The sequence below is a fragment of the Streptomyces sp. NPDC058307 genome, from assembly GCF_042880295.1.
Classification (GTDB): Bacteria; Actinomycetota; Actinomycetes; order Streptomycetales; family Streptomycetaceae; genus Streptomyces.
This window is the reverse complement of record NZ_JBHVYZ010000007.1, coordinates 152,378-199,125: the sequence shown is the minus strand read 5'-3', so window position 1 is coordinate 199,125 and position 46,748 is coordinate 152,378. Positions and strand designations below refer to the sequence as shown.

Sequence of the window (46,748 nt, the reverse complement as noted above, 5' to 3'; positions counted from 1 at the left end):
CGCGTCTGGTTGCCCTGCGCAGCCGGATCATCGCCGGTGAACTGGCCGGGCAGGGCGGGATGTTGTCGGTCACGGCGTCCGTCGAGCGGGTCGCCGGACTTGTCGGGGGCCGTGACGACGTCTGGATCGCCACCGTCAACGGTCCCGAATCCACGGTCGTCGCGGGCAGTCCGGAGGCTCTGGACCAGGTGTCCGAAGCCACGGACCTCCACACCCGCCGCATCGCGGTGGACTACGCCTCCCACACCCCGCATGTCGAGCGGATCCGCGAGCAGTTGATGGACATCGCGGCTCCGATCACCCCCCGCGCCACCGCCGTACCCCTGTACTCCACCGTCACCGCCAGCCCCCTCGACGGCGAGGCGCTCGACGCGGACTACTGGTACCGCAATCTCCGCGAACAGGTCCGCTTCCACGACACCGTCCAGACACTGATCGCCGAGGGCAACTCCCTCTTCCTGGAGGTCAGCGCCCATCCGGTCCTGACCACCGCCATCGAGGAGACCGGCGGCACCGCCACTGGCACCCTCCGCCGCGGTGAGGGCGGCCGGCAACGCTTCCTGACCGCCCTGGCCCAGCTCTGGACCCATGGCGTCACCCCCGACTGGACCGCAGTCCTCCCCGAGGGCGCCACCACCCCCGTCGACCTCCCCACCTACGCCTTCCAGCCCAAGCACTACTGGCTGACGGCGACCGACACCACCGGTGACCTCCGAGGTGCTGGTCTCTCCACCCTCCGGCACCCGCTCCTGACGGCCGGAGTGAGCGTGGCCGAGGCCGGCGGGTTCCTCTTAACCGGCAGGCTGTCCACCGGCTCCCATCCCTGGCTTGCCGACCACGCCGTACTGGACCGGACCCTGGTGCCGGGCGCGGCCCTGGTCGAACTGGCCCTGAGGGCAGGGCAGTACGCCGGCGCGGAGTACCTCGACGAGCTGGTGTTGCAGGCCCCGCTGGTGCTGCCGGACGACGGATCCGCCGTCGATCTCCAGGTGAGCGTCGACACAGCCGACGAGCACGGAGCACGGGCGATACGGCTGCACAGCCGGCCGTCCCGACCGGACCTGCCCGAGGGCGAGCACGACTGGACCTGCCACGCCACGGGAACCCTGACCCCCCTCCCGCCCGGCGGCGACGAGCCGCCCGGCAGCGCCGAGTGGCCCCCGCAGGGCGCCGAACCGGTCGGCATCGACGGCTTCTACGGCCGTCTGGCCGCCCAGGGGTACGCCTACGGCCCGGCCTTCCAAGGCGTACAGGCCCTCTGGCGGCGCGGCGGCGAACTCTTCGCCGAGGTCGCGCTCCCGGCGCCGGGTCAGGACGCCGGACGGTTCGCGGTGCACCCCGCGCTGCTGGACGCGGCGTTGCAGACCCGGCTGGTGGAGGTGCTGGACGGTGCGGCGGAACGGATGGTGCCGTTCTCGTTCACCGGGGCGCGGATCCACGCCACCGGAGCGACCGTCGCGCGGGTACGGGTGACACGGACCGGCCCGGAGACCTTCTCGCTGGTGATGACCGACCTCGCGGGCCTGCCGGTGGTCACGCTCGACGAGATCGTGGTGCGTCCGCTCACCACCGACGTGTCCGGGGCCGCCGTACCGGCAAACTCGCTGTTCGAGCTGGACTGGGTGCCGCTGCCCGGCGGCTCTCGCGATGTCACGACGGCTCGGACGGCGGTGATCGGTGCCGCGCTGCCCGGGCTCGTCGCACCCGTCCACGCGGATGTCGCCGCCCTGGCCGCCGCCGTCCGTGCGGGCGCGCCGCGGCCGGAGACGGTGCTGCTGCCCTGTACGCCGGACGGCGAGGTGTCCGACGTGCCGGCCGCGAGCCGTGAGCATTTGGCCGCGGTGCTGGCGGTGGTGCAGGAGTGGCTGGCCTGTGCCGAACTGGCCACGGCGAGGCTGGTGTTGGTCACCCGGGGCGCGGCGGCGGTACTTCCGGGGGAGCGGGGCGATGTGGTGACCGCGGGGGTCCGCGGGCTGTGGCGTTCGGTGTGCTCGGAGCACCCGGACCGGTTCGCGCAGGTGGACCTGGACGCCGCCGCACCGTCGGCGGCGGTACTGGCCGCGGCCCTGGTCGCCGGTGAACCCGAGATCGCGGTGCGCGCCGGCGTGCTGTCCGTGCCGCGGCTGGGCCGGGTCCCGGCGTCGGACGCCAAGGCGTTGGCGGTTCCCGCGGGCAGCGGGGCGTGGGGCCTGGACCTCGACGCCGGAGGCACGCTGGACGCGCTGCGGCTGACGCCGTGCCCACAGGCCGAGGAAGCGCTGGCACCGGGCCAGGTGCGGGTCGGGGTGCGGGCGACCGGGGTCAACTTCCGGGACGTACTGGTGTCCCTGGGGGTCGTCTCGCACACCGGGGCGCTCTTCGACAGCGAGGGTGCCGGGGTGGTGCTGGAGGTAGGCCCCGGGGTCGAGGGCCTCGCGGTGGGCGACCGGGTCATGGGGCTGCTGTCCGGGGCGTACGGCGGGCCGGTGGCGGTGGCCGACAGCCGCATGGTCGCCCGGGTGCCGCGCGCCTGGACCTTCGCGCAGGCGGCCTCCGTGCCCGCGGTCTTCCTGACCGCCTACTACGCACTGGTGGACCTCGCCGAGGTGCGGGCCGGCGAGAAGCTGCTCGTGCACGCCGCCGCCGGAGGAGTGGGCACGGCCGCGATACAGCTGGCGCACCACCTCGGCGTCGAGGTGTACGCGACCGCGAGCGAGCCCAAGTGGCCCGCGGTGCGGGGCGCCGGGGTCCCGGCCGCGCGGCTGGCGTCTTCGCGCACCCTGGAGTTCACCGACCGGTTCCTCGCCGAGAGCGAGGGCCGGGGCGTCGACGTCGTACTGAACAGCCTGGCCGGCGAGTTCGTGGACGCCTCGCTGCGGCTCCTGCCCAGCGGCGGCCGCTTCGTCGAGATGGGCAAGACGGACATACGTGATGCGCGGGTGGTGGCCGAGCGGTGGCCTGGCGTGCGGTACCGGGCGTTCGACCTGGGTGAGGCCGGTGCGGACCGGCTCGGGGTCATGCTCGCGCGGCTCGCGGACCTCTTCGAACAGGGCGAGCTGTCCCCGCTGCCGTTGACCGCGTGGGACACCCGGCAGGCCCCCGAGGCCTTCCGGCAGCTGAGCCAGGCGCGGCTCACCGGGAAGGCGGTGCTGACCACGCCCGTGGCGGCGATCGAGGGCACCGTACTGATCACCGGCGGTACGGGGGTCGTCGGATCGGCGCTCGCCCGCCACCTCGTCACCGCCCATGCGGTCACCGACCTCGTCCTGGCCTCGCGCCGGGGCGACGGGGCGCCCGGAGTCCAGGACCTCGTCGCGGAGCTGGCCGGGTTGGGCGCCACGGTGCGGGTGGCGCGGTGTGACGTGTCCGACCGTGCCGCGGTGGCCGCGCTGGTGGAAGGGCTGCCCGGCCTGCGGGGCGTGGTGCACGCGGCCGGAACCGTGGACGACGGCGTGGTCTCCGCGCTGACCCCGGAGCGGCTGGACACCGTACTGCGCGCCAAGGCGGACGCGGCCTGGCATCTGCACGAGCTGACCTCGGACCGCGACCTGGCGTTCTTCGTGCTGTTCTCCTCGGCCGCCGGTGTCCTCGGCGCGGCGGGCCAGGGCAACTACGCGGCGGCCAACGCCTTCCTGGACGCACTCGCCCACCACCGGCGCACCCAGGGCCTGCCGGCCCACTCGCTCGCGTGGGGGTTGTGGGCCGAACGAAGCGTGCTCACCGGCGGCTTGACCTCAACCGACCTCGACCGGATGCACCGCCTCGGAGTCCGGCCGCTCTCCGCCGCCCAGGGCCTGGCGCTCTTCGACGCGGCGGTACGGTCGCCGCGTGCCCTGAGCGTGCCCGTCGCCCTCGATGTGGCGGCCCTGCGCGGACAGGGCACCCCCGTCCCGCTGCTGCGCGGACTGGTGCGCACGGCGGCCCGGCGCCCGGCGGTCAACGCGCTGGGCGGCGTCGGGGGCCGACTGGGCGAGCGTCTGGCCGGGCTGTCCCCGGCGGATCGCGACCGGACGCTGACCGACCTGGTGCGCACCCATGCCGCGCTGGTGCTCGGGCACGAGGACAGCGACGCGGTGGCCGACAACCGGTCGTTCAAGGACCTGGGCTTCGACTCGCTGACCGTGGTCGAGCTGCGCAACCGGCTCGGCACCGCGACCGGACTGCGGCTCCCGGTGACCCTCGCCTTCGACCATCCGACCCCGGCCGCGCTGGCGGCTGCGCTGGGGGCACAGCTCGTGCCGGTGGGTGCGGACGGTGGCTCAGCGTCGGCAACGCCGGTCCGTGTGGCGGACGACTCCGTGGAAGACGACGATCTCATCGCCGTCGTCGGGATGAGCTGCCGGTTCCCCGGCGGTGTGCGGTCGCCCGAGGACCTGTGGCAGCTGCTCACCGAGGGGCGGGACGCCATGGGCGGGTATCCCGCCGACCGCGGCTGGCAGGTCGAACTGGGCGGCCCCGGCACGGCCGGGGAGCACTTCCGGCAGGTCGGCGGGTTCCTCCACGACATGGCCGACTTCGATCCCGCGTTCTTCGGGATCTCGGCGCGAGAGGCGCTGGCCATGGATCCGCAGCAACGGCTGCTCCTCGAGACCACCTGGGAGGCCTTCGAGCACGCGGGCATCGACCCCGCCACGTTGCGCTCCACGGCGACCGGCGTCTTCGCCGGGCTGATCTACAACGACTACGCCGCACGGTTCCCCAGACTGCCCGACGGATTCGAGGGGTACCTCGGCAACGGCAGCGCCAACAGCGTGGCCTCCGGACGTATCGCCTACACCCTCGGCCTCGAAGGCCCGGCGATCACGGTGGACACCGCCTGTTCGTCGTCGCTGGTCGCGCTGCACCTGGCCGCGCAGGCCCTGCGGCAGGGCGACTGCACGCTCGCGGTCGCCGGCGGCGTGACCGTGATGTCGACGCCCCGGCCCATGGTCGAGTTCAGCCGCATCGGCGGGCTCGCTCCCGACGGCCGGTCGAAGGCGTTCTCCGCCGACGCCGACGGCATGGGGTTCGCCGAGGGCGTCGGCATGCTGGTGGTGGAGCGGTTGTCCGACGCCCGGCGCAACGGCCACCGGGTCCTGGCGGTCGTACGGGGCTCCGCGCTGAACCAGGACGGCGCGTCCAACGGCCTCACCGCGCCCAGCGGTCCGGCGCAGGAGCGGGTGATCCGGCAGGCGTTGGCGGGCGCTGGGGTGTCAGCGTCCGAGGTGGACGTGGTCGAGGCACACGGCACGGGCACCTCGCTCGGGGATCCGATCGAGGCGCAGGCTCTGCTGGCGACGTACGGCCAGGACCGTCCCGCCGAACGGCCCGTGCTGCTGGGCTCGGTGAAGTCGAACATCGGTCACACGCAGGCCGCGGCCGGTGTGGCCGGCGTGATCAAGATGGTCATGGCGATGCGCAACGGCCTCGTACCGCGCACGCTCCACGTCGAGCGGCCGGCCACGCACATCGACTGGACGGCCGGAGCCCTGCGCCTGGCCGACGAGAACCTGTCCTGGCCCCGGTCCGGCCGCCCGCGGCGTGGCGCGGTGTCGTCCTTCGGTATCAGCGGCACCAACGCGCACGTGATCCTTGAGGAGCCGCCGGCCGAGCCCGCCGGACTCACCACCGACCATGCCGGGCCCGCCACCGACGACTTCGGCCACCCCGTGCCCTGGCTCGTCTCGGCGAAGACCCCAGACGGCCTGCGCGAGCAGGTCCGCCGCCTGCACGAGCGGGTGAGCGGGGACCCCTCCCTGCAACCCGCCGACGTCGCACGCTCGTTGGTCTCCAGGTCGCTGTTCGAGCACCGCGCCGTGGTCATCGGGCGGACCCGGGAGGAGCTCCTGGACCGGCTGGCGGCGGTCGGCCGCGGCGAACCGGCGACGGGTGCGGTCCGGGGAACGGCGGCCGGCCGGCCCTCCCGGACGGTGTTCGTCTTCCCCGGCCAGGGCTCGCAGTGGGCCGGCATGGCCGCCGAACTCCTCGACAGCTCGATCGTGTTCGCCGAGTCGATCGACCGGTGTGCCAAGGCGCTCGCCCCGCACACCGACTGGTCCCTGCTCGACGTCCTGCGGGCGCGACCGGACGCGCCCTCCCTGGACCGGGTCGACGTGGTGCAACCGGCGCTGTGGGCCGTCATGGTGTCCCTGGCACAGCTGTGGCGCTCGTACGGCGTGCAGCCCGCCGCCGTGGTGGGCCACTCGCAGGGCGAGCTGGCGGCGGCGTGCGTGGCGGGTGTGCTCTCCGTCGAGGACTCCGCCCGGATCGTCGCCCTGCGCAGCAGGCTCATCGGCCGTGAACTGGCCGGCCGGGGCGGCATGGTCTCCCTCGCCCGGCCCGTCGACGAGGTGCCGGACCTGCTGGCCCCGTGGGGTGAGCGGATCTGCGTGGCCACCGTCAACGGGCCGACGGCCACCGTGGTCGCCGGAGAGCCGGCCGCGCTGGACGAGCTGATGGAGGTGTGCGCACGCGATGGGGTGCGGGCACGCCGTATCCCGGTGGACTACGCCTCCCACACCCCCCAGGTCGAGCGCCTGCGTCAACCGCTTCTCGACCTGGCCGCGCCGGTCCTGCCCCGCCCCGGCGACCTGCCGATGTACTCCGCGGTGACCGGCGCGCTGCTGGACGGCCGTGCGGCCGACGCCCGGTACTGGTACCGCAACCTGCGCGAGACCGTACGGTTCGACGGGGCGACCCGTGCCCTCGCCGACGCGGGGCACGACGTGTTCGTCGAGGTCAGCCCGCACCCGGTGCTGACCAACGCGATCGAGCACACGCTGGAGGACGGCACCGGACGGGCCGCCGAGGCGGTCGTCACCGGGACGCTGCGGCGCGCCGAGGACGGCCGGGAGCGGCTGCTCACGGCACTCGCGGAGGTGTTCGTGAGCGGCGTCCCCGTGGACTGGGCGCGGACGTTCCCGGGCGGTCGGCCCGTGGACCTGCCGACCTACGCCTTCCACCGGCAGCGGTTCTGGCTGGACGCCCCCGAGCGCTCCGACGACGCGACCGGCGTCGGCCTGACGGCGACGGACCACCCGCTGCTGGCAGGCGCTCTCGCCCCCGTCGGCAGTGACAACCTCCTGTACACCGGCAGGCTGTCCCGCACGGCCCAGCCCTGGCTCGCCGACCATGCGGTGCTGGACACCGTGGTCCTGCCCGGCAGCGTCTTCGTCGACTGGGCGCTGTACGCGGGCCGCGCGTCCGGCTGCCCCCGGATCGCCGAACTCACGCTGGAGCAACCGCTGTTCCTCGACGCCTCCGCAGCGACCCACGTCCAGGTGCAGGTGGCGGGGCCGGACGAGACCGGGCAGCGCGTCCTGTCCGTCCACTCCCGAGCGGAGTTCGGCACGGCGGACACGGCGACCGGCTGGACCTGCCACGCCCGGGCTCTGCTGACCCCCGACACCGACACCGACACCTCCGCCGACGGCTTCGCGGACCTCTCCGGCGCATGGCCGCCGCCGGGCGCAGCCGTCCTTCCCCTGGACGACTTCTACGACGGGCTGGGCGACCGTGGCTACGCCTACGGGCCCGCCTTCCGCGGCCTGCGTGCCGCCTGGCAGCGCGGGGCGGAGATCTTCGCCGAGGTGTCCCTGGGCGAAGAGGCCACCGCCCCGATGGACGGCTTCGCCCTGCACCCCGCACTCCTGGACGCGTCCCTGCACGCGGCGGGTGTGCCCGGCGGCCCCTTCGACGGGGGTGGCCTGGACGACGGGCGCGGCCTGGACGATGCCGGCGAAGCCCGGATCCGGATGCCGTTCTCCTGGTCCGGCATCCGGCTGCACTCCGCGCCCACGACCACGCTCCGGGTCAGGTTGTCCGCCCCCGGCCGGGACGCCCTGCGCGTCGACGTCGCCGGCAGCATCGGCCAACCGGTCGCGTCCATCGACGAGTTGACGCTGCGCCCGGTACCCGCCGCACGCCTTCAGGAGGCCACCGCGGCCACCGCGACCCGGCCCGCCCGGCACCAGCGTCCCCGGCAAGCACCCTCGGACAGCGCCGCCGCCCGCCTGGTGCGGGAGGCCGCGCCCCAGGAGCGCCCCGAACTGCTGGCACGGCTCGTCCGCGACCAGCTGACCGCCGTACTGGGCCACGACACCACGGACATCGCAGAGGACATCAAGTTCCTGAACCTCGGCATGGACTCGATAGCGGGCATCGCCCTGCGGGACCGGCTCGGCACCCTGCTGAACCTGAGGCTCCCGGCGACGACGACGTTCGAGTACTCGACGACGTCCCGGCTCGCCGACCGCCTCGCCGAACTGCTGGCCGGGACCACCCCCGAGGCGGCACCCCGGCCTGCAGCCGAACCCGAGACCGAACCCGAACCCGAGACCGAGCTGGACGTCGCACCATCGGCACCGGTCCCGGCTCCGGCAGATCCCCTGGACAGCATCACCGCCCTCTACCACCAGGCTTACGCCCTCGGGCGCACCGGCTCGGTCGGCATGGACCTCATCCAGGCGGCGGGATGGCTCCGGCCCTCCTTCACCGTCGAGGAGGCGGCCGACCACGCCCTGCCGCCGGTCCGCATGGCCACCGGCGACGGCAGCCGGACCATGCTCGTGTGCCTGCCCGCCATCACGGCCACCGCAGGGCCGATCCAGTACGGCATGATGGCCCAGCACTTCGAGGGCAAACGGGACGTCCTGTCGCTGGTCAACCCCGGCTACGCCGAGGGCGAGCTGGTGGCGGACACCTTCGACAGCCTGGTCGAGGCCCATCTGGCGAAGCTGCGCGAGACCGTCGGAAGCAAGCCGTTCGTCCTGCTCGGCCACTCCATGGGCGGGCTGATCGCCCACGCCCTGGCGATGCGGTCCGAGGAGGTCGACGCGGGACCCGAAGCGGTCGTCCTGCTCGACACGTTCCAGGCCACGCACCAGTTCTCCGAGAAGACCACCATCGCGATGAACGAGGGCCTGGACTCCCGCGAACAACTCCTCGGCCCGTTCGCCCTGAACGGCGTGAAACTCACCGCCATGGGCCGCTACAACGCACTGTTCATGCAGCAGTGCCGGTTGCGCCCGACCGAGGCCCCGACGCTCTTCCTGAGCGCCGCCGACCCCATGCCCCACCAGGACGAGGGTTTCGAGGACGGCGGCTGGCGTGCGGCCTGGCCCTTCCCCCACACCGCACAGGCCACCCCGGGCGACCACTTCACGATCATGGAGCACAACCTGCCGCTGACCACCGGTGCCATCGAGAGCTGGCTCGCCGACCGCGGCCTGTGACCGCCCCCGAGCAATGACACCCGCGAAATCCCCCCACAGGCACGACGCGAAAGGAAGCGTCCCCATGACGATGCCCGCCTTCGAAAAGGTGGCCCCGCCCGGCATTGATGCGGTGTCCGACCCGTACGCGGTCTACGCCCATCTGCGCGAGCAGGGACCGGTGCACCGCGTGCCCACCCACGACGCGGGTGACGTCTGGCTCGTCGTCGGCCACGAGGCGGCCCGCGCCGCCCTGACGGACCCGCGCCTGCGCAACGACATCCACCACTCGTCCTCGTGGCAGGACGACGGCGGGAACGCGATCGGTCTGAACATGCTGCAGACAGATCCCCCGGACCACACCCGGCTACGGCGCCTGGTGGCCCGGGAGTTCACCGCGCGCCGCATCGAGGCGCTGCGCCCGAGGGTCCGGCAGATCGCCGACGAACTGCTCGACGCGATGCTGCCGCTGGGCCGGGCCGACCTCGTCGAGGCGTTCGCGAAACCCTTGCCCATGGCGGTCATCTGCGAACTCCTCGGCGTTCCGCAGGCCGACCGGGAACGGTTCGGCGCCTGGTCGGGCGAACTGGTCTTCCCCAGCAGCGCGGAAGCCGCCGGTGCCGCCGTGCAGGCCATGACCGGCTACCTGGCCGAGCTCATCGAGGCGAAACGCCGCACCGACGACGGGCGGCTGCTCGGCGCCCTGGTGCGCACCATGGATGAGGACGGCGACCGCCTGTCGCCGCAGGAGATGCTCGGGATGGCCTTCCTGCTACTCGTCGCGGGTCATGAGACCACCGTCAACCTCATCGCCAACGGCACCTGCGCACTGCTGCGCAGCCCCGGCCAACTCGCTGCCCTGCGCGCCGACTTCACCCTCCTCGACGGTGCCGTGGAGGAGATGCTCCGCTACGACGGCCCGTCGCAGTCCACGGCCCACCGCTTCGCGTCCGAGGACGTGGAGATCGCGGGCACGTGGATCCCCGCGGGAGACCCCGTGCTGGTCCTCCTGGGAGCCGGCAACCGTGACCCGGAACGCTTCCCGGACCCCCAGACCTTCGACATCCGGCGCGACGCCCGCGGCCACCTCGGCTTCGGCCACGGCATTCACCACTGCCTGGGGGCACCGCTCGCCCGGCTGGAGGCGACCGTCGCCCTGCGCGCCCTCCTGGAGCGCTGCCCGGACCTCGCCCTCGACACCGACCCGGACCTGCTCGCCTGGCGGCCCAGCCTGATGCGCGGAGTCCTCCATCTGCCGGTGCGCTACGCGCCATGACCGAGAGGGACGCACACATGAACGAAGACGTACAGGACGACGGACCCGACCCCACCGAACCGGCCGGCCTGTTCGACCTCTCGGACCCCCGGTACACGGCGAATCCGTACGACACCTACCGGGTCGCCCGGCAGACGGCGCCGGTCTGTCCGATTACCGGGGACGGCCCCTGGATCGTCACGGGGCGTGCGGAAGCGGCCGCCGTGCTGCGGGATCCGGTCCGGTTCACCAGCCGGGCGAACACTCTCGGCGCGTACGAGTTCACCGACGCGTGCCGGAAACTGCTGTCCGACTCGGTCTACTACCGGGTCCCGCCGTTCAACGCAGACCCTCCCGAACACGGCCGGTTCCGGGCCCTCGTCGACGAGGAGTTCTCACCGGCCGCCCTGCACAGGAACGAACCCGCGATCCGGGCAACGGCCGACACCCTCGTCCGGGGCCTGAAATCCACGAAGGACGAGACAGGCGCCGATCTCCTCGCCGGGTTCGCCCAGCCGCTGCCGCTGGCCGTGATCTGCGACATCATCGGCGTACCGCCCCAGGACCGGGACACGGTCAAGGCGTGGAACAACGACTGGCTCCTCATGCAGGTGCTCCCGCTGCCCGAGGAGGATCAACTCCGGTGCGCGAAGAGCGTGTTGGAGTTCGAGGCATACTTCCGTGCCCTGCTGGCCGACCGAAGCCGGCACCCGGCCGACGACCTGCTCGGCGTCCTCGCCGCGGCGGCCGCGCAAAGCGATCCGGTTTGTACCCACGACGACGCCGTCGCCGCTCTCCTCAGCCTGCTGCCGTCCGCCCACGAGACCACCAGCCACCTCATCGCCAACACCGTGCACCGGCTGCTGCGGGACCGGAGGCTGTGGGAGGAGGTCGTCTCCGACCCCGGGCTGATCCCCGCGGCGGTGGAGGAAGGGCTCAGGCACACCACCTCGCTGCAGGGCACACCCCGTCTGGTCACCGAGGACACGGTCGTCGGCGGCACGGCGATCCCGGCCGGCGCGAAGGTGCACGCGATGGTCGCGGCGGTGGGCCGGGACCCCGAGTCGGCCGAGGACCCGGAGACCTTCCGGCTCGACCGGACCGGTCCGCCGCGCCACTTCGCGTTCGGCCACGGCCCCCACTCCTGCCTCGGCGCGCACCTGGCCCGACTGGAGAGCCGTATCGCCCTGGAAGCCCTGACCACCACGCTGCCGGACCTGGAACTGGCCCCCGGCTTCGAGCCCCACCACCTGCCGGGCGGATTCGTCCTCCACGGCCTGTTGACGCTCCCGGTCACCTGGCCCACGAGCTGACGTCCGTTCCGATCCGATCCGTCCCGAGTGAGGTAGTACCGTGCCCCTGACACACTCCGAGGACCTGTCCGCGTACGGCCAGGGCTTCGTCGACAACCCCTATCCGGTCTACGAGCGGCTGCGCGCCCAGGGCCCGGTGCACCGGGTGCGGACCGCCGCGTCGGGCGAGTTCTGGCTGGTCGTGGGCCACGCGGAGGCACGTGCCGCCCTCGCCGACCCGCGGCTGTCCAACGACATCCGGCACTCGGCCGCCTGGCAGGACGACGGAGGCAACTCCATCGGCCTGAACATGGTGCAGACGGACCCGCCGCAGCACACCCGGCTGCGCGGGCTGGTCGCGAAGGACTTCACGACACGGCGGATCGAGGCGCTGCGACCGCGCGTCCAGCAGATCGCGGACGAACTGGTCGATGCCATGCTGCCGTTGGGGCGGGTGGATCTGGTCGAGGCGTTCGCGCTGCCGTTGCCCCTGGCCGTGATCTGCGAACTACTCGGGGTGCCGGCCGGCGACCGCAAGGCGTTCCACGACTGGTACCTGCAGAGCACCGACTTCACCCGTCCCGACGCCGCCGGTGCCGCCGCGCAGGCGATGACCGGCTATCTGGCCGACCTCGTCGCCGCCAAGCGGCTGGAACCCGGCGCGGATCTGCTGAGCGCGCTGGCCGGCGGTATGCAGGACGAGGAGGACCGGCTCTCCGCCGAGGAGATGCTGGGTATGGCCTTCCTCCTGCTGGTGGCCGGCTACGAGACGGCGGCCAACCTGCTCTCCAGCGGCACTCTCGCCCTGCTGCGTCACCCCGATCAGCTCGCGGCCCTGCGCGGCGACTGGTCGCTGCTGGAGAACGCGGTGGAGGAGATGCTCCGCTACGAAGGACCGGTGGAGACCACGGCGTTCCGCTACGCCAAGGAGCCGGTGGAGATCGGCGGAACGGCCGTCGACCGCGGCGAGTCGGTGGCCGTGGTGCTGGCCGCGGCCTCGCGCGACTCCCGGCGGTTCGCCGAACCCGACCGCTTCGACATCCGCCGGGACGCCCGCGGCCACATGGCCTTCGGCTACGGCATCCACCACTGCCTGGGCGCACCACTGGCCCGCATGCAGGGCGCGGTCGCTTTCCGCACGCTGCTGGAGCGCTGCCCCGGCCTCGCCCTGGACGCCCGGCCGGACGACCTCACCTGGCGCCCCAGCCTGATGCTGCGCGGGCTGCACCACCTGCCGGTCACTTTCGGCTGACAGCACCGCCGTCCGTTGTGCGGACGGCCCCCTTCGATCGCCATCGGGGCTGGATAGGGTGGGGCGCACACCTTCTACGACACCCAGGAGCGGCCCCATGAGCGCTGTGACCCCCGCTGGAGGCGACACCGCGGCGGGCCGTTCCTGGCCCGAGGTACTGAACGCCCTGCTGTACGGCCGTGACCAGAGCGCCGACGCGACGGCGTGGGCGATGGACCGGATCATGCAGGGCGAGGCGACCGACGCGCAGATCGCCGGTTTCGTGGTCGCCCTCAGGGCCAAGGGCGAGACGGTCGAGGAGATCAACGGGCTCGTCCGGACGATGTACGCGCACGCCAACGTGATCGAGGTCCCCGGCCGGACGGTGGACATCGTCGGCACCGGCGGCGACGGCGCCAAGACGGTCAACATCTCCACCATGTCGGCGATCGTCGTGGCCGGTACCGGTGCCACGGTCGTCAAGCACGGCAACCGGGCCGCCTCCTCCGCGTCCGGCGCCTCGGACGTCCTGGGGAAGCTCGGCGTCAACCTGGAGCTGACCCCGCAGCGGGTGGCCGAGGTGGCCGGGGAGGCCGGGATCACGTTCTGCTTCGCGATCAAGTTCCATCCGGCGCTGCGTCACGTGGGCGCCGCACGCGGTCAGTTGGGCATCCGCACGGTGTTCAACGTCCTCGGCCCGCTGACCAACCCCGCGCGGGTGCGGTCCCAGGCGGTCGGGGTCGCGGACCCGCGCATGGCGCCGGTCGTCGCGGGCGTCTTCGCCGAGCGCGGCAACTCCTCGCTGGTCTTCCGCGGTGACGACGGCCTCGACGAGCTGACGACCACGTCGACCTCCCGTGTCTGGGTCGTGCGCGACGGCAAGGTCACCGAGGAGAGCTTCGACCCCCGGGACGTCGGCCTCGACCTGGTGCCGGTGGAGGCCCTGCGGGGCGGTGACCCGGCGTACAACGCGGAGGTCGCGCGCCGTCTGCTGGACGGCGAGAAGGGCCCGGTCCGGGACGCCGTACTCCTGAACTCGGCGGCCGCGCTGGTGGCCCTGGACCCCGGTCCGGGGACGCTGGCCGAGCAGCTGAGGGCCGGGATGGACAAGGCCGCCGAGTCGATCGACTCCGGGTCGGCGAAGCGGACGCTGGAGCGCTGGGTGGCCGCGAGCAACGCATAGCGTCCACCAGGGTGTCGTCCCGCGATCCGGACACGGGTTGCGGGACGACGATCACCTCACGTACGTTCTTTGACCAGGTCATGAGTGACAGTCATGAGGCCCCGGCCGACTGTCCGGCAACCCTCCGTCCGTGGCGGGGTGCCCCGGGTGAAGACCAGGCCGTAGGCAGCGAGGTCTACGGCAAGCGCGGATCCCTCACGAACCCAGGGATCCTGGTCATTCGAGGGAGTCTCCTGTGAGCAAGCGAATGCGATAGGGCCGCCGAGCCCCGCCTCCGCGCACCCATCTCACCTTTCTTTTCTTTTCACGGGAGTTCCCCATGTCCGTCTCCACCGCTGCCGCCGTCCAGACCATTTGTCCCCCTCTGCCCTTTCTGGGCCGGGATGTCACCGTCCCGCTCGTCACCGGCGGCGAAGTCACCTACGCGGCGCTCGACTACGCCGCCAGCGCACCGGCCCTCCAGCGGGTCTGGGACGACGTGGCGGCGTACGCGCCCTACTACGGCAGCGTGCACCGCGGGGCCGGCTACCTCTCCCAGCTGTCGACCGACCTGTTCGAGAACGCCCGCAGGACCGTCACCGAGTTCCTCGACTGCCGCGACGACGACCAGCTGATCTTCACCCGCTCGACCACCGACTCGCTCAACCTCCTCGCCGCCGCCCTCCCCGCCGACTGCCAGGTCTTCGTCTTCGAGACCGAGCACCACGCGAGCCTGCTGCCCTGGAAGGACGCCCGGGTCAGCTACCTCGACGCCCCGCGCACCCCGCGCCAGGCCGTCCGGACCCTGGAGAAGGCCCTCGCCGACCGCGACCCCCAGGGTCCGGCCCTGGTGTGCGTCACCGGCGCCTCCAACGTCACCGGGGAGCTGTGGCCCGTACGGGAACTGGCCGCGGCCGCGCACGCCCACGGCGCCCGGATCGTGCTCGACGCGGCCCAGCTCGCCCCGCACCACCCGCTGAGCGTCCGTGACCTCGACGTCGACTGGGTCGCCTTCTCCGGCCACAAGCTCTACGCCCCCTTCGGTTCCGGCGTCCTGGCCGGCCGCGCCGACTGGCTCCGGGCCGCCGATCCCTACCTCGCGGGCGGCGGAGCCAGCCGCAAGGTCACCCGGCGCGAGGACGGGGGAGTGGACGTGGAGTGGCACGACAGCGCCGCGCGCCACGAGGCCGGCTCCCCGAACGTCATCGGTGCCTACTCCATCGCGTCGGCCTGCAAGGCGCTGACCGAGGCCGGCTTCGACACCCTGGTCGCCCGCGAGCAGTATCTGATCAAGAAGGTGAAGGGCGGCCTCGCCGAGGTCCCCGCGGTCCGCGTCCTGTCCCTCTTCGGCGACGACGCCCCCCGCGTCGGCGTGATCTCCTTCGTCGTCGAGGGCTGGAACAGCTCCCACTTCGCCGCCGCCCTGTCCGCCGAGTACGGCATCGGCGTCCGCGACGGCCTCTTCTGCGCCCACCCCCTCGTGCGCACCCTCCTCGGCAGCGACCCGCAGTCCCAGGGCGAGTGCGGCGCCCCCGAGGCCGCGCCCGGCGAGAAGTCCCTCAACGCGATCCGGGTGAGCTTCGGCGCGGGCACCCCTGACGAGCACGTGGAGCGGTTCGTGCAGGCCGTGAAGGAACTGGTCGCGGACGGTGCGAAGTGGACGTACCGCACCGAGGACGGCCGCTGCGTCCCGGCCGTCTGACGTACCGGAGTCCACCGCGCGTATACGCTCCCCCCAGCAACCGTACGGAAAGCAGGGGGAGCACGGGGTGCAGGATCTGCGCGAGACCGACCCGTCGGCCATCGGGCCCTACGAGGTCCTGGGCAGACTCGGGTCCGGCGGCATGGGCGAGGTGTATCTCGCCCAGGCGCGGGGCGGACTGCGGCTGGCCGTGAAGGTCGTACGGGCCGAACACGCCGAGGACCGCACCTTCCGCGCCCGGTTCCGGCACGAGGTGCGGGCCGCGCAGACCGTCGGCGGGGCGGGTACGTACACCGCGCGGGTCGTGGACGCGGACACCGAGGCGGCGCGGCCGTGGATGGCGACCGAGTTCGTGGCGGGGCCCAACCTGCGGGACGCGGTGCTCGACCGGGGACCGCTGCCCGCGGACGCGGTACGGCTGCTGGCCGCCGCGCTCGCCGAGGCGCTCGCCGCGATCCACGCCAAGGGCCTGGTGCACCGGGACCTCAAGCCCTCCAACATCCTGCTCGCGCCGAACGGCCCCCGCGTCATCGACTTCGGGATCGTCCGGGCCCTGGAGGGCACCGCCCTGACCCGGACCGGCGTGGTCGTCGGGTCGGTCGGCTATCTCTCGCCCGAGCAGATCCGCAACGGCGCCCAGGTGGTGCCGGCCAGTGACGTCTTCTCCCTCGGCGCGGTCCTCGCCTACGCGTCCGGCGGCAGGGAACCCTTCGGCGAGGGGCAGGATTCGGTCGTTCTGCTGCGGATCCTGACCGGTGACGTCGACCTGTCCGCCGTACCGGAGGGGCAGCTGCCGCTGGTGGAGTCGTGTCTGCGGGACGACCCCGGCGCCCGGCCGGCCCCCGCGGAACTGGTCGCGGCCGCGGGGCACACCACGGTCTCGCTGCGCGAGAGCCTGCGGCCGGGGTGGTACGCCCCCGGTGCCGTGAAGGAGCCCGAGGCCACCGTGCAGAGCGGTGCGCGCTGGGTTCCCGGGCACGACTCGGGCGAGCGGGAGAGCCGCGTCGAGTACGTGATGCCCCCGACCGCCACGGACATCCCCGAGGTCACCGACGTGACACCGGCCCCTGCCCCGCCGTCGCGGCGCCGGCTGCTGCGGGCCGTGGCGGGAGGTGCCGGGGTCGCGGCGGCCGGCGGACTGGGCGGGTGGCTGTGGCTGCGGGACGCGCAGGACGGATCCGCGAAGGCCGGAGCGGGCTCCCCGACCGGCACGCCCGCGACAGGCTGGCAGTACAAGGTCCAGGGCCTCGGCGGACGGCGCGGCCCCTGTGCGGCCGTCTCGCCCGCCGGCACGCGGGTGTACGTCGGCGGCACGGACCGCGCGCTGCACGCGCTGGACCTGGACGGGCGGACCGTATGGCGGACCTCGCTCGGTGCCGAGCCCATGTCACCGCTCGCCACCGCCGACGGCGTGTACTGCCTGCTGGAGGACGGCCAGGAGGGCGCCTCCAAGCTGTGCGCGCTCGGCCGGGGCGGCAAGGTCCGCTGGACCAGGTCGTTCGCCGGGAACGGTCAGTTCCCGGTCGCCGCCGGCCGGCTGGTCCTGGTGTCCTACGGCGACGGTTCGGACGCGGGCGGGGTGCGGGCCTACGCCCCCGACGGCAGCGTGCGCTGGTCCACGCCGCCCGGACCGGCGCCCACCAGCGAGCCCCTGGTGGCCGACGGCGTGGTGTACGTCGGCACCTTCGGGGACCAGGTCCAGGCCCTGGACGCGAACAGCGGCAAGCGGCTCTGGGCGACGAAGGCGGGCCTCGACACCAGCCGTCCCGCGCTGGTCGGAGACACTCTGATGGTCGGATCGGGCGGCGAGGAGATGCTGCACGGCCTGAGCCGCACCGGCAAGCCGCTGTGGGACCGCACCAACGACAAGGTGTACGGCAGCCGCTACTTCGCCTGTGTGCCCTTCGGCGGCGTGGGCGTCACCGCGTCCGACTACGAACTGGTCGCCCTGGATCCCGCCGACGGATCGACGGCGTGGTCCTTCCAGTTCACCGACGACGGACGCCAGTACAGCGACCCCACGGTCCAGGGCGACACCGTCTTCGTACGCCACGGCTCGACGCTCTACGGCGTCAACCGCAAGGGAAAGCAGACCTGGAGCCGGCGCGTCGAGGGCGGCACGTCCGTCGGGACCCAGAGCCCGGTCGTCCGGGACGGCCGCGTGTACACCGCGACCGCCGACGGCATCACGGTGCTCGCGCTCGGCTCCTAGCTGTCGAGGAAGCTCAGCCGTCGAGGCCGATCGCGAACGCGGCCTCCAGGTCGTGCTGGGAGTAGGTGCGGAAGGCCACGTGGGTGTCCGTCGCCTCGACACCGGGGATCTTGCTGATGCTGCCGGGGATGACCTCGGCGAGGTCCTCGTGCCGCTTGACCCGGACCATGGCGATCAGGTCGTACGTGCCCGTGACCGAGAAGACCTCGCTCACGGACTCCAGCGCGGCGATCCGCTCCGCGATCTCGGGGATCCGGTCCACGCTGGTCTTGATGAGGACGATCGCGGTGATCACGGCTGGTTCTCTCCCTCGGGGGCCGGTGGCAGGGCTCTCACCCTACTCGCGGTCCAGCCGGCCCGGTTTTGCCGCCGGGGGCCCTGGGGCCGTCCCCCGGGAGGACACAGCAGTGGTACGGCCGAAGCGCACCCACGCGAAGACCAGGCCCAGGCCGAAGCCGACCAGGTGCGCCAGATAGGCCACCCCGGGGCCGTCGGAGGCCCGGCCCGCCGCGAGCCACTGCAGCGCCGCCCAGAAGGGGAGGACGACCCAGGCGGGGAAGCGCAGCGGCAGGAAGAAGAGGAACGGCAGGAGACTGGTCACCCGGGCCCCGGGGAACAGGAAGAGAAACGCGCCGAGGACCGCCGAGATCGCCCCGGAGGCACCGACCAGGGACTGCTCGGAGTCGGCGTTGGCGGCCGCGTAGCCCAGCAGGGCGAGGTAGCCGCTGCCGACGTAGAAGAGGAGGAACTGCAGCCGGCCCATCCGTTCCTCGGTCATCACCCCGAAGACGTAGAGGAAGAGCATGTTGCCGAGCAGGTGCACCCAGCTGCCGTGCACGAACAGCGCGGTGGCCGGGGTGAGGGCGGCTCCGGGCGAGCCCTCGAAGAGCTCGGCGGGCACCACGCCCCAGCGGTGGAACCAGGCCCGCTGGGCGGCCAGGGCCGCGTCCCCGGAGCCGTAGGCCGGATCGAGGCCCGAGGCGGGGCCGATCACGAAAACCAGACAGCACAGGGCGATCAGACCGTAGGTGACCGGAGCCGGCCCCCGCAGCGTCCTGCTCGCTCCACCGACCGTCACCCTCCAGTTGCGGATCATGAACACAGAGCATGACGTAACGGGACGCAACCGAACAGAGCGCCTCGCCGCCGGACAGGTCCTGTGGACGCCCGAGCGGCGAGTCCCCGCCAGGCCGTAGGGTTACGAGCCACACGCACCGGGACGCCGGTGTGTCACTGACAATGGCTAGCAGGAAAGAGCACAGTCACGATGACGGTTCCCCTCCCGACCGCCTCGACGCGGTGGCGCTGCACCCTCTGCGGCAACCTCACGCGCTTCGACGTGACCCGTTCGTCGAAGGTCGTCGAGTACGTCCACCTCGACCTGGCGGGAGAGCCGAAGGTCGAGGAGCGCGAGGTGGTCAGTGAGACCATCGAGTCGGTGCGGTGCCGCTGGTGCAACGCCGTGGACCAGGTGGAACTCGTGGACAGGCCGGGCGCCGGCTCCTGACAGGGCCGGTCCCGCACACAGTGATGGGGTGTGACGGATGGTGGAGACACAAGGCGGGGAGCCGGGCGACGGCGCCGCCGCCGAGGTCCTCGACCGTCCGCTGCCCGACGGTGTGCGGCGCAGGGTCGTGCACATCGTCTCGGAGGGGTTCGGCGGGCTGACCGTCGGCGAACTGCCCGCACAGCTGAGGCAGTACGCGCGCTTCGCGCCGAACCGGCGGGCCAAGTTCGCGGGCAACGCGATGGCGGCCGCGCTGGAGACCGATCCGCTGTTCCGCCAGCGCATCGGGGAGAAGTTCAGAGAGGCCCAGCCGGAGCTGGCCGGCGCCCTCGACGCCGGCTCCCCGCCCCCGGCCGCGGACCCGCTCGATGTGGCGGCCGCGGCCTATGTGCTGCGTCCCGCCGACTGGGTCAAGCTGGTCACCGCGGCCGGCGAGGAGGCCCAGCGGGCGGACGCCGAGCGGGCCGACGAGGAGAACCGCGCCGAGCTGGAGCGGCTGCGCGAGGAGCTCGCGGCCGCCCGCGGCCAGACGCGCGCCGACACCGAGCGGCTGCGCACCGAGCTGGAGTCCGCCAAGAAGGAAGCCGAATCGCTTCACCGCAAGCTGCGCGCGGCACTCAGTGACGTAAAGCGCGGCGAGGCGGCCCTGCGCAAGCTGCAGGCCGAGATGGACACCGTACGCACCGAGAGCCAGATCCAGGTGTCCGCCGCCGAGAGCGAGTCGCGGCGCCTGAAGGGGCGCCTGGGGGAGGCTGAGGCCGCTCTGGAGGCCACGCGCAGGGCGGCACGGGAGGGGCGCAGTGTCGAGGACATGCGCGTGCGTCTGCTTCTGGACACCGTTCTGGACGCGGCTCAGGGGCTGCGCCGGGAACTGGCCCTGCCGCCGGTCTCCGTCCGGCCCGCCGAGACCGTCGACGCGGTCGAACCGGGCCGCATGACCCCGAAGGACATCGCCGCGCGGGCGCTCTCGGAGAACGACCCCGCGATCCTGGACCAGCTTCTCGCCCTGCCCCAGGCACACTTGGTGGTCGACGGCTACAACGTCACCAAGACCGGCTATCCCCAGATGCCGCTGGAGAAGCAGCGCCTGAGGCTCCTCGGACAGCTCTCGCAGCTCGCCGCCCAGACCGGGGCGGAGGTGACGTGTGTCTTCGACGGGGCCGAGCTCGCCGCGCCGGTGCTGCTCGCGCCGCCGCGCGGGGTGCGGGTGCTGTTCTCCAAGGCGGGCGTCACCGCCGACGAGCTGATCCGCCAGCTGGTGCGCGCCGAGCCGCCCGGGCGGCCGGTGATCGTCGCCTCGACCGACCGCGAGGTCGCCGACGGCATCGCCAAGGCGGGGGCGAGGCCGGTCGCTTCCGCGGTGCTCCTGAAGCGCCTGTCCTAAACATCAAAGTCCAGGCCGAATGACCGAATTGGCCGTATCGTCACGCAACGTAGTGTCAAGCATGCCTCACTGCACGTGAGTTATGTGCAAAGAATGCATGGCGTGACGAGATTTTCCTCCTGGGGATTTGAACTGATCACAGTAAGGTCACTAGGGTCTGCTCTCGAACCTCCGAGCGGGTGATCACTCAAAAGAAGGAGTTCACCTCCGTGGCGTCCCACCGTCGACCCAAGCAGCCGAGCCGTACGCGCGTGACCGTGCTCACGACCGCAGCCGCTGCCGCCGTGGCCCTCAGTGCCAATGCCGCCAACGCCGCGCCGAGCGAGAAGCCGAGCAAGGACGAGGTCAAGGCGAAGGTCGACGCCCTGTACGAGCAGGCCGAGCAGGCCACGGAGAAGCTCAACGGCGCCAAGGACAAGCAGGAGAAGCTCCAGAAGGAGATCTCCACCATCCAGGACAACGTGGCCCGCGGCCAGGGCGACCTGAACGAACTGCGGGACTCCATAGGCCTCGCGGCCGCCGCGCAGTACCGCACCGGCACCATCGACTCCTCGCTCCAGCTCTTCCTGTCGTCGAACCCGGACGACTACCTGGACAAGGCGTCCACCGCGGACCAGCTCAGCTCCCAGCAGGTCGAGGCGCTGAAGAAGATCCAGGAGAAGCAGCGCGAGCTGGCCCAGGACCGCGCCGAGGCCTCCGAGAAGCTCAAGGACCTCGCGAGCACCCGCACCGAACTGGCCAGGCAGAAGAAGTCCGTTCAGGGCAAGCTCGCCGAGGCGCAGAAGCTTCTCAACACGCTGACGGCCGCCGAGAAGGCATCCCTCGCCGCCGCCGACGCCCGCGCCAGCCGCTCCGCGAGCGAGCGCGTGGACCTCGGTGACGCCCCCGCCTCCTCCGCCCGGGCCCAGGCGGCCTTCAACGCCGCCCAGACCCAGCTCGGCAAGCCGTACGTCTACGGCGCCACCGGCACCGCCTCCTACGACTGCTCGGGCCTGACCTCCTGGGCCTACGCCCAGGCCGGCATCACCATCCCGCGCACCTCCCAGGCCCAGGCCAACGCCGGCACGCGCATCTACAGCATGAGCGACCTCAAGGTCGGCGACCTGGTGATCTTCTACAACGACCTGCACCACGTCGCCCTGTACGCGGGCAACGGCCAGGTCATCCACGCCCCGCGCACCGGCACGGTCGTGCGCTACGAGTCGATCAACAACATGCCGTTCCAGTTCGGCGTGCGGATCTGAGCCCCGTAGCCGCTCAAGATCACGACGACTCGCCGCCCGTTCGGGCGAATCACGACCACCACAACTGACTCCGCGCCCCGCCCATGACCTGCGTCTTGGGCGGGGCGTCACGTTGTGTGCCCGCGGAGGTCGTTGGATACCCCCCTGCCGCGGGGCTACTGTCGGCCGCGCTTCCCCTCATCGGGGAACGTCTGTGTCCGCCAGTGGAAGGAGCGCGGCTTCCCGTGGGGTTCCATCGCCGCCTTGTCCAGACGTCCGGGTTCAACCGGGGCGCCGGTGCCGCTCTGTGTGTGCTGTCCGCGGCGGCCGCCGCCCTCGGCGCCGTACCGGCCGCCGCCGCTCCGTCCGAAGGCACCCGGGCCGAGGTGGACCGCCTCTACGAGCAGGCCGAGCAGGCCACCGAGGCCTACAACAAGGCCGACGAGCGTGCCGACTCGCTGCGCGAGGAGGTCAGCACCGCACAGGACGCGATCGCCCGGCAGCAGGAGCGCATCAACTCCATGCGGGAGAAGCTCGGTTCACTGGCCGGCGCCCAGTACCGCTCCGGCGGCCTCGACCCGTCCCTCGCGCTGCTGTTCTCCGACGATCCCGACGACTACCTCGACAAGGCGGCCGTCCTCGACCGGATCAACGCGCGCCAGGCGGGCGAGCTGAGGGACCTCCAGGACGCCATGCGCGAACTCGCCCAGGAGCGCGGTGAGGCGGCCCGCAAGCTCGGCGAACTGGAGAAGAGCCGCAAGGCCGTCGCCTCCCACAAGCGGACCGTCGAGAGGAAGCTCGCCAGGGCGCGCGCGCTGCTCAACTCCCTGCCGTCCGACGAGCGCGCCGCCTACGACCGGGCCTCCCGCTCCGGTCGCTCCGAGATGCCCGACCTCTCAGGTGCCGCCGCGCCCTCGGGCCGGGCGGCCGCCGCCGTGGCCGCAGCGCAGTCCGCGATCGGCAAGCCGTACGTGTGGGGCGCCAACGGGCCGGGCGCCTTCGACTGTTCGGGCCTGATGCAGTGGTCGTACGCCCAGGCGGGCGTCTCCCTCCCGCGCACCTCGCAGGCCCAGCGCTACGCCGGGCGCCAGGTGCCGCTCTCCCAGGCGCGGCCCGGCGACCTGGTCACCTACCGGGGCGACGCCAGCCATGTCGGCATGTACGTCGGCAACGGCCAGGTCGTCCACGCCCCGTACCCCGGCGCCCCGGTGCGGTACGACCCGGTGGGCATGATGCCGGGGGCGACGGTCACGCGCCCCTGACCGACGGCGGCGATACCCGTACGATCGGGAAACATGGCTGGTCGAAGGCGGGCGTCGAGGCACGGTGTGGTGGTGCTGTGCCTGCTGCTCGCCTCGCTGGTGGCCTGCGGCGGGCGGCCGACGGCCATGGACACCGCCAGGGCAGACGTGCAGCGCGTCCTCGACCGGCGGGCGGCGGCCGTCCTGGAGCGCGACAAGGCGGCCATCGCCGAGACGGGTGCCGCGAGTTGGTTCGAGGACGTCAGCGCGGTGCCGCTGGCCTCCTGGGCCTACAAGGTCACCGGCGTCCACCGCACCGGCGCCACGGCCACCGCCGACGCCGAACTCCGCTACCAGGTCCAGGGGTACGACCAGGCCCCCGTCACCGTCGCCCGCACCCTGGACCTCTCCCTCGACGCGGCCGGCCAGTGGTACGTCGTCCGGGAGAAGCCCGCCAGGAAGGCCGCGCAGCAGTTGTGGGACCAGGGCGAGGTGACCGTCGTCCGCGGAAGACACAGCATCGTCCTCGGTGTCGGCCAGTCCGGCGAGAGACTGCACTCCTTCGCGGACCTGGCCGACCACGCCGTACCCGCCGTGTCGGACGCCTGGGGCACCCACTGGTCGCGGCACGTCGTCGTGCTCGTACCGAAGTCCCTGGCCGGCATGGCGGGGCTGCTCGGCTCACCGGCCTCCTCCTACCGCGGGATCGCGGCCGTCACCACCGGTGAGACGGGCGCCCCGCCGCAGGCGCCCGCGGACCGGATCATCGTCAACCCCGACGCGTACGGCCTGCTCGGCACCCTGGGCAGGCAGGTCGTGCTCACCCACGAGACCACCCATGTCGCCACCCGCGGGGACACCACCGCCGCGACACCGCTGTGGCTGTCGGAGGGGTATGCCGACTGGGTCGGCTACCGGGGCACCGGGCGCACCCCGGCCGAGGCCGCGCCGGAGCTGGAGGAGGCCGTGTCCGCGGGCCGGGTGCCCGCGGCCCTGCCGTCCGACGCGGACTTCGGCTTCAGCGGCAGCGCGTCCGGGCTCGCGATGTCCTACGAGGGCGGCTGGATGGCCTGCCGGATGATCGCGGACCGGTGGGGCGAGGCGAAGCTGGGCGCGTTCTACCGGTCCGTGGGCACACACGAGAAGCGCCCCGGGGCGGTGGAGGAGGCCATGGCGAAGGTGCTCGACACCGACCTGAAGTCCTTCACCGCCGAGTGGCGGGAGTACCTGCGCGCTCACCTCGACTGACCCAACAGCTCGACGGCCTCCGCCAGCCAGGCCCGCTCGGCCCGACTCGTCGCCCGCGCCACCCGCAGCATGCCCTGCCGGAACAGGTCGTCCGTCTCCTCCGCACGCACCGCTTCACCGCCGTCGTAGAAAAAGCTCGTCGGCGTTTCCAGGAACTCCAGCCGCCGCCGCAGCACGGCCGCCTGCTCGTGCCGGTCCGGCAGGTGCCGTAGAAACGCGAGGACGGTGTTGAAGCGGGCCTGATCGGTGATCTCGGCCTGCTTCGGGTTCCGCAGCCGCTCCAGGAGGTCCTCGCGGCCCCTCGCCGTGAGCGACAGCGTCCGCCGCGGCGCCGCGCTCGTCCCCGGCTCCGCGCGCTCGTCGAGCATCCCCGCCCTGACGAGCCGCGTGATCGCCGGATAGAGCGCCCCGTCACTGACGGGGCGGACATGGCCGGTGAGCGCCGTGATGCGCTCCTTGAGCTCGTAGCCGTGCAGCGGCTCTTCGGCGAGGAAGCCGAGGATCGACAGCTCCAGCACTGCATTTCCTCCTTGCGGGGGTAGTGGCGTCATGGTACCTCTTTTCGAGCTACCTCTAATCGAGGTAGCTCGTATCGAGGGGGATTCATCGGTGAACAGCCATCGCGAGGAGCTCGTCACGCTCGCCCGCCCCGTCTACCTCGGCCTCCTGGCCTCCGTCGCCGCCGGGGTCATCAACACCGTGTGGGTCTCCCGGCTCGGCGGGTCCGCCGTCGCCGCCGTGGCCGTGGCGACCAACACCGAGAACGTGCTGCTGGGCGTCGCGCTCGTCTTCGGCTCCGGCACGACCGTGCTGGTGGCGCACGCCCGGGGCGCACGGGATCCCGGCGGGGTGCGGGCGGCCGTGCGCGGCGGCGTGGCGCTGTGGGCGCTGGTGACGCCGGTGGTCGCGGTGGGCGGCTTCCTGCTCCGCGAGCCGCTGGCCCGGCTGGTGCTCGACGGCGGCCCGGCCGTGTCCCTGGCCACCGCCTACTTCGCGATCTCCCTGCCGGGCATCGCCGTCTTCTTCGCCCAGCAGCTCGTCGACGGCATCCTCAAGGGCGCCGGCGACACCCGCACGCCCATGCGGCTCGCCCTCCTCGCGAACGGACTGATCCTCGTCTGCGATCCCTTCCTGATCCAGGCCTACGGCGTCCGGGGGGCCGCCGCCTCGACCGTGCTGTGCCGGGGCGTGGCTCTCGGCGTGGGGGTGCTCGCCGTGCGCCGGAACGCGCTGCTGCGGTCCTTTGCCGGTGGCGGGATCCTGCTGCGCCGAGTGCTCACCACCGGGCTGCCCATGGCGGCAGACTTCACCGTGCGTCAGGCAGGTGCGCTGGTCCTCGTCGCGATCGTGGCGCGGCTCGGAGTGACGGCGGTGGCCGCGTACTCCATCGCCTACAAGGTCATGTACGTGGCGACGATGGCCTTCTACGCCGTGCGGCAGGCCGCCTCGATCCACACCGCGCGTCTGCGGGGCGCCGGGCAGGACGCGCGGCGGGCGGTCGGGCGGGAGGCGGTGGTCGTGTCCGGGGCGGTGGGGCTCCTGGCAGCGGTGCTGCTCTTCGTGACCGCGCCCTGGATCATGGCCGCCTTCGGCGCGGGCCCCGAAGTCGCCCACGACGGCGTGCTGTTCCTGCGCTGCGTCGGGCCGTACCTGCTGCTGATGGCGTGCTTCATCGCGCTCGGCGGGGTCTTCGAGGGCAGTGGCCAGGCGCGGGCGCTGCTGCGGGTGACACTGACCGGCACGGCGGTCCAGCTGGTGCTGGCGTACGGATGCACGGGCCTTGGCCTGCCCGGCGTGTGCCTCGCGCTCGCCCTCGCCATGACCCTTCAGTGCGGGGTCGTGACGGTGATGTTCCGGCGGGCGCATGCCCGGCTTCAGGAAGAGGTCGAGGTCTCGCGGGCCGGAGCCGTGGGCTGATCCGGTGCCGGGGTCGGCGGGGTCTGTTTCGGGACCGTCGACCGCCACAGCTCGCGCATTCCGATGACCGTGGCGAGGACCAGCAGGCCGTTGCGTACGAGCAGGAGGATGATGCCGCGCGGGGTGCTTCCCACGACGTCCGCGAACCAGATCGGGAACTCCAGGACCGTCACGAAGCACGCCGCCAGCACCAGGACGGCCGGCAGGCCCATCCGGCTCGCGCGGTAGCACAGACAGGCCGCCGCGAGGCCGACCAGCCACACCATGTACTGCGGGCTGATCACCCGGCTCGTGGTGGTGAACATCAGCACCGCCACCAGCGCCGCGTCGGCCGCCGTGTGCGCCTGGAACCGGGTGGCCGCGAGCCGCCACAGCAGCAGCAGTCCGAAGGCCATGCCGGTCAGCGCGAGCGCGGCCGTGCTGACGGCGGTCACCCAGGGGCCGAGGAACTCGACCGAGCCGTAGTTGAGCAGGACCGAGCCGGACCAGCCGTGGCGGCGGGCGATGTGGAAGACCAGGGAGCCCAGCGACTCCACCTCGGTGCCGCGCTCCCGCTGGAAGGTCAGGAAGGCGAAGGCCCCCGGCATCGCGACCGAGAACACTCCGGCGACCACCGCGACCGCCACCGCCGCCGAGGCCCAGACGCTCCGCCTGCGGACGCCGATCAGGATCAGCGCCGGCCACACCTTCAGCATGGCCCCGAAGCCCACCAGGGCCCCCGCCGCCTTCGGGTGCCGGGCGGCCGCGAGCACCGCCGCGACCGCCACCGCGGTCACCATCACGTCGTAGCGGGAGTAGACGGTCGGGCCGAGCAGAGGTACGCCCGCCACCCACACCCAGGCTCCCCGCAGCCGCCGCCCGGGACGCAGGCCCGCGTACAGCAGCAGGAGGAGGACCGCCAGGTCGGCGACGAAGGCAAGGACGAAGAAGGCCTGCGGGTACTCCAGGAAGGGCAGCAGCGCGGGGGAGAGGATCGCGAGGGCCGCGGCCGGCGGGTACTGCCAGGTCACGTCGGACTGCGGGAACGTTCCGGTACGCAGGACGTCGTACCAGCCCTGGTAGATGACCGACACGTCACTGGTGACGTCCGGGCCCGGGAAGACGTACACCTTGAAGACCCAGAGCAGGAGCAGCAGCCTGGTCACGCCCCAGGTCAGCAGCAGCCACGTCAGGGGCCGCCGCCCGGCCTTCGTCTTCACGTGGTTCCCTGCCGTTCGCCGTCGCCCTGAAATGGTCACTTGAGGGGAACATGATGTCCCGCACTCCTGTGAGGGTGCCATAAACGTGGCCGCGCCCGGCTGTGAGCAGCCGGTTCGGTAGTCTCGGCCGCGATGCACAAGACCCTGATCGTGACGAACGACTTCCCGCCCCGCCCGGGTGGCATCCAGGCGTTCCTGCACAACATGGCGCTGCGCCTCGACCCCGAGCGCCTGGTCGTCTATGCCTCCACCTGGAAGCGGAGCCGGGAGGGCGTCGAGGCGACCGCCGCCTTCGACGCCGAGCAGCCGTTCACCGTCGTACGGGATTCCACGACCATGCTGCTTCCCACGCCCGGGGCGACCCGGAGAGCGGTCGGGCTGCTGCGTGAGCACGGCTGTACGTCGGTGTGGTTCGGGGCGGCCGCGCCGCTCGGGCTGATGGCGCCGGCGCTCAGGAGAGCGGGTGCCGGGCGACTGGTGGCCACGACCCACGGGCACGAGGCGGGGTGGGCCCAACTGCCCGCCGCGCGGCAGCTGCTCGGCCGCATCGGGGAGTCCACCGACACGATCACCTACCTCGGCGAGTACACGCGGTCCAGGATCGCCGCCGCGCTGACGCCGGCGGCCGCCGCACGGATGGTGCAGTTGCCGCCGGGGGTCGACGAGAAGTCCTTCCATCCCGGGTCGGGCGGCGACGCCGTGCGGGCGCGGCTGGGGCTGGCGGAGCGGCCGGTGGTGGTGTGCGTGTCCCGGCTCGTGCCGCGCAAGGGCCAGGACACGCTGATCCTCGCCATGCCGCGGATCCTCGCGAAGGAGCCCGACGCCGTGCTGCTGATCGTCGGCGGCGGGCCGTACGAGAAGGGCCTGCGCAGGCTCGCGCACGAGACGGGGGTCGCCGCCTCCGTCCGCTTCACCGGAGCCGTGCCCTGGGCCGAGCTGCCCGCGCACTACGGCGCCGGGGACGTCTTCGCGATGCCGTGCCGGACCCGGCGGGGCGGGCTCGACGTCGAGGGGCTCGGGATCGTCTACCTGGAGGCCTCCGCGACCGGCCTGCCCGTCGTCGCAGGGGACTCCGGAGGTGCTCCGGACGCCGTGCTCGACGGCGAGACCGGGTGGGTCGTGCGGGGCGGGTCCGTCGAGGAGACCGCCGAGCGGATCCTCGTCCTCCTCGGGGACGCGGAACTGCGGAGGCGGATGGGGGAGCGGGGGCGGGAGTGGGTCGAGGAGAAGTGGCGGTGGGATTTGTTGGCGGAAAAGTTGAAGGCATTGCTCCAGACCAAGGGCTAGCCGGAGGCGGATAATCCGCCGATGCTGCGCGCATGACAGCAAAACTGATGCAACGTCAGCTGACTAGACGTCAGATCCTTGGTATGGCCGCCCTCCAGACGGCGGCCACTCTCGGCTTCACCCGAGTCGGGCTCGAGTCGGCCCGTGCGGACGAGCCCGCCGCGGTCGAGTCCGCGCCCGCCATCGTCGTCGGCTCCGGCTACGGCGCCTCCGTCGCCGCCCTGCGCCTCGGCCAGGCCGGCATCCGCACCCTGGTCCTCGAGATGGGCCGGCTCTGGAACACCGCCGGACCCGACGGCAACGTCTTCTGCAACACCGCCAACCCCGACCAGCGCTCCATGTGGTTCCGCTCCCGCACGGAGGCGCCGCTGGCCACCTTCCTGTGGCTGGACGTCGTCAACAAGGACGTCAACCCCTACCCCGGCGTCCTGGACCGGGTGCACTTCCCCAACATGTCCGTCTTCGTGGGCCGCGGGGTCGGCGGCGGTTCCCTGGTCAACGGCTCGATGGCGGTCACCCCGCTCCAGTCCTACTTCGCCGAGCAGTTCCCGACCGTCGACACCGCCGAGATGTACGGCACGTACTTCCCGCGCGCCCGCGCCATGCTCGGCGTCAACACGATCGACCCGGCCTGGTTCGAGTCGACCGAGTGGTACCAGTTCACCCGGGTCTCCCGGAAGCACGCCGGCAACACCGGCCTGAAGACCACCTTCGTGCCCAGCGTCTACGACTTCGGCTACATGCAGCGCGAGGCCGCCGGCACCGCCACCAAGTCCGCCCTCGGCCAGGAGGTCATCTACGGCAACAACCACGGCAAGAAGAGCCTCGACAAGACGTATCTGGCGTCCGCGCTCGGCACCGGCAACGTCACCATCCACACCATGGAGAAGGTCACCGGCATCAGCCGGGCGGGCGACGGCAGTTGGGTGCTGACCGCCGACCGGATCGACTACACCGGCGCGGTCGTCGAGACCAAGCAGTACGGCTGCACCTATCTGTTCCTCGGCGGCGGCAGCCTCGGCACCAGTGAACTCCTGCTTCGGTCACGGCAGTCGGGGACCCTCCCGGCGCTGGACACGAGCGTCGGGGCCGGCTGGGGACCCAACGGCAACACGATGCTCGGCCGGGCCAACCACCTGTGGGACACCGTCGGCGCCAACCAGTCGACCATGCCGGTCATGGGCATCGACGACTGGGCCAACACCGACAACCCCGTCTTCGCCGAGATCGCGCCCTTGCCCACGGGACTCGAGCACTGGGTCAGCCTCTATCTGGCGATCACCAAGAACCCGCAGCGCGCCAGGTTCTCGTACGGCAGCGGCGGTCTGAGCCTCGACTGGAGCAGCGCGCAGAGCTCGGTCTCCTCCGGCATGGCCAAGAAGCTCTTCGACCGGATCAACTCCGCCAACTCGACCATCTACCGGTACGACCTCTTCGGCTCCCCCAGCAGGGTCTTCGCCGACGACTTCACCTACCACCCGCTCGGCGGCTGCGTGCTGGGCAGGGCCACCGACAACTACGGCCGGGTGAAGGGCTATTCGAAGCTTTACGTCACCGACGGCTCGCTGATCCCCGGCAACATCGGGGTCAACCCGTTCGTCACCATCACCGCCCTCGCCGAACGCACGATGGCGCGGGTCCTCGTGGAGGACACCGCGCCATGACGCTCGGTCAGGAGGTGTACTACTTCGCGTAGATCGCCTCGATCTCGTCCGCGAAGTCCTTCGCCACCACGTTCCGCTTGAGCTTGAGCGAGGGCGTCAGGTGGCCCGTCTCCTCCGTGAACTGGGAGGACAGAATGCGGAACTTCCGCACCGATTCCGCCTTCGACACCGCGGCGTTGCCGTCGTCGACCGCGGCCTGGATCGCCGCGTTCAGGTCCGCGTCCCCGGCCAGCGACGCCGCGGTGGAACCCGCCGGCTTGCCGTGCTCCTCGGCCCAACGGCCCAGGAACTCCTCGTCGATGGTGACCAGCGCGCCCACGAACGGCCGCCCGTCGCCCACCACCATGCACTCCGCGACCAGCGCGTGCGCCCGGATACGGTCCTCGATCACGGCCGGGGCGACGTTCTTGCCGCCCGCGGTGACGATGATCTCCTTCTTGCGGCCGGTGATCCTGAGGTAGCCGTCCTCGTCGAGGGTGCCGATGTCACCGGTGTGGAACCAGCCGTCGGTCAGCGCCTCGGCGGTCGCGGCCTCGTTGTTCCAGTAGCCCTTGAACAGGTGCTCGCCGTGCAGCAGCACCTCTCCGTCGTCCGCGATCCGGATCACCGAGCCCGGCAGCGGCTGCCCGACGGTGCCGATCTTCGTACGGTCCCAGGGGTTGAACGCGGTCGCGGCACAGGACTCGGTCAGGCCGTAGCCCTCCAGGACCGTGAAGCCGATACCGCGGAAGAAGTGCCCCAGGCGCTCGCCCAGCGGGGCACCGCCGGAGATCGCGTACTCGCCACGACCGCCCAGCACGGCCCGCAGCCTGCTGTAGACCAGTTTGTCGAACGTCCTGTACTTGATCTTCAGACCGAGCGACGGGCCCGACGGGGTGTCCAGGGCCTTGCTGTAGGCGATCGCCGTGTCGGCGGCCTTGTCGAAGATCTTGCCCTTGCCGTCCGCCTGCGCCTTGGCGCGCGCCGAGTTGTAGACCTTCTCGAAGACGCGCGGGACGCCGAGGATCAGTGTCGGCCGGAAGGACGCCAGTTCGTCGGTGAGCTGCTTGATGTCCGGGACCATGCCCAGCTTGATCGGCGCCATCATCGGCGCGATCTGCACCAGCCGGCCGAAGACGTGCGCGAGCGGCAGGAACAGCAGGACCGAGCACTCGCCGGTGCGGAACAGCGGGCGCAGCCGCTCCACGATGTTGCCGCACTCCGCGAAGAAGCTGCGGTGGGTGAGCACACAGCCCTTGGGACGGCCGGTGGTGCCGGAGGTGTAGACGATGGTCGCCGGGTCGTCGGCCTTCGCCAGCGAGCTGCGCTCCTCCACGGCCGCGTCGCTGATGTCCTCGCCCGCGCGGGCCAGCTCCTCGATCCCGCCGCCCTCGATCTGCCAGACGTGCTTCAGGGCGGGCAGCGAGTCGCGCACCGACTCGACGGCCGCGGTGTGACCGTCCAGCTCCACGACGCAGGCGGTCGCGCCCGAGTCGCCGAGGATCCACTGGATCTGCTCCGGCGAACTGGTCTCGTACACCGGCACGGTGATCGCGCCCGCGCTCCAGATCGCGAAGTCGAGCAGCGTCCACTCGTAGCGGGTGCGGGACATCAGGGCGACCCGGTCGCCCGGCTGGACGCCGGAGGCGATGAGCCCCTTGGCGGTGGCGTGCACCTCGGCCAGGAAGGCCGTGGCCGTCACGTCCTGCCACTGGCCGCCCACCTTGCGGGCGATGACGGCGACGTCGGGATGCTGCGCGGCGTTTCTACGGACGATATCGGTGAGATTGCCGTCCGCAGGGACCTCGTACAAAGCCGGAAGGCTGAACTCGCGCAAGACTGCTGCTCCTCATAGGGCGCCGGCGCCACGACGTTGTGTGATGCGACGGTCGGTCCAAGGCTCGGGCAGGTGCTCAGGGATTCGGTAGTTGAATGCTGAGCACGACTGGACTGCCCGGACGTTACCCGCCGGTATGCCTTCTTCGACAGGGGGTCTCGGCGAGATGTTCGCTGCGTCACACGGATTGGGGTTTCTTCGCGCACAGTAGTCCACCTACTTACCGACTGGCCAGTAACCGCAGGGCCGGACGCCACTGTTCACGTATGCCGCACAGGCTTACCCTTGATCGTCATGGCACCCACACCGGCGGGAAACCGGAAGACACGCGTCCACGTGGTCAGTGATGTGCACGGCAACGCCCGTGACCTGGCCCGAGCCGGCGAGGGCGCCGACGCCCTGATCTGTCTCGGTGACCTGGTGCTGTTCCTGGACTACGCCGACCACTCGCGCGGCATCTTCCCCGACCTGTTCGGCGTGGAGAACGCGGACCGCATCGTGGAACTGCGCACCGCCCGCCGTTTCGAGGAGGCCCGCGAACTCGGGACCCGGCTGTGGGGCGGGATCGGTGCCGACCGGGGCTCGGTGATCGAGAAGGCGGTGCGCAAGCAGTACGCCGAGATGTTCGCCGCGTTCCCGACACCGACGTACGCGACCTACGGCAATGTCGACATGCCGCCTTTGTGGCGGGAATTCGCCGGGCCCGGTACGACCGTGCTGGACGGTGAGCGGGTGGAGATCGGCGGCCGGACGTTCGGCTTCGTGGGCGGCGGACTCAGGACCCCTATGCGCACGCCGTACGAGATCAGCGACGAGGAGTTCGCGGCGAAGATCGAGGCGGTCGGCGAGGTGGACGTGTTGTGCACGCACATCCCGCCGGAGGTGCCGGAGCTGGTCTACGACACGGTGGCGCGGCGGTTCGAGCGGGGCAGCCGGGCGCTGCTGGCCGCGATCCGCCGTACCCGGCCCCGGTACTCGCTGTTCGGTCATGTCCACCAGCCCCTGGTCCGGCGGATGCGGATCGGGGCGACCGAGTGTGTGAACGTGGGGCACTTCGCGGGGAGTGGGAAGCCGTGGGCGCTGGAATGGTGAGTCCGTCCGCGCGGTAGCCTTCACGCTGCACAGACGTGCGTACCACCCTTCCTCACCGGACCGTATCTGGAGGAGCCACGGCGATGGCGGAACATACCAGTTCGAGCATCACGATCGAAGCTGCGCCTGCCGACGTCATGGCGGTGATCGCGGACTTCGCCCGCTACCCGGACTGGACGGGCGAGGTGAAGCAGGCGGAGGTCCTGTCGACGGACGCGTCCGGCCGCGCCGAGCAGGTCAGGCTGGTCATGGACGCGGGCGCCATCAAGGACGACCAGGTCCTCGGCTACACGTGGACCGGCGAGAACGAGGTCTCCTGGACGCTGGTCAAGTCCCAGATGCTGCGGCAGCTGGACGGTTCGTACCTGTTGAAGCCGGCGGGCGCAGGTGCGACGGAGGTCACCTACCTGCTGACGGTCGACGTCAAGATCCCGATGCTCGGCATGATCAAGCGCAAGGCGGAGAAGGTCATCATCGATCGGGCGCTGGCGGGGCTGAAGAAGCGGGTGGAGTCCGAGCGCTAGGGGTTTCGCCGGTTCGCGGTCGGCTGCGGGTGGGTGGGTACAGCCGGGTAGGCGATCACTGCACCCACCGAGGGGCGCGGGGAACTGCGCGACCAGCCCCCGCCGGGCCGCAGCCGGAAGACGCCCCGCCGTACTGAACCGTCGTGTCCGTTACGGTTCACCCCTATGCGCACCATCCTGATCACCGGCCCCGGCGGCAGCGGTCGTACGACGGTCGCCGCCGCCACCGCCCTGCGCGCCGCAGGCAACGGCACCCGCACCCTGGTGCTGAGTGCCGACCGCACCGACACCCTCGGCACGATCCTCGGCGTGCCCACCGGCCCGATCCCCGCCCAGGTCACCCCCACCCTCACCGCCTGGCGCCCCGATGCCACCGCCGGATTCCGGGACGATCTGGCCGCCTTCCAGGACCGCGCCTCCCACGTGCTCGACCTGCTCGGCGCCTCCCGCCTCGACCCCGAGGAGGTCACCCCGCTGCCCGGCGCCGAGGAGCTCACCCTCCTGCGCGCCCTGCGCGACGCGGCCCTGTCCGAGCGGCACGACCTGCTCGTCGTGGATCTGCCGCCCACCCCGCAGGCCCTCGCCCTCCTCTCCCTCCCCGAGGAACTGCGCCGCTACCTGCGCCGGCTCCTGCCCGCCGAGCGCCAGGCGGCCGCCGGTCTGCGACCCGTCCTCGGACGGCTCGCCGGCATCCCCATGCCCTCGGAGTGGCTGTACGAGACCGCCGCCCGCTGGGACACGGAACTCGGCGCGGTCGAGGCCGTCCTCGCCGACCGGCGCTCCGTGGTGCGGCTCGTCGCCGAACCCGGCCCCGCCGGCACCGACGCGGTACGCGCCGCGAGCCTCGCCCTCGCCCTGCGCGGCCTGCGCCCCGACACCCTGGTCGCCAACCGCGTCGTACCGGAGGACTGGCCCGCGGGACTCGTCGCCCAGCAGCGCAAGGCCCTGGAGGAGTGGCAGGAGTCGTACGACGTCCATGCCGTCCCGCATCTGGGCCACGACCCGCGCGGCGACGACGACCTCGGCGCGCTCGGGGTCCCCGTGGTCAACGACACGACCTCCACGGTCGAGTGGCCCGTCGCCGATCACCTTGCCGAGGACGGCGTGCTGGTGTGGCACCTCCCGCTGCCCGGCGCCCTGCGCGACGAGCTCGACCTGATCCGGCGCGGCGACGAACTCCTCGTCAGGGCGGGGCAGTTCCGCCGGATCGTCCCGCTGCCCTCGGCCCTGCGCCGTTGCACCGTCGCCGGGGCCGCCCTGCGCGAGGGCGAGCTGCGGATCCGGTTCGCGCCGGACCCGGATCTGTGGCCCCGCACCCCGTGAACCACGTACGCCCATTCGGGTAACGTCGTAGGGACGAACCGTAGTCAGGAGTCCGTCATGAGCGAAGAGCTCCCCCCGTCCGACGCCGAGCCGAACGAGGCCGTGGACGAGGTACGGGCGACCGACGCCGACGCGTGGGCGACGGCGGTCGCGGAGGACCTCGCGGCGGAGAAGGCCCGCCGCCGCACCCAGTACGGCCCGCCCCCGGGCTCGGCCGCCGAAGAGCTGCGCAAACTCGTCGACAACGTCGCCGAGAAGCTGTCCGGCCTGCAGTCCCCGCTCCTCGGGGGCATCGCCGGGCCCGCCGCCCAGCAGGTGGTCAAGCAGGTCGTCCAGCAGGCCAGGGCCGCGGTCGAGCCGGTCATCGAGCGCAACCCGGACGTCTTCGACCACCTCGCGGCCGCCGGCGGCGAACTCCTCGCGGCGTACCGCTCCGCGGTCCAGGCCCAGGAGCAGCGCTGGAGCCGCCGGGACGAGACCCTGCGCGACCGGGGCGAGGAACCGGGCCCCGGCGGCGAGCGCATCGATTTGGACTGAAACCCCCTGACGGCAGGGCCTCGGGTACGGTTGGCCGTAGCGGGGCTCGACCGAAACTGAGGGATTCATGGGACTCACCATCGGCGTCGATATCGGCGGCACGAAGATCGCGGCCGGTGTGGTCGACGAGGAAGGCAACATCCTCTCGACGCACACGGTGCCGACCCCGGGCACGCCGGAGGGCATCGTGGACGCCATCGCCTCGGCGGTGGAGGGCGCGCGCGCCGGTCACGAGATCGTCGGCGTGGGCATCGGGGCAGCCGGATACGTCAACCGGCAGCGCTCCACGGTCTACTTCGCGCCGAACATCGACTGGCGCCAGGAACCGCTGAAGGAGAAGGTCGAGGCCCGCGTGGGCCTCCCGGTGGTCGTGGAGAACGACGCCAACGCGGCCGCCTGGGGCGAGTACAAGTTCGGTGCCGGCAAGGGCCACCGCAATGTCATCTGCATCACGCTCGGCACCGGCCTCGGCGGCGGCATCATCATCGGCAACAAGCTGCGCCGCGGCCACTTCGGTGTGGCGGCCGAGTTCGGCCACATCCGCATGGTCCCGGACGGCCTGCTGTGCGGCTGCGGCTCACAGGGCTGCTGGGAGCAGTACGCGTCGGGCCGGGCGCTGGTGAGGTACGCCAAGCAGCGTGCCAACGCCACCCCGGAGAACGCCGAGATCCTTCTCGGCCTCGGCGACGGCAGCCCCGACGGCATCGAGGGCAAGCACATCTCCATGGCCGCCCGTCAGGGCGACCCGGTCGCCGTCGACTCCTACCGTGAGCTCGCCCGCTGGGCCGGCGCGGGCCTCGCGGACCTGGCCTCCCTGTTCGACCCGTCCGCCTTCATCGTCGGCGGCGGCCTCTCCGACGAGGGCGAGCTGGTCCTGGACCCGATCCGCAAGTCCTACAAGCGCTGGCTGGTGGGCGGCAACTGGCGTCCGGTGGCGGACGTCATCGCCGCCCAACTGGGCAACAAGGCGGGCCTGGTGGGCGCGGCGGACCTGGCGAGAGAGCCCGACCCGGTCATGTAGGGGTGACTTCTCCTCTTCTGGGGCTCCCCTTCAGGGGCGTGGGGCGCGATCCCCACGCCCCTTCTCCTTGGGCGTAAATTGATCCACATGGTTCTGGTCAAGGTCCTGAGCTACAACATCCGCTCGATGCGGGACGACACAGACGCGCTGGCCCGAGTCATCGGGGCCTGCGAGCCGGATCTCGTCCTGATCCAGGAAGCCCCCCGCTTCTTCCGCTGGCGCAAGAAGCTGGCAAGGCTGGCGTCGGCCACCGGACTGGTCGTCCTCACCGGAGGCGGATCCGCGGCGGGCCCCGCGATCCTCTGCGACCTCCGCGCGACCGTGGAGCGCACCGAGGACGTCCTCCTGCCCCTCACCCCCGGCCAGCACCGCCGAGGCTTCGCCACCGCCGTCGTACGAATCGGCGGCGCCCGGATCGGCGTGCTGAGCTGTCACCTGTCGCTGCAGAAGGACGAGCGCTACGACCAGGCGGGCATGCTCCTCGACCGCCTCGCCGGCATGGGCGTGGAGCACGCCGTCGCGGGCGGCGACCTCAACGAGCGCCCCACAGGACCCGCCTTCACCCGCATCGCGGACAGCCTTCAGGACTGCTGGGCGATCAGCCCCACCGGCGCCGAACACACCTGGACCCGCACCGAACCCCACCGGCGCATCGACGCGGTCTTCGCCACCAAGGGCATCGAGGTGGTCGGCTGCGGAGTCCCCGTGGACCTGCCCGGCATCACGGAGACCGACCTGAGGGCGGCCACCGACCACCTTCCGGTCCTGGCCACCCTCAACATCCCCGTGCACTGAGCCGGACTGGCTGAGCCGGATTGACTGAGCCGGACTGGCTGAGCCGGACTAGACGACGGCGCCCCGGCCGGGATTCTCGTCGTCCTCGTCGTCCGCCCGCATCCGCGTCACCAGGGTGACGAAGCCGCCCAGGAAGCCGCCGATCCCCGCCGTGGCCAGCCACCACGTCATCTCCCAGCCGAGCAGCACCGCGACCAGCAGCAGGAGCGGCCCGCCCAGCACCCCCAGCCAGGCGAACTTCGCGGTGGTGTCGGCGGCGGGCAGCGGCGGCGGCTCCGGCGGGACGAAGTGCCCCTCGTCGTCGTCCTCGAAGTCGTCCTCGGACGGCTCCGGCGCGCTGTAGTCACGCGGCCCGACACCGGGCGCGAAGGAGACGGAACCGCCCAGCGGCTTCGCCGGCTTCCCGTCGCTCTTCGGGGAGTCCTTCTTGGGCGCGTCCTTCGTCGGCTGGGTCTGCGTGGCCGTCGGCTCGTCGTTCGTCTCGGTCTCAAGGAGCGCGAGATCCTCGACCGACTTGAACGGCTTCGTGCCCGGCGGGTCCTTCGGCTCCTCTCCGTACCCGGCGACGATGGCCGCCCACGCGGCCTCCTCGTCGAACGGGACGCCCTGCTCGTCCGGCTCGCGGTCCTCGCGGTCGGAGTCGTGCTCAGCCACGGGCGGCCGTCCCTTCACTGCCGATGCCGGTGGTGTGCCGGCCGATGAACGCGAGGCTCTCGTCGAAAATCCGCTCCGCGTCATGGTCCAACGTCGCCACGTGGTAGCTCTGTTCCAGCACGATCTCTGTTACGTCCGTCGACGACACCCGGCTCAGCACGCGCGCGGAGTCGGCCGCCGGCACCACATGGTCCTGGGCGCTGCGCAGCACCAGCAGCGGCTGGGTGACCTGCGGCAGCTCGCCGTCGACCTGGCGGAAGAAGGTCCGCAGGGAGTGCGCCGCGTGCAGCGGCACCTTGTCGTACCCCAGCTCGACGCTGCCCTCCTTCTTGATGTCGCTGGCGATCCCGGGCGCCGTACGCACGAAGTGCCGGGCCACCGGAAGGGCGTAGGGGGCAAGCCCGTGCATGCGGTTCGCCGGGTTGACGACGATGACGCCGCTCACCGCGTCCCCGTGCTTGGCGGCCAGCCTGAGGGCCAGGGTGCCGCCCATGGACAGACCGGCCACGAACACGGAGGTGCAGCGCTCGCTCAGGGCACGCAGCTCGCGGTCCACCTCGGCGTACCAGTCCTGCCAGCCGGTGAGCGCCATGTCCTGCCAGCGGGTGCCGTGACCGGGCAGCAGCGGCAGGGAGACCGTCAGACCGCGGTCGGCGAGGTGCTGGGCCCAGGGCCGCAGCGACTGGGGGGAACCGGTGAAGCCGTGGCAGAGAAGGACACCGGCCTCCCCGCCCTCATGGCGGAACGGCTCGGCTCCGGGGAGGACCGGCACCTAGGTCTCCTGTTCATGAAAGAAGCGTGAGCAAGTCCAGGTGAGGTTCACCGTACGCGACCGCACTGACACCGACCAGGGCCGTCGGTCTGTTTGACAGGCCTCCGGGTTAAGGTCTGAACGACGAACACAGGAGGCACTCGGTTGTTGTACGGCACGATGAAGGTCGCCATCGGTGGGCCGCTGAAGGTCGCCTTCAGGCCCTGGGTGGAAGGAATGGAGAACATTCCCGCCGAGGGACCGGCGATCCTGGCAAGCAACCACCTGTCGTTCTCCGACTCGTTCTTCCTGCCCGCGGTCCTCGACCGCAAGGTCACCTTCATCGCGAAGGCCGAGTACTTCACCACGCCCGGGGTGAAGGGCCGCCTCACGGCCGCCTTCTTCAAGGGCGTGGGCCAGCTCCCGGTGGACCGCTCAGGCGCGCGCGGCGCGGGCGAGGCGGCCATCAGGAGCGGCCTCGACGTGCTGGAGCGCGGTGAGCTGTTCGGCATCTACCCCGAGGGCACCCGCTCCCCCGACGGCCGCCTGTACCGCGGCAAGCCCGGCGGCCTCGCGCGCGTGGCGCTCGCCTCCGGCGCCCCGGTCATCCCGGTCGCCATGATCGACACCGAGAAGATCCAGCCGCCCGGCAAGGTCATGCCCAAGCTGATGCGGCCGGGCATCCGCATCGGCGAGCCGCTGGACTTCAGCCGCTACCAGGGCATGGAGCACGACCGTTTCGTACTCCGCGCGGTGACCGACGAGGTCATGTACGAGATCATGAAGCTCTCCGGCCAGGAGTACGTCGACATCTACGCGACCGCCGCCAAGCGGCGGATCTCGGACGCGGCGAAGGCCGCCAAGGCCGCTGTCGCGAAGGCCGACAAGGACAAGCCCTAGGATCCTGGGACACGCAGTCCGGGCCGGGGGTGGGGGAGATGGCCAAACAAGTACGAGTCATGCGCATGTCGGTCGAGCAGCCGCTGTGGCGGGCGCTGACCGGGTACCGGGTGCTCACCATGCTGTACGCGGTCGGCCTCTTCGCCACGCGGTACGACGAGTACGACCGGCCCGGCATCGCCATCACCTACTACGTCGTCCTGTGCGTCTGGACGCTCGTCACGCTGCCCTTCGTCCAGAACGCGGCCGCCTGCACCAAGCGATTCCTCGCTGTCGACCTGGCGATCGCGCTCACCGGGATCGTGCTGACCCCGCTCGTCGTCAACGACCACCACATCGACAGCGGCGGCCCCACCCTGCCGTCGATATGGACCGCCGGTTCCGTCCTCGCCTTCGCCATCAAGGGCGGCTGGCGCTGGGCCGCGCTCGCCTCCACGCCGGTCGCCGTCGCCAACCTCATCGAGCGCGGCCAGCCGGCCCGCGACACCATTCACAACGTGATCCTCGTCTGGGTCGCCTCCATCGCCATCGGCTACGTCGTCGAGGTCGCCCGCGCCTCCGAGCGCACCCTCGCCCGCGCCCTGGAGATCGAGGCGGCGACCCGGGAACGCGAGCGCCTCGCCCGGGACATCCACGACAGCGTCCTCCAGGTGCTCGCCATGGTGCAGCGCCGGGGCGCGGTCCTGGGCGGTGAGGCGGCCGAGCTGGGCCGGATGGCCGGCGAGCAGGAGGTGGCGCTGCGCACCCTGGTCTCCGGCGGGCTGACGTCCGTCTCCCGGGTCTCGCAGGACGCGGCCCAGGGTGCGGTCGTCCACGTCGTCGACGACGAGCGGGACGACGACGGGCCGGACGGGACCGGTCCGCTCGACCTGCGCGCGCTGCTCGCCCCGTACGCCTCGGCGAAGGTCTCCCTCGTCGAGCCCGGCGCCCCCGTCCCGCTGCCCCCGCCCGCCGCGCGCGAGCTGGCCGCGGCCGTCGGGGCCGCCCTGGACAACGTCGACCGGCACGCCGGTGAGCACGCGCGTGCGTGGATCCTCGTCGAGGACGAACCCGACGAGGTGATCGTGACCGTACGGGACGACGGACCCGGCATCCCCGAAGGACGGCTCGCGCAGGCCGAGGGCGAGGGGCGGCTCGGGGTGGCCCTGTCGATCCGGGGCCGGCTGCGCGAGCTCGGCGGCAGCGCCGAGCTGATCTCGCCTCCGGGGCAGGGCACGGAGGTCGAACTGAAGGTACCGAAGGTCTCACGGGGGAAGGCAGTACAGCGATGAGCGACAAGGGTCCGATCAGGGTCATGGTGGTCGACGACCACCCCATGTGGCGCGACGCGGTCGCCCGGGACCTGGCCGAGTCCGGCTTCGACGTGGTCGCCACGGCGAGCGACGGCGACCAGGCCGTACGCCGGGCCAAGGCCGCCGGGCCCGACGTGCTGGTGCTCGACCTGAACCTGCCAGTGAAGCCCGGCGTCCAGGTCTGCAAGGAGCTCGTCGGGCACAACCCGGCCCTGCGCGTCCTCGTGCTGTCGGCGAGCGGCGAGCACGCCGACGTACTGGAGGCCGTGAAGTCGGGAGCGACCGGCTATCTGCTGAAGTCGGCGTCGACCGAGGAACTCCTGGACGCGGTCCGCCGCACGGCCGTCGGCGACCCCGTCTTCACGCCCGGCCTCGCCGGACTGGTCCTCGGCGAGTACCGGCGCCTGGCCACCGACCCGGCGCCCACCACCGACCCCGACCAGCCCAGGGCCCCGCAGCTCACCGAGCGCGAGACCGAGGTGCTGCGGCTGGTCGCCAAGGGGCTGAGCTACAAGCAGATCGCCGAACGTCTGGTCATCTCCCACCGCACGGTCCAGAACCACGTCCAGAACACGCTCGGAAAGCTGCAACTGCACAACAGGGTCGAGCTCGTCCGGTACGCCATTGAACGAGGTCTCGACGACGAGTGAGACGCGCGTCACACTGACCCTTCGTCAGGCACCTGCGGCGAAGGGACCTTTCCATGCGCGTCGGAGTACTGACCGGAGGCGGCGACTGCCCCGGCCTCAACGCCGTCATCCGGGCCATAGTCCGCAAGGGCGTACAGGAGTACGGCTATGACTTCACCGGCTTCCGGGACGGCTGGCGAGGACCACTGGAGGACCGCACCGTACGTCTCGACATCCCGGCCGTGCGCGGCATCCTGCCCCGCGGCGGCACCATCCTCGGTTCCTCCCGCACGAACCCGCTGAAACAGGAGGACGGCATCCGCCGGATCCAGGAGAACCTGGCCGCGCGGGAGATCGAGGCGCTCATCGCCATCGGCGGCGAGGACACCCTGGGTGTGGCCGCCGAACTGTCCGACCACCACGGTGTGCCCTGCGTCGGCGTGCCGAAGACCATCGACAACGACCTCTCCGCGACCGACTACACCTTCGGCTTCGACACCGCGGTCGGCATCGCCACCGAGGCCATCGACCGGCTGCACACCACCGCCGAGTCCCATATGCGCGTCCTGGTCTGCGAGGTGATGGGCCGCCACGCGGGCTGGATAGCCCTGCACTCCGGCCTCGCGGGCGGCGCCAACGTCATCCTCATCCCCGAGCAGCGCTTCGACATCGAGCAGGTGTGCGCCTGGATCACCTCCCGCTTCCGGGCGTCGTACGCCCCGATCGTGGTCGTCGCCGAGGGCGCCATGCCGAAGGACGGTGACGCGGTCCTCAAGGACGAGTCGCTCGACTCCTTCGGACACGTGCGGCTGTCCGGGGTGGGCGAGTGGCTGGCCAAGCAGATCGAGAAGCGCACCGGCAAGGAGGCCCGCACGACCGTCCTCGGGCACATCCAGCGGGGCGGCACCCCCAGCGCCTTCGACCGCTGGCTCGCCACCCGCTTCGGGCTGCACGCCATCGACGCCGTCCGCGACGGCGACTTCGGCAAGATGGTCGCCCTGCGCGGCACCGACATCGTGCGGGTACCGATCGCGGAGGCGACGGCGCAGCTGAAGACGGTGGATCCCAAGCTGTACGAGGAGGTGGGGGTGTTCTTCGGCTGACGCCGGCCGCCTCACACGGGCGTGCGGCGCAGCTGCCTCACCAACTCCCGTACGACGACGGCGCCGTTCAGGGTCAGGACCGACTCCGGGTGGAACTGGACGCCAGCGAAACCGGGGCCGCGCAGGGCGTGCACCTCTCCGTTGTCCGCCCGGCTGATCTCGATCTCGTGCGCGGCCAGTTCGGTCGCCGTCTCGTCGTCGCAGTGCGCCACGAAGCTGTTGTAGAAGCCGACCGTCTCCGGCCGCCCGAACAGGTCGACGCTCGTCTGCGCCCCCTGGTACGGCACGTCCTTCCGTACGATCTCCAGGCCCAGCTCGGCCGCGATCAGCTCGTGCCCGAGGCAGACACCGAGCACGCCGTGCCGGTGATCGCGGAGCACTTCGGCGGTCAGGGCACGCAGGAACCGCATCTTGGGATCCTGGAGATCGGACGGGTCGCCGGGACCGGGGCCGAGCACGAGGGGCCCCTCGTGCGCGCGTACGGCGTCCGTGAGGCCCGGTTCGTCATAGCGCCTCACGGTCACGTCCAGCCCGCCCGAGCGCAGCACATGCGCGAGCATCGAGGTGAACGTGTCCTCGCCGTCGACGACGAGGGCGTGCCCTTCGAGGTCGTCCGACCGCTCCTGCATCCGCAGCCAGAACGGGGCGAGGCTGGTGCGCCGCCCGTCGAGCGCGGCACGCACGCGTGGGTCGTCGGCGAGACGCACGCGCGCGTGCTCCGCGCGGGGCCGGGACGGCCGTACGCCGAGAGCCGCCAGCACCCCCGCCGCCTTCGCGTGGGTCTCCGCGACCTCGCTCGCCGGGTCCGAACCGCGCACGAGGGTCGCGCCGACGGGGACCTTGAGGCGGCCGTCGGCGCCGATGTCGACGGTGCGAATGAGGATGGGGGAGTCGAGGGTCTGCGCCCCGCCGGAATCCCGGCCGAGCAGGGCCAGCGCGCCGGCGTAGTAGCCGCGCCCCCCGACCTCGTGCCGCTCGATGACCCGGCAGGCGTTCTGCACCGGAGAGCCGGTCACCGTGGCCGCGAACATCGTCTCCCTGAGCACCTCCCGCACGTCCAGCGAGGACTTCCCGCGCAGTTCGTACTCGGTGTGCGCGAGGTGGGCCATCTCCTTGAGCCGGGGCCCGATGACGACCCCGCCCATGTCACCGACCGTGCACATCATCTTGAGCTCCTCGTCGACGACCATCGACAGCTCCTCGATCTCCTTGCCGTCGGCGAGGAAGCCGAGCAGGTGCTCGGGGGTGGGTCCCTCGGCGGGATAGCGGTACGTCCCGCTGATCGGGTTCATGACGACGGTCCCGCCGCTCATCCGGACGTGCACCTCGGGGCTCGCGCCGACCAGGGTGCGTTCGCCGGTGTGGACGACGAAGGTCCAGTACGCGCCCCGCTCGCCCACCAGGAGCCGCCGGAACAGCGCGAGGGCGTCCGCGCGGGAGAACCCCGGGATCTCACCCTCGTACGTCCGCCGGATCACGAAGTTGGCACCCTCGCCGCGCCCGATCTCCTCGTGCAGGACCCGCCCGACGATCCCGGCGTACTCCTCGTCGGGGACGTCGAAGCCGCCGTTCTCGACACGGACATCGTGCGTGGGAAGTTGATCGAGGACCTCCCGCAGGGACAGCGAGTGCGTCTCCTCGGGCGTCAGCACCGCGAGCGGGGTCCCGTCGTCCCGCACGTCGAAGCCGCGCTCGCGGATCTGGCGGAAGGGGACCAGCGCCAGCCCCTCGTCGGGGAGGTCGGCGAGACGGTCGTAGGTGCTGACGGGGCCGAGCAGCAGCTCCACCGTGCTCTCGTCGTGGCCGGGGGTGCGGCGGCGGAGCAGGGCGAAGGGGCGGTCGTCGTCCAGCAGGTGTGTCAGGTCCATGGGTCCTCAGCTCTCGATGAATCGATGACTCGATGTCGGTGAGGAACGACCCCGGAAACGCCGAAGGCCGCCCCTCGGGCGGCCTTCGCGAAGTCTTGCGTACGCGCAGTCAGTGGGCCGCCGGATGAGCGGTCCACCACCAGTTCTGGGTCGAGTGCGCGAACATGCGACGCACCCTATCCCATGTCCGACCCTTGTACCCCGTGTCTCATTTCCTGGGCATGGCTCGGGAGCCATGACACGACCCCGTAATGTTGAGGTCGTGACCGTGAACGCTAAGACCAGCGCCAGCGCTGGCAACACCTGGCGAGACCTGCCCGCGGCGCAGCAGCCCGAGTACCCCGACACCGAGGCTCTGCGCGCAGTGATCGCGGACCTCGAGTCGTATCCGCCGCTCGTCTTCGCGGGCGAGTGCGACCAGCTGCGCGCCCGGTTGGCGGCCGTCGCCAAGGGAGAGGCGTTCCTGCTCCAGGGCGGCGACTGCGCCGAGGCCTTCGACGGCGTGTCCGCGGACCACATCCGCAACAAGCTCAAGACCCTGCTCCAGATGGGCGCGGTGCTGACGTACGCCGCCTCGGTGCCGGTCGTCAAGGTCGGCCGGATCGCCGGCCAGTACTCCAAGCCGCGCTCCAAGGGCACCGAGACCCGCGACGGCGTGACGCTGCCGACCTACCGGGGCGACTCCGTCAACGGCTTCGAGTTCAACGAGAAGGCCCGCATCCCGGACCCCGAGCGTCTGAAGCGGATGTACAACGCCTCCGCCTCCACGCTCAACCTGGTGCGCGCCTTCACCACCGGCGGCTACGCCGACCTGCGCCAGGTGCACGCCTGGAACCAGGACTTCGTGAAGTCGTCCCCCTCGGGCCAGCGCTACGAGCAGCTGGCCCGGGAGATCGACCAGGCGCTGCACTTCATGCGGGCCTGCGGGACCGACCCGGAGGAGTTCAAGACCGTCGAGTTCTACTCCTCGCACGAGGCGCTGCTGCTGGACTACGAGTCGGCGCTCACCCGCGTCGACTCGCGCACCGGGCGGCTGTACGACGTCTCGGCGCACATGGTGTGGATCGGTGAGCGCACCCGGCAGCTGGACGGCGCGCACATCGAGTTCGCCTCGCAGATCCGCAACCCGATCGGCATCAAGCTCGGTCCGACGACCACGGCCGAGGAGGCGCTGCAGTACATCGAGCGCCTGGACCCCGACCGTGAGCCCGGCCGGCTGACCTTCATCGTCCGCATGGGCGCCGACAAGGTCCGCGACAAGCTGCCCGAGCTGGTCGAGAAGGTCACCGCCTCCGGCGCGACCGTCGCCTGGATCACCGACCCGATGCACGGCAACACCTACGAGGCGGCCTCCGGCCACAAGACCCGCCGCTTCGACGACGTGCTCGACGAGGTCAAGGGCTTCTTCGAGGTCCACAAGGGCCTCGGCACCCACCCGGGCGGCATCCACGTCGAGCTCACCGGCGACGACGTCACCGAGTGCGTGGGCGGCGGCGACGAGATCTTCGTCGACGATCTGCACCAGCGCTACGAGACGGCCTGCGACCCGCGGCTCAACCGCAGCCAGTCGCTCGACCTGGCATTCCTCGTCGCGGAGATGTACAGGGACCAGTGACGGGTTCGCCTGTTACCGGGACATAAAGTGGGGCGCGGATCACATACGATCCGCGCCCCCCCGCCCATTTTGGGGTGCTGAGCGCCCGGGAAGGGTAGGTTTTACTTATCGATATCGGCGGGAGGTGGAACCCG

Annotated in this window: 35 protein-coding genes and 1 riboswitch; of the genes, 26 read left to right on the top strand and 9 right to left on the bottom strand. The window is 71.7% G+C overall.

The window, feature by feature from the left end; translation table 11 throughout:
• The first annotated feature begins 5 nt into the window (after window positions 1-5).
• The 7 genes from ACFVYN_RS08370 to ACFVYN_RS08340 all read left to right on the top strand — a co-directional run bounded on the left by ACFVYN_RS08370 (window position 6) and on the right by ACFVYN_RS08340 (window position 18,024).
• Entirely contained in the window at window positions 6-9,191 is a 9,186-nt protein-coding gene (locus ACFVYN_RS08370; protein ID WP_389994309.1) for an alpha/beta fold hydrolase, read from the top strand.
• Between the two features lie 64 nt (window positions 9,192-9,255).
• Entirely contained in the window at window positions 9,256-10,446 is a 1,191-nt protein-coding gene (locus ACFVYN_RS08365; protein WP_389994296.1) for a cytochrome P450, read from the top strand.
• A 17-nt stretch (window positions 10,447-10,463) separates the two neighbouring features.
• Window positions 10,464-11,738, top strand: a complete 1,275-nt coding sequence (locus tag ACFVYN_RS08360; protein ID WP_389994294.1) for a cytochrome P450 — start codon at window positions 10,464-10,466, stop codon at window positions 11,736-11,738.
• Window positions 11,739-11,778: 40 nt separating this feature from the next.
• On the top strand, window positions 11,779-12,969 hold the full coding sequence (locus tag ACFVYN_RS08355) for a cytochrome P450 (protein ID WP_389994292.1): 1,191 nt from the start codon (window positions 11,779-11,781) through the stop codon (window positions 12,967-12,969).
• Between the two features lie 97 nt (window positions 12,970-13,066).
• Window positions 13,067-14,131 carry an anthranilate phosphoribosyltransferase gene (gene trpD / locus ACFVYN_RS08350; protein ID WP_389994289.1) on the top strand — a complete coding sequence of 355 codons (1,065 nt, stop codon included), beginning with the start codon at window positions 13,067-13,069 and terminating at the stop codon, window positions 14,129-14,131.
• Between the two features lie 76 nt (window positions 14,132-14,207).
• A riboswitch (SAM riboswitch) is annotated at window positions 14,208-14,324 on the top strand.
• A 126-nt stretch (window positions 14,325-14,450) separates the two neighbouring features.
• Window positions 14,451-15,812 carry an aminotransferase class V-fold PLP-dependent enzyme gene (locus ACFVYN_RS08345; RefSeq protein WP_389994286.1) on the top strand — a complete coding sequence of 454 codons (1,362 nt, stop codon included), beginning with the start codon at window positions 14,451-14,453 and terminating at the stop codon, window positions 15,810-15,812.
• A 67-nt stretch (window positions 15,813-15,879) separates the two neighbouring features.
• Window positions 15,880-18,024: a PQQ-binding-like beta-propeller repeat protein gene (locus ACFVYN_RS08340; protein WP_389994284.1), complete on the top strand. Its 2,145-nt coding sequence runs from the start codon at window positions 15,880-15,882 to the stop codon at window positions 18,022-18,024.
• Between the two features lie 13 nt (window positions 18,025-18,037).
• Here the strand turns inward: ACFVYN_RS08340 and ACFVYN_RS08335 are convergent, their stop codons facing one another.
• Window positions 18,038-18,319: an Lrp/AsnC family transcriptional regulator gene (locus ACFVYN_RS08335; protein WP_389994281.1), complete on the bottom strand. Its 282-nt coding sequence runs from the start codon at window positions 18,317-18,319 to the stop codon at window positions 18,038-18,040.
• Window positions 18,320-18,361: 42 nt separating this feature from the next.
• Window positions 18,362-19,120 (bottom strand): rhomboid family intramembrane serine protease, encoded by a 759-nt coding sequence (locus ACFVYN_RS08330; protein ID WP_389994278.1) that lies wholly within the window; start codon window positions 19,118-19,120, stop codon window positions 18,362-18,364.
• A gap of 171 nt (window positions 19,121-19,291) precedes the next feature.
• On the opposite strand from ACFVYN_RS08330, the gene ACFVYN_RS08325 reads away from it, so the two are divergent.
• The 5 genes from ACFVYN_RS08325 to ACFVYN_RS08305 all read left to right on the top strand — a co-directional run bounded on the left by ACFVYN_RS08325 (window position 19,292) and on the right by ACFVYN_RS08305 (window position 24,627).
• Entirely contained in the window at window positions 19,292-19,531 is a 240-nt protein-coding gene (locus ACFVYN_RS08325; RefSeq protein ID WP_037719539.1) for a hypothetical protein, read from the top strand.
• Between the two features lie 37 nt (window positions 19,532-19,568).
• A complete protein-coding gene (locus tag ACFVYN_RS08320; RefSeq protein WP_389994276.1) occupies window positions 19,569-20,915 on the top strand; it encodes an NYN domain-containing protein in 1,347 nt (448 codons plus the stop codon).
• A 209-nt stretch (window positions 20,916-21,124) separates the two neighbouring features.
• On the top strand, window positions 21,125-22,159 hold the full coding sequence (locus ACFVYN_RS08315; RefSeq protein WP_389994273.1) for an NlpC/P60 family protein: 1,035 nt from the start codon (window positions 21,125-21,127) through the stop codon (window positions 22,157-22,159).
• 224 nt (window positions 22,160-22,383) lie between these two features.
• A complete protein-coding gene (locus tag ACFVYN_RS08310) occupies window positions 22,384-23,400 on the top strand; it encodes an NlpC/P60 family protein (protein WP_389994270.1) in 1,017 nt (338 codons plus the stop codon).
• 33 nt (window positions 23,401-23,433) lie between these two features.
• Window positions 23,434-24,627 (top strand): hypothetical protein, encoded by a 1,194-nt coding sequence (locus tag ACFVYN_RS08305; RefSeq protein ID WP_389994268.1) that lies wholly within the window; start codon window positions 23,434-23,436, stop codon window positions 24,625-24,627.
• Here the strand turns inward: ACFVYN_RS08305 and ACFVYN_RS08300 are convergent.
• A complete protein-coding gene (locus ACFVYN_RS08300; protein WP_389994265.1) occupies window positions 24,615-25,145 on the bottom strand; it encodes a PadR family transcriptional regulator in 531 nt (176 codons plus the stop codon). The two genes, ACFVYN_RS08305 and ACFVYN_RS08300, sit on opposite strands and share 13 nt — an antisense overlap.
• A 91-nt stretch (window positions 25,146-25,236) precedes the next feature.
• On the opposite strand from ACFVYN_RS08300, the gene ACFVYN_RS08295 reads away from it, so the two are divergent.
• Window positions 25,237-26,544: an MATE family efflux transporter gene (locus ACFVYN_RS08295; protein ID WP_389994264.1), complete on the top strand. Its 1,308-nt coding sequence runs from the start codon at window positions 25,237-25,239 to the stop codon at window positions 26,542-26,544.
• Here ACFVYN_RS08295 and ACFVYN_RS08290 read toward each other — a convergent pair.
• Entirely contained in the window at window positions 26,502-27,743 is a 1,242-nt protein-coding gene (locus ACFVYN_RS08290) for a glycosyltransferase 87 family protein (protein ID WP_389994262.1), read from the bottom strand. The two genes, ACFVYN_RS08295 and ACFVYN_RS08290, sit on opposite strands and share 43 nt — an antisense overlap.
• A gap of 132 nt (window positions 27,744-27,875) precedes the next feature.
• Between ACFVYN_RS08290 and ACFVYN_RS08285 the strand changes: the two genes are divergently transcribed.
• Both ACFVYN_RS08285 and ACFVYN_RS08280 read left to right on the top strand, forming a co-directional pair.
• Window positions 27,876-29,030 carry a glycosyltransferase family 4 protein gene (locus tag ACFVYN_RS08285; RefSeq protein WP_389994259.1) on the top strand — a complete coding sequence of 385 codons (1,155 nt, stop codon included), beginning with the start codon at window positions 27,876-27,878 and terminating at the stop codon, window positions 29,028-29,030.
• A gap of 83 nt (window positions 29,031-29,113) precedes the next feature.
• On the top strand, window positions 29,114-30,694 hold the full coding sequence (locus tag ACFVYN_RS08280) for a GMC oxidoreductase (RefSeq protein WP_389994256.1): 1,581 nt from the start codon (window positions 29,114-29,116) through the stop codon (window positions 30,692-30,694).
• A 19-nt stretch (window positions 30,695-30,713) separates the two neighbouring features.
• On the opposite strand, the gene ACFVYN_RS08275 is transcribed toward ACFVYN_RS08280, so the two are convergent.
• Entirely contained in the window at window positions 30,714-32,510 is a 1,797-nt protein-coding gene (locus tag ACFVYN_RS08275; RefSeq protein ID WP_389994253.1) for an AMP-dependent synthetase/ligase, read from the bottom strand.
• Window positions 32,511-32,846: 336 nt separating this feature from the next.
• Between ACFVYN_RS08275 and ACFVYN_RS08270 the strand changes: the two genes are divergently transcribed.
• The 6 genes from ACFVYN_RS08270 to ACFVYN_RS08245 all read left to right on the top strand — a co-directional run bounded on the left by ACFVYN_RS08270 (window position 32,847) and on the right by ACFVYN_RS08245 (window position 37,802).
• The gene (locus ACFVYN_RS08270) at window positions 32,847-33,602 is read left to right on the top strand and encodes a metallophosphoesterase (RefSeq protein ID WP_389994307.1); all 756 of its coding nucleotides are present in this window, start codon (window positions 32,847-32,849) and stop codon (window positions 33,600-33,602) included.
• 83 nt (window positions 33,603-33,685) lie between these two features.
• Complete coding sequence (locus tag ACFVYN_RS08265) at window positions 33,686-34,126, top strand: SRPBCC family protein (protein ID WP_389994250.1); 441 nt, start codon at window positions 33,686-33,688, stop codon at window positions 34,124-34,126.
• Window positions 34,127-34,291: 165 nt separating this feature from the next.
• Window positions 34,292-35,449 (top strand): ArsA family ATPase, encoded by a 1,158-nt coding sequence (locus ACFVYN_RS08260; protein ID WP_389994248.1) that lies wholly within the window; start codon window positions 34,292-34,294, stop codon window positions 35,447-35,449.
• A gap of 57 nt (window positions 35,450-35,506) precedes the next feature.
• Window positions 35,507-35,986 carry a DUF5304 domain-containing protein gene (locus ACFVYN_RS08255; RefSeq protein WP_389994246.1) on the top strand — a complete coding sequence of 160 codons (480 nt, stop codon included), beginning with the start codon at window positions 35,507-35,509 and terminating at the stop codon, window positions 35,984-35,986.
• A gap of 67 nt (window positions 35,987-36,053) precedes the next feature.
• On the top strand, window positions 36,054-37,007 hold the full coding sequence (locus ACFVYN_RS08250; RefSeq protein ID WP_389994243.1) for an ROK family glucokinase: 954 nt from the start codon (window positions 36,054-36,056) through the stop codon (window positions 37,005-37,007).
• Window positions 37,008-37,094: 87 nt separating this feature from the next.
• Complete coding sequence (locus ACFVYN_RS08245; protein WP_389994240.1) at window positions 37,095-37,802, top strand: endonuclease/exonuclease/phosphatase family protein; 708 nt, start codon at window positions 37,095-37,097, stop codon at window positions 37,800-37,802.
• A gap of 48 nt (window positions 37,803-37,850) precedes the next feature.
• Here ACFVYN_RS08245 and ACFVYN_RS08240 read toward each other — a convergent pair whose 3' ends face one another.
• Both ACFVYN_RS08240 and ACFVYN_RS08235 read right to left on the bottom strand, forming a co-directional pair.
• Window positions 37,851-38,456 carry a hypothetical protein gene (locus tag ACFVYN_RS08240; RefSeq protein ID WP_389994238.1) on the bottom strand — a complete coding sequence of 202 codons (606 nt, stop codon included), beginning with the start codon at window positions 38,454-38,456 and terminating at the stop codon, window positions 37,851-37,853.
• A complete protein-coding gene (locus tag ACFVYN_RS08235) occupies window positions 38,449-39,228 on the bottom strand; it encodes an alpha/beta hydrolase (RefSeq protein ID WP_389994235.1) in 780 nt (259 codons plus the stop codon). The genes ACFVYN_RS08240 and ACFVYN_RS08235 overlap by 8 nt, the downstream gene beginning before the upstream one ends.
• A gap of 144 nt (window positions 39,229-39,372) precedes the next feature.
• Here ACFVYN_RS08235 and ACFVYN_RS08230 point away from each other — a divergent pair, with 144 nt between their 5' ends.
• Genes ACFVYN_RS08230 through ACFVYN_RS08215 form a run of 4 tightly spaced genes read left to right on the top strand, consistent with a single transcriptional unit; the run spans window position 39,373 to window position 43,131 of the window.
• Window positions 39,373-40,107 carry a lysophospholipid acyltransferase family protein gene (locus tag ACFVYN_RS08230; RefSeq protein ID WP_389994232.1) on the top strand — a complete coding sequence of 245 codons (735 nt, stop codon included), beginning with the start codon at window positions 39,373-39,375 and terminating at the stop codon, window positions 40,105-40,107.
• 38 nt (window positions 40,108-40,145) lie between these two features.
• On the top strand, window positions 40,146-41,378 hold the full coding sequence (gene macS, locus ACFVYN_RS08225; RefSeq protein WP_389994229.1) for a MacS family sensor histidine kinase: 1,233 nt from the start codon (window positions 40,146-40,148) through the stop codon (window positions 41,376-41,378).
• A complete protein-coding gene (locus ACFVYN_RS08220; RefSeq protein ID WP_389994226.1) occupies window positions 41,375-42,049 on the top strand; it encodes a response regulator in 675 nt (224 codons plus the stop codon). Before macS ends, ACFVYN_RS08220 begins: the two co-directional genes overlap by 4 nt.
• Before the next feature lie 53 nt (window positions 42,050-42,102).
• Window positions 42,103-43,131 (top strand): 6-phosphofructokinase, encoded by a 1,029-nt coding sequence (locus ACFVYN_RS08215; RefSeq protein ID WP_389994223.1) that lies wholly within the window; start codon window positions 42,103-42,105, stop codon window positions 43,129-43,131.
• Between the two features lie 11 nt (window positions 43,132-43,142).
• Here ACFVYN_RS08215 and ACFVYN_RS08210 read toward each other — a convergent pair whose 3' ends face one another.
• Both ACFVYN_RS08210 and ACFVYN_RS08205 read right to left on the bottom strand, forming a co-directional pair.
• Window positions 43,143-44,999: an anthranilate synthase family protein gene (locus ACFVYN_RS08210; protein WP_389994220.1), complete on the bottom strand. Its 1,857-nt coding sequence runs from the start codon at window positions 44,997-44,999 to the stop codon at window positions 43,143-43,145.
• 109 nt (window positions 45,000-45,108) lie between these two features.
• A complete protein-coding gene (locus ACFVYN_RS08205) occupies window positions 45,109-45,165 on the bottom strand; it encodes a trp operon leader peptide (RefSeq protein WP_071528813.1) in 57 nt (18 codons plus the stop codon).
• Between the two features lie 96 nt (window positions 45,166-45,261).
• Between ACFVYN_RS08205 and ACFVYN_RS08200 the strand changes: the two genes are divergently transcribed.
• The gene (locus ACFVYN_RS08200) at window positions 45,262-46,614 is read left to right on the top strand and encodes a class II 3-deoxy-7-phosphoheptulonate synthase (RefSeq protein WP_389994217.1); all 1,353 of its coding nucleotides are present in this window, start codon (window positions 45,262-45,264) and stop codon (window positions 46,612-46,614) included.
• The last annotated feature ends 134 nt before the right edge of the window (window positions 46,615-46,748 follow it).

Excerpts from the sequence above, each read along its gene's own strand:
- ACFVYN_RS08365 (WP_389994296.1), top strand. The coding sequence starts at position 9,256 with ATGACGATGCCCGCCTTCGAAAAGGTGGCCCCGCCCGGCATTGATGCG.
- ACFVYN_RS08360 (WP_389994294.1), top strand. The coding sequence starts at position 10,464 with ATGAACGAAGACGTACAGGACGACGGACCCGACCCCACCGAACCGGCC.
- trpD (WP_389994289.1), top strand. The coding sequence starts at position 13,067 with ATGAGCGCTGTGACCCCCGCTGGAGGCGACACCGCGGCGGGCCGTTCC.
- ACFVYN_RS08345 (WP_389994286.1), top strand. The coding sequence starts at position 14,451 with ATGTCCGTCTCCACCGCTGCCGCCGTCCAGACCATTTGTCCCCCTCTG.
- ACFVYN_RS08330 (WP_389994278.1), bottom strand. The coding sequence starts at position 19,120 with ATGATCCGCAACTGGAGGGTGACGGTCGGTGGAGCGAGCAGGACGCTG.
- ACFVYN_RS08325 (WP_037719539.1), top strand. The coding sequence starts at position 19,292 with ATGACGGTTCCCCTCCCGACCGCCTCGACGCGGTGGCGCTGCACCCTC.
- ACFVYN_RS08320 (WP_389994276.1), top strand. The coding sequence starts at position 19,569 with ATGGTGGAGACACAAGGCGGGGAGCCGGGCGACGGCGCCGCCGCCGAG.
- ACFVYN_RS08305 (WP_389994268.1), top strand. The coding sequence starts at position 23,434 with ATGGCTGGTCGAAGGCGGGCGTCGAGGCACGGTGTGGTGGTGCTGTGC.
- ACFVYN_RS08285 (WP_389994259.1), top strand. The coding sequence starts at position 27,876 with ATGCACAAGACCCTGATCGTGACGAACGACTTCCCGCCCCGCCCGGGT.
- ACFVYN_RS08280 (WP_389994256.1), top strand. The coding sequence starts at position 29,114 with ATGGCCGCCCTCCAGACGGCGGCCACTCTCGGCTTCACCCGAGTCGGG.
- ACFVYN_RS08265 (WP_389994250.1), top strand. The coding sequence starts at position 33,686 with ATGGCGGAACATACCAGTTCGAGCATCACGATCGAAGCTGCGCCTGCC.
- ACFVYN_RS08260 (WP_389994248.1), top strand. The coding sequence starts at position 34,292 with ATGCGCACCATCCTGATCACCGGCCCCGGCGGCAGCGGTCGTACGACG.
- ACFVYN_RS08255 (WP_389994246.1), top strand. The coding sequence starts at position 35,507 with ATGAGCGAAGAGCTCCCCCCGTCCGACGCCGAGCCGAACGAGGCCGTG.
- ACFVYN_RS08250 (WP_389994243.1), top strand. The coding sequence starts at position 36,054 with ATGGGACTCACCATCGGCGTCGATATCGGCGGCACGAAGATCGCGGCC.
- ACFVYN_RS08245 (WP_389994240.1), top strand. The coding sequence starts at position 37,095 with ATGGTTCTGGTCAAGGTCCTGAGCTACAACATCCGCTCGATGCGGGAC.
- macS (WP_389994229.1), top strand. The coding sequence starts at position 40,146 with ATGGCCAAACAAGTACGAGTCATGCGCATGTCGGTCGAGCAGCCGCTG.
- ACFVYN_RS08220 (WP_389994226.1), top strand. The coding sequence starts at position 41,375 with ATGAGCGACAAGGGTCCGATCAGGGTCATGGTGGTCGACGACCACCCC.
- ACFVYN_RS08215 (WP_389994223.1), top strand. The coding sequence starts at position 42,103 with ATGCGCGTCGGAGTACTGACCGGAGGCGGCGACTGCCCCGGCCTCAAC.
- ACFVYN_RS08210 (WP_389994220.1), bottom strand. The coding sequence starts at position 44,999 with ATGGACCTGACACACCTGCTGGACGACGACCGCCCCTTCGCCCTGCTC.